This is a genomic window from Roseateles chitinivorans (assembly GCF_050632145.1).
In the GTDB taxonomy this organism is placed as follows: domain Bacteria; phylum Pseudomonadota; class Gammaproteobacteria; order Burkholderiales; family Burkholderiaceae_C; genus Roseateles; species Roseateles chitinivorans_B.
The window spans coordinates 4,901,264-4,958,684 of the sequence record NZ_CP192577.1; the positions used below are offsets into that span (position 1 = coordinate 4,901,264).

Below are 57,421 nucleotides of genomic sequence, written 5' to 3' on the forward strand. Positions count from 1 at the left end.
TGACCGGCGTGATGCTCGCGCTGCTGCCGATCGACTGGCAGGTGCACGACACCTACTTCGTCGTCGCGCACTTCCACTACGTGCTCATCGGCGGCATGGTGCTGCCGATGTTCGCGGCGCTCTACCACTGGATCCCGCTGTGGAAAGGCCGCGCGATGTCGGAGCGCGCGGGCCGCTGGGTGTTCGGGCTGATCTTCGGCGGCTTCCACCTGACCTTCTTCCCGATGCACATCGCCGGCATGCTGGGCATGCCGCGCCGCGTGCACACCTATCCGTCAGGGCTGGGACTGGAGCTGCCCAACCTGCTCTCCTCGGTCGGCGCCTTCGTCATCGCCGCGGGGGTGCTGCTCTTCGTCATCGACCTCATCCGGAGCCAGCGCGGTCCGGAGCAGGACCACAACGATCCGTGGCGCTCGTCGACGCTGGAGTGGCTGCCGAGCAAGACCTACGGCACGCGCAGCATCCCGCAGGTCGAGCACCACGAGCCGCTGTGGCATCGCCCCGCCTTGCATGCGGAGGTCGAGGCCGGCGAGCACTGGCTGCCCGGCACGATCACCGGCGATCGTGAGACGTTGCTGACCAGTCCGGTCCAGGCGCGCCCGCTGCGGGTGGTGCTGATGGCGGGGGACAGCCTGTGGCCGGTGCTGGCGGCGATCGGTACGGCGGCCTTCTTCCTGTTGATGACGGTGAAGCACGTCAGCGGCACGGTGGCGGGCGGTGTCCTCGCGATCGTCGCGATCTGGGCGTGGCTGTGGCAGACCGACCGGGCGCCGCCGTTCGAGGAGGCCGAGGCGGCCGACGGCGTGATCCTGCCGATGGGGGTCACGGGTCGCCAGGCGCCGTCGTTCTGGGGCGTCGTGATCCTGATCGTGGTCGAGGCGACGATCTTCGCGTCGATGGCCTTCGCGCACCTGCACGTGGCGATGAAGCTGGACGTCTGTCCGCCACCGGGCGTGGGCCTGGCGAGCCACACGACCTTGATGATGCAGACCCTCGGCTACGCGCTGAGTCTGGTCTTCGTGGTGTGGGCGGGCCTTGGCGCCTGGCGTGCGCCGGTGTCGACGTGGCGTGCCCTGCTGCTGGCACCGGCGTTCGGGCTGGCGGTGCTGGCGTTCTACAGCGGATTGCAGACGGCTTGGCCAGCGGAGCGTCCGCCGACCTTGGATGCATGGACGGGCACGCTGGCCGCGCTGCACAGCCTGCAGGGCTTGCAACTCGCGGTCGCGCTGATGCTGGCGCTGTACTACGCGGCCCGGATCGGATCGGGGCTGATCCGACCCCGACAGCACACCACGCGCGAAGCGGTGGTGTTGCTGTGGGGATGGATCTGCGTGCAGGGGGTGATCACCGTGTGGTGGCCCTGGCTGGTGGCATGAGGCTGGAGGGAGGTGTGCTCAAACCCCGAGCAGCGAGACGGCCTTGGTATTGAGGTAAGCCTCCAACGCCTCCGGCCCGCCTTCCGACCCATACCCCGAGTCCTTCACCCCGCCGAACGGCATCTCGGCGGACGGCGTGGCGGGCTGGTTGACCCACAGCATCCCGACCTCCATGCGCTGCGCCAGCAGATGCGCGTTCTTGATGGACTTCGTGAACGCATACCCCGCCAGCCCGAACGGCAGCCGGTTGGCTTCCGCGATGGCTTCCTCGAGGGTATCGAACCCGCGGATGGCCGCGATCGGTCCGAACGGTTCGTCGTTGAACACCGACGCGTCGAGCGGCACGTCGGCCAGCACGGTGGGCGCGAAGAAGTTGCCGGCGCTGCCGACGCGTTCCCCGCCGGTGGCGATCTTGGCGCCGCGTTCGCGGGCTTCGGCGACGATCTTGGACATGGCGACGACGCGTCGCTCGTTGGCGAGCGGGCCGAGGGTGGTGCCTTCCGCGAGGCCGTCGCCGAGCTTGAGGCCCTGGGCGTGCTTGACCATCGCCGCGGTGAACTCGTCCTTGAGGCTGTTGTGCACGAGGAAGCGGGTCGGCGAGATGCAGACCTGCCCGGCGTTGCGGAACTTCGCGGCGCCGGCGGCCTTGACCGCGAGGGCGACATCCGCGTCCTCCGCGACGATGACCGGCGCATGGCCCCCGAGCTCCATGGTGACGCGCTTCATGTGCGCGCCGGCCAGCGACGCCAGCTGCTTGCCGACCGGCGTGGAGCCGGTGAACGTGACCTTGCGGATGACCGGATGGGGGATCAGGTAGCTGGAGATCTCATGCGGGTCGCCGAAGACCAGGCCGACGGTGCCGGGAGGCACGCCGGCGTCGACGAAGGTCTGCAGCAGCGCCGCGGGCGAGGCCGGCGTCTCCTCCGGCGCCTTCACCAGGAACGAGCATCCGGTGGCGAGCGCCGCGCCGAGCTTGCGCACGATCTGGTTGACCGGGAAATTCCACGGCGTGAAGGCCGCGATGGGGCCGACGGGTTCCTTGAGCACGAGCTGCTGCGCGGCCAGGTTGCGCGACGGCACGATGCGGCCGTAGACGCGCCGGCCCTCGTCGGCGAACCACTCGATGATGTCGGCGCCGGCGAGGATCTCGCCCTTCGCTTCCGCAACGGGCTTGCCCTGCTCCTGCGTCAGCAGCTTCGCGATCTCCGGCGCGCGCTCGCGCAGCAGCGCGGCGGCGCGGCGCATCGTCGCGGCGCGCTCATGCGCGGACACGTTGCGCCAGGCTTCGAAGCCCTTCTGCGCCGCGTCCAGGGCACGGTCCAGGTCGGCCTTGCTCGCGTGCGCGACCTTGCCGATCACGGTGCCGGTCGCGGGGTTGCGCACGTCGATGGTCTTGCCGCCGGTGGCGTCGACCCATTCGTTGGCGATCAGCAGGCGGGTGTCGGGATAGGAAGCGGTGGTGGTCATCGTGGGGTCCTCGAAGACGTGAGAAAACGTGAGAAGGCGTGATGGGTCACTCTACCCGCTCGATGCCGGCGGACGCATCACGCGACGGCATATCCGACATCACCGGACGCCATACCTGGCGCAGGGCGTCCGGAGGGGTCGCAGAGCGCCCCGATGACCCGGGACCGCCGCTTGCCGCCCAGGCGGCACCCTGGTTTCCCGGTGACTGGATGACTGTTCTCCCGACTCCCCTTGCCTGCCGGTCCTCCGGCCGCGCGCCGCGCCTGCTGACGTGGTTGTCGTGGGCGCTGCTGGTCTGCGCCGTCACGCTGTCGGCGCCCGCCTTCGCGCAACACCCGGCGCCCGAGCCGACCGACCCGGCGAAGTTGCTGGACATTTCCCGCACCGAACTCAAGGCGATCCAGCCCAAGCCGGGCAAGGAACTGACGGCGGAGGACCTGGGCGACATCAAGGACAAGGTCGGACGCGTGCAGTCACGCATCGAGCAGGCGGTGTCCGCCCTGCAGCCGAGGTTGAACGACGCGAAGTCGCGCCTGGAGCAGCTCGGCACGCCGCAGGCGGACGTCAAGGAGACGCCCGAGGTCGCCCAGTTGCGCGCGCAGCTGGGTCGCGAAGTCGCCACCATCGACGGTCAGATCAAGGTCGCGAACGACCTGGCCGGACAGGCCGAGAGCACGTTGCGCAGCGCCACGGCCGCCCAGCGGCTGCAGTTGAGCGCCCGGCTCGGCGAGCGCGTGCCGTCATTCCTGCAATCGGGGTTCTGGCGCTCGCTGAGCGCCGACCGCGCGGCGGACCTGGAACGCGCGCGGGTGTTCGGTGCCGAACTCGGCGCGCTGTGGGCCACGGTGCCGGCCACGGCGTGGCTGACCTTGTGCGGCGCCGCGGCGGTCTGGCTGGTGCTCTGCCTGGGCGCCCGGCGGTTGACCGCACGCCTGTGCGCCACCCGCCTGCCGCAGGGGCGCCTGCGCCGCTCGCTGTTCGCGGTCAGCGAGGTGCTCCTGCGCACGCTGCGGCCCGGCCTGATCGCGCACGGGCTGGTCCTGACGCTGACGGCCAGCCTGGTCGACGGGGCCCCGCAAGGCCCGGACTCGCTGGCGCAATGGCTGGACACGGCCGAGATGATCGTCTGGTTCGGTGGATTCATCGCCGGCCTCGGCGCCGCGCTGCTGATGGCGCGCAAGCCGTCATGGCGTCTGCTGCCGGTGCCCGACGTGGCCGCCTTGCGGCTGGCCTGGCTGCCGCGCACGCTCGCGGCGGCCGTGGTGCTGGGCTGGTTGTCGTCGCGCACCGCGGCGACGCTGGATCTGAGCGTCGCCGCGAGCGGCGCCGTGCAGACGCTGGCGTCGCTGACCTTCGTCGCGGTGCTGGGCCTGGCCATCGCGCAACTGCGGCGACACACCGGCCTGCCGCAGGACGCGCCGGATGCCGCCGATGCGGGCACCGGCGCCCCACCCGAACTCGTCATCCGCCCGCTCTGGCTGTCGGTGCTGCGCGCCGCCGCGTGGCTGACGCTGGTCGGTGCCTCGCTGGCGCTGCTGACCGGCTTCGTGTCGCTGGCGATGTTCGTCCTCAACCAGGTCGTCTGGGGACTGATCGTGCTCGGCGGCGCCTACCTGCTGACGGTGCTGGTCGACGACCTCTTCATGACGCTTCTGGCGCCCTCACCCGCCGCCGCCGCCGCCTCGGGCGAGGGCAAGGGGGACAGCAAGGGCGACGGCAAGGCCGGCGACAAGGCGAACGGCAAGGCCGCCGCCACCGCCGACGGCCCCGCGCCGCCGCGCACGCGCGAGCAGACCGCCCTGCTGCTGTCCGCCGTCTGCCGCGTGTCCATCGCCTTCTTCGCGCTCCTGCTGCTGCTCGCCCCCTACGGCGAAGGGCCGATGGACCTGGTGCGCCGCTCCGGCAGCCTGCAGGACGGCCTCACCATCGGCACGCTGGAGCTCAATCCGCTCAAGCTGCTGCAGGCGCTGGCCGTGCTCTTCGTCGGCCTGGCCGCGGTGCGCCTGCTCAAGGGCTGGCTGTCCGAGCGCTACATGCCGACCACGCGCATGGACGTCGGCATGCGCTCCTCGACGACGACGCTGTTCGGCTACGTCGGCACCGTCGCCGCGATCGCCGCGGCGCTGACGGCGGTCGGCTTCAGCCTGCAGAGCGTGGCCTGGGTCGCCAGCGCGCTGTCGGTGGGCATCGGCTTCGGCCTGCAGTCCATCGTGCAGAACTTCGTCTCCGGCCTGATCCTGCTGGCCGAGCGGCCAGTGAAGGTCGGCGACTGGGTCTCGCTGTCCGGCGTCGAGGGCGACATCCGCCGCATCAGCGTGCGGGCGACCGAGATCCAGATGGGCGACCGCTCCACGGTGATCGTGCCGAACTCCGAGTTCATCACCAAGATCGTCCGCAACGTGACCTACGGCGAGTCGCTCGGCATGGTGCAGTTCAAGCTGCCGATGCCGCTGGCGACCGACACCGACCGCGTGAAGGCGCTGGTGCTGGCGGCGTTCCAGGCGCACGGCGGCGTGCTGTCGACGCCGGCGCCGAACGTGCAGCTGGACGGCGTGGACGGGACCAACCTGGTGCTCAACGCCTCGGGCTTCGTCAACTCGCCGCGCGCGGCGTACGGGATCAAGAGCGAGCTGCTCTTCGACGTGCTGTCGCGGCTGCGCGCCGAGGGCCTGCTGCCGGGCCAGACCTCGCCGCCGGCGCCGGTCTGAGGCGTACGGTCCGCAACCCGGCCCCCGCGACCCGAGGGTTGAATCACGGACCGGAACGCGGGCCGACGACCGCCGTCACAATGGTCGCCGCCATGAACACGCCCCTGAACGAACGCCTGAATCCCCACGTCGCGCCGGTCCCGCTGAACAAGGCCTACCGGCTGCTCAACCACGGACCGACCGTGCTGGTGTCCGCCGCGCACGGCGGCGTGCGCAACGCGATGGCCGCGGCCTGGTCCTGCGCGCTGGACTTCCAGCCGCCGAAGGTGACGGTGGTCCTCGACAAGGCGACGCGCACGCGCGAGCTGGTCGAGGCCAGCGGCTTCTTCGTGCTGCAGGTGCCGACGGCGGCGCAGGCCGGGTTGACGCACCGGCTCGGCAACCGCAGCCTGCACCAGGATCCGGACAAGCTCGCCCACGCCGGTGCCCGGCTGGTCGACATCGACCTCCCGGCCGATGCGAGCGTGGGTCCGGGCGCGGGCCCGGCCGCGGGCGCGGCTCCGGCCGTCGCCGCGGGCCCCGTCCCGCTGGTGGACGGCTGCGCCGCGTGGCTGGTGTGCCGGGTCTTGCCCGAACCGCGCAACCAGGGGATCTACGACCTGTTCATCGGCGAGGTCGTCGCGGCCTGGGCCGATGCCCGCGTGTTCAGCGACGGGCATTGGCACTTCGAGTCCGCGCCGCCGGAACTGCGCACGCTGCACTACATCGCGGGCGGCCAGTTCTACGCGATCGGCGAATCGATCGTCGTGCCGGACACGCCCGCGGCGGGTTGAGGGGCTTGGGGAGCTTGGGGGGCCGAGCCGGTCAGAACCGGTGCTGGATCCCCAGGCCGACGCTGGACTGCGTATCGGCGAAGCCGTTGTCGTCGCGCGAGACACTGACCACGCCGCCGTCGCCCGACTTCGCCGTCGAGGCGACCGCGTACAGGCTGGTGCGCTTGGACAGTTCGTACTTGGCGCGCAGCGCGTAGAGCTTGGGATCGTCGGTGCCGCTGGCACCGCTGGAGATGTTCTGGAAGTAGACGGCCGGCGTGATGCTCAGCGCGGGCGTCGCCTGCCAGGTCGCGCCCAGCCAGGTCATCGTGCTCTTCGCGTCGGCGCCGCCGACGGCGAATTCCTTCTTGTAGACGCGCTGCGCCAGGAACAGCTTGACCGGTTTCCAGTCGTAGGACGCGGCCCAGTGCAGCGCCTTTTCCTTGTCGTAGCGGCCGTTGGCGGCGATCGTCGCGCCGTTGCGCTGGTCGACGACCAGCGTCGCCGAGAACGGTCCCGCCGTGTACGCACCGGCCAGCGCGAAGAAGCGGCCCGCCGAGTCCGAGCCCGTCACCTCGCCCAGCGCGTAGGTCGCGCCGACCTTCACCGGGCCGAAGGTCCCCTGGTACTTGATCAGGTTGGACATGCCCGTGATCATCCCGTCCTTGCGCGGCTGCGTGGCGATCTGTCCGCCGGACGTGGCCCACGAGTAGAACGGCGCATAGCCCATCGGATCGAAGGGCAGCAGGAAGTCGTAGGTGGTCGTGTACGAGCGGCCGGCGACGACGCGGCCGAACTCGCCCTCCAGGCCGACGTTGGCCTGACGCCCCCAGTACGACGAGCCGGCCATGCCGGTGTCGAAGGCGACCTCGGCCTCGAGCTGGAACACGGCCTTCAGGCCGCCGCCGAGGTCCTCGGCGCCGCGCAGGCCCCAGCGGGACGTGTTCATGCCGCCCGAGGTGACGCCGAAGCGGTGGTCGCCGGCGGCGTTCATGTGGTCGCGGTATTCCAGCAGGACGTCGGCGATCCCGTAGACGGTGACGCTGCTCTGCGCGAAGGCGGAGGTCGCGCACAGGGCCAGCAGGCCGGCGGCGCACAGGGAGTTCAGTCGGACCTTGGTCGTGGCCGTGGTGGTGGTCGTGCGGGAGGATGTCAAGGGAGTCTCCTTGTTGTCGTTGGAAAATCAGGACGCAGGGGCGCCCGCGGTCCTCAATCGGTGAGGGCCGGTTCTGGGGGATCGGGAAGCGGGAAGCGGGACCGGTGCCTGGACGCGCTCAGCGTCTGAGTCCGAAGCGGGTGGCGAGCTCGACGTACTCGCGGTTCTGGCGGTCGATGACGGCGCGCAGCGCCGGCCCGGTGAGCGCGAGCGGGAACAGCCCGTGACGCGCGCGGACCTCGTCGAAGGCCGGCGCGGCCATCAGGCGGTCGAAGGCGGCGGTCCACGCGGCGACGTCGCCGTCGGAGACCTTCGGGCCGACATAGAAGCCGCGGATCGCGGGCCAGACGATGTCGACGCCCTGCTCCCGCGCGGTAGGAACGCCGCCCAGCGGCCCGGGCAGGCGCCGCTCGGCGAGCACCGCCAGCGCGCGGAAAGGACTGGCGGGACCGAGCTTGTCGAAGACCTCCGACGCATCGCCCATGTAGACCTGGACGTGGCCGCCCTTGAGCGCGGCGATGGCCTCGCCGCCGCCCTCGAAGGCGACGAAACGCATCGACTTGTGGTCGACGCCGCCCGCTCCGGCGACCAGGGCCGACTTGACCCAGTCCTGGCTGCCGATCGTGCCGCCGGCGGCGAAGCTGATGCGGCCCGGATCGGCCTTCAAGGCGACGAGCAGCTCGGGCAGCGTCTTCCATGGCGACTGGCGGCCGACCAGGACCACGCCGTAGTCGACGCCGACGGCGGCGATCCAGCGCACGTCGTCGACGCTGCGCTTGCCGAAGCGGCCGTGCGAGAGGTTCAGCAGGGAACCGCTGGAGAAGGCCACCAGCGTCTGCGGCTCGGCGGGGCGTCTCGTGACGATCTGGTCGAAGGCGATGGCGCCGACGCCGCCCGGCATGTAGCTGATGCGCATCGGCGTCTGCGTGAGGCCGGCCTGCTGGAACGCGGCCTGCGCGAGCTTGCAGCTCTGGTCGAAGCCGCCGCCGGGCTTGGCCGGGGCGATGCATTCGGGCGCGGCATCGCCGCCCGGCAGGGCTGACGCCGCGGGCGCCGAGGCGCCACGGCCCGGCTGCGCTGCGGCGCCGGAGGGCGCGGCCAGCCAGAGGACGGCGGCGAACGCGGCCATCCAGTGCCGCGCGGCTCGAAACCGCACGGTCGTGCAGCGGCCCGCCCGGGAGGTCGGGGTCGATTCCATGTCTTGTCTCCTCGCGGTGGTCTGTATCGCCGCCGTCCGTCGTCGATCGCGACCGGTCGCGATTCGTCGACAGGACGCGCGGTCGCCCGCCACCTGCTTGCGGCGGACTCTAGGGAGACGGCGCTTTCAGCCGGCTTTCAGCGTGACAGGAATTTCGGTCGGCGCGCGCAGCGGAAGCCGAAGCGTCACCGCCGTGCCACGCTCCAGGCCGCCGGCATCGACGCGCGCCGCGGTGATCTCCATGTCGCCGAGGTGGCGGCGCGCGATCGCCCGCACGATGGCCAGCCCCAGTCCAGAACCCGGCAGGTCGACATTGCTGCCGCGGAAGAAGCGCTCGCCGGCGCGCGGCCGCTCGTCGGCGGGAATGCCGGGGCCGTCGTCGACGACGCGGATCACCGCGAGCCGTCCATCGCGGTCGTTCGCGCCGTCGGCTTCATCGGCTTCATCGGCCCTGCCTGCCTTCCCGGTCTCTGCCGACACGCCGGCCCCGCGGCGCTCCACGCCGACCTGCAGCGTCACCGCACCGCCGCGCGGCGTGTAGCGCAACGCGTTGTGCAGCAGGTTCAGCAGGGCCTCACGCAGTTGCCCCTCGTGCCCGAGCACGACGATGTCCCCGTCCGCGCGCTCGAAGCCGAGATCGATGCCCTGCTCCCGCGCCAGCGGCCAGGATTCGCGCGCGCAGCGGTCGGCCAGGCGGTCCAGCGAAAGCGGCGTCATCGCGACCTGCGCGGTGTCGGCGCGGGCCAGCGCCAGCATCTGGTTGGTGCGCCGCACGGTGTCGTCGATCTGGCCCTTGAGCGCGGCCAGCGCCTCGGCGAGCCGCGCCGGGTCGCGCTCCCGGCGTGCGTACCCCACCATCGTCGCCAGGGTGGCCAGCGGCGTGCGCAGCTGGTGCGAGGCGTCGTCGACGAAGCGCCGGCGGCCATCGATCAGCTCGCGCTGCCGGGCGAGATGGTGGTTGATCGCCCGCACCAACGGGGCCGCGTCGGCGGGCACCCCGGTCTCGTCGACCGGCGAGAGGTCGTCGTCGGCGCGCGCCTCGACCTCGCGCCGCAGCCGGTCCAGCGGCCGCAAGGCCCAGCCGATCACCAGGGCCAGCGTGCCCGCGACGATGGACACGGTCAGCAGGTCGCGCCACACCGCCTGCAGCAGCAGCGCGCGAGAGAACGCATTGCGCGAGTTGGTGCTCTCGGCCACCTGGATGATCATCCGCCGACCGGGCCGCTCGGGATCGAGCTCCCGGGCCCAGGCGCCCACGCGCACCGGGGCGCCGAAGTACTCGGCGTCGATGAAGCGCGGCACGCCGGTCTTCAGCGGTTGACCCGGCAGCGGCAGGCCGGCGTTGCCGATCTCGACGAGGCCGTCCTCGGTGCTGACGCGGAAGAAGACCTGACCGCTGGCGGTGAGTTCGAAGAACTCCAGCAACCGGTACGGCATCTCGACGGACAGGCCGCCGGTCTCGGTCGAGACGTTGCTGTCGATCGCCTTGATCGCGCCGAGCAGCGAGCGGTCATAGGCGGAGTTGGCCGCCTGCAGCGCGGTGCCCCAGGTCAGCGCGAGCTCCAGGCCGACGGCCGCCAGCATCACCGGCAGCACCAGCGCCAGCAGCGTCCGGCGGACGCTGAACCGGTGCCACCGGGTGGGTAGCGAAGGCCAGCGCAGGCCGGGGCGCTTCGCCCCCGGCGTCTGCGCCCGGGCCGGACTCATGCCGCTTCCAGCACGTAGCCCAGGCCGCGCAGCGTGGTGATGCGGACCTTGCCGGACTCGATGCGGCGGCGCAGCCGGTGGACGAGGACCTCGACGGCCTCGGGCCGCACGTCCTGCTCGTCGGAGAACAGGCGCTCGAGGATCTCCTGCTTGGACATCGGCTCGCCGCTGTGCTGGATCAGCGTGCGCAGCACCGCGTGCTCGCGCGGCGACAGCGCCAGCGGTTCCCGGTCCAGCGTGAAGAGCTTGGAGGCGGCGTCATACACCAGAGGCCCGCAGGCGAAACGCGGCTGGTCGCGGCCGCGCGAGCGGCGGATCAACGCGATCAGGCGGGCTTCGAGTTCCTGCAGCTCGAACGGCTTGGCGAGGAAATCATCGGCGCCTTCGTGCAGCGTGCTGACGCGTTCCATCAGCGAGTCGCGCGCGGTCAGCACCAGCACCGGGACGCGGGAATCGGCGTCCCGCAGGCGGGCCAGCACCTCGTGACCGCCGAGCCCCGGCAAGCCCAGGTCCAGGATCATCGCGTCGTAGCGCATGGCGGCGAGCTGGTTCAGCACCAGCCGCCCGTCATCGACCCAGTCGACGACGAAGTCGTTCTGGCCGAGCGCCTTCACCAGCCAGTCGGCCAGGGGCTTTTCGTCTTCGACGAGGAGGATGCGCATGGCGCGCGATGCTAGCGCCGCGGTCGACGGTGTCAGCTAGTGTCTTTCCACATCCCACCGGTACCTGCGCCCGTTACGTCGGATGTCCACCGGTGTCGCCATTTCCGAGATTTCCGCTGCTGTCGACATCTGGGGAATCCAACCACCCCAGTTTGAACATGACGAACCCAGCGAATGCAAGAAGAGCGGCGTATACAACACCAGCCGCGGCCCAGGAGACCAAGAATTCACGCAACATGGAATGCCTTTACAAAAAGAAAGTAATGCCCGTAGGCGTTGAAAATAACCAACCACCACATCGTCAGAAAAGAAAGAAACTGACGGAATCGCCCCTGAGGGGTCTTGGCGCCTGAAGTCAAGCATGGTTCGAGCCATCGGACAATGACCATCCAGATTGCCAACGACACGAAGATCAATGCCGGCACGACAGGAGGAAGTAGCGCCCTGACAGCCTCGTTGGGTGTATTGCAGACCAGATCTCGAATGGAGATTGCCGCCGTGCCATCAAATACTAGGAACAGCAGCGCGGAGTCAGCAGCAGAACTCAATAGCGCGGCCCTGCCTCGTAGCGTCATGTTGAGAATCCAGGTCACCGCGGGCGGGCAGATTCCAGCAAGCCAATAAGCCAATACCTCCGGCGTCATGGGAACTCCAAAGTCGTCCGATGCATCAGATGCTAGATCGACGGGAGATACCTGAAAACGACGCGAGCCCGCGCTTTGCGAGGTTCGTGCCATCAAAACAGTGCAAACAAGTAGTCCGGCCTTGCAGCCGGACAAAACGGGGCTAGCGAACCGCGCGGAACGCGCGCAGGACCGATGGAGAAATACCCCTGATCAGCCGTGTCGCAGGCAGAAGCGCCGCGCGCCCGGGCCCTGATCGGCACCGTCTCCCGACGGCACGAGTTCCCGCCGCACCGTGGCCGCGAAACTCGCCAGGCTGGCGCTGCGCAGCGCCAGGAACGGCACCTGATGCCGCTCGCTGAGGCGCTTGAGGTTCAGCGCCGAATCGTGATCGATGCAGTCGACCGGGAACACCACGAGATCCGCGCGCGGCAGCAGCGCCGCCAGCAGGCCCTTGCGCGTCTCGAGGCCGCCGTCGTGGTGCAGGAATTCCCCGTCGCGGCTCTCGACGAAATCGCGGATCGCCGGCGTCGAGCTCGGCCGGCCGCCGACGTAGAGGATGCGACGACCGACCAGCAGCGCCGCGCCATCGCTGCCCGCATCCGGGACGCCGGCGCTGAGCCGCTGCAACTCGGCCTCGGCGGCGGCCAGCTCCTCGGCCTGCGCGCGGACATGCGCCTGCGTGCGCTCCAGCTGTTCCTTCAAGCTCTCCCGTTGCCGCACGGCGTCTTCAGCCACGCGCTCCGCGCGCTCGCGGCGCTCGGTCTGCACGGCCACCTGCGCGAGGAGATCCTGCGCCGACGCCGACGATTCCGACCGCATGACGCTGGTACGCACCTCCGCCATCTGCCGCTCGGCATCGACGGCCTGCCGGCGCATCTGCTCAGCCATGCGGTCGCGCTCCTGAAGCGCATCGTGCCGGCGCGCCTGCTCGCGCTCCAGCCGCTCCTCCAGTTCGGCATGGCCCTTCTCCAGCGCGACGAAGCGCTGCAGGTCATGCCGGTTCGCCGACGCCATCAGGTGGGACAGCATGTGGACCTCGCCGAACACGGTCTGCCGCAGCGCGACCGTCACCGCCTTGTGCGTCAGCACGGCCCAGTAGGCGCCCTGGATGTCGCCGCGCCGCCAGGCCTCACGCCAGGCGGTCTCGAGCGCCGCCTCGTCCGTCGCGGCCGCCAGGGACCGGACGGCGCCCGCGTGCCGCTGGTCGAGCGCCTTGTGCAGCGCCTTCGCCACGTCACCGCCCTGCGGCGCGAGGGAGACCGCGGTGTGATGGACCTCCAGGTCGCTCATCCCCGCCACGTCGACGTGGCGGCTCATCAGCCGGCGCAGTTCCGACGTGCCCAGGCAGTTGCCGATCACCGAGCAATGCAGATGGGGATCGAGTTGATGGAGTCGCGACCGGTTCGCGACCGGCGTGTCAGGCGACGCCGTCGAATGGTCCGACGGCTCGGCGAGTGGCGACCCGAAGGACGTCGGCCCGGTCGACGCCTGCCCGACGATGGACGCTTCTTCGTCGCAGCAGGCGATCGGGGCCAGGCGTCCCGGCATCGCGTCCTCGGTGCGCGGGGCGTCCGCGCCGGCGAGCGCGGCCAATCCACGGGGACGGAGCTTGAAGGGAGGCTTGTGCATGGCGGGCGACGGCTGACGACCCTTCGCAATATACCGTTGAATATTACGAAGCGCATTCCGCCACCCGCCACCCGTTACCAGCTACCCGCCGGCGGCAGGCTGCCGGCGGGGCTGCGCCGGTTCGTCGCCGATCAGGCCGCCGTGCCGCGCGCCGCGTCGATCGTCGCGATCGCCTCGACGGTGTCGCCGTGGCGGACCAGCCAGCTGACCTTCTCGAGCTGGCGCAGATCGCGGGAGTTGTCCGGATCGCGCTGCGCCATCAGCTGGCGACGGACATCGCGCAACAGATGCATCGCGTTGTCCTGGTGATCGCAGTAGAGCTCGACCTGGACCGCGCGCAGCTGCTGCTGGATCGTCGCGCGGCGCTCCGACCGGCGCGCCATGTCGTCGGGATCCGTCGAGGCCTGGGCCGACGCCGCGGCGAACCCGGCGACCATGGCGAGGATCGGGGTGGACTTGCTCATGTGCTTCTCCTTCGACTCGGCGGGCTCCGCGCCGGTGGCGTCTTGTGCAGGCGTCGCCGTGGGCCGCGGGGCCGGTCGGGCCGATTGCGTCAAACATCGTGTTGCCCTGGGCGTAAGGTGCGCCCACCGAATTAGGGCCTGCTTAAGAATTCGCGCGATCGGGCGTCGGGAACCTCGTCACGGCGCTGGGCGCACCGGGTTTTACGCGGCCGCAACGTCGCCGTCACGGACCGTCACACGAGGGGTCGCTCCATGACGGCGCGTGACCTCGCCCCCGCGCAAGTGCAGAGGGTCGCCAGGGTCACTTTTGGCGGACGGTCCGCCTTTGTATGCCAGTGTGTCCGCCGCCCGGCTCGACATGCGCCGTGCCAATTCACCGGGGCCGTCACACATCGTCGATACATCGGACCGATGAAATGCGGGCCATGCAGCAAGTGACGCTGCCCTACTGGAGCCCGCCATGTCCTCGATCACCGACCACGTTCAAGTCCTCTACACCGCCAACACCCGTACCACGGGCGGACGCGACGGCCGCGGCCAGTCCGACGACCAGCGTCTGGACGTCCAGCTGGGTTCGCCCGGCACCGCCCGCCCCGGCACGAACCCGGAACAGCTGTTCGCGGTCGGCTGGTCGGCCTGCTTCATCGGCGCGATGGGCCTGGCCGCCCACGCGATCGGCGTGCGCCTGCCCGCCGACGCGGCCGTCGACGCGGCGGTCGACCTCAACAAGGGCGTCGACGGCTACTTCCTGAGCGCCAAGCTGCGCGTCAGCCTGCCCGGCCTGCCCCGCGACACCGCCTACGAGCTGATCAAGCGCGCCCACGACACCTGTCCGTACTCGAAGATGACGCGCGGCAACATCAACGTCGGGCTGGAGCTGGCCTGAACCCGCGGCCGCCGGGAGTGCCGTCGTGACGCGATGGCTGTTCGCCCTCCTCTTCCTCCTGGGCGGCGCGGCGCACGAGCTGCGCCACCCGGTGCAATGCACCGCGATCACGGGCGGCGCAGGCCCTCGGGGCTCAGGACGCCGGGATCGCGATGCCCTGTAGCCGGAGGGCCTCGCGCAGGACCTCGCGCGACACCGGCGCGGCGATCTGCCCGCCGTAGTAGCCCCCTTCGGTCGACTCGTCGATCAAGGTGGCCACGATCAGCCGCGGCCGGCTGATCGGCGCCATGCCGACGAACAGCGAGCGGTACTTGCCGATGACATAGGCCCGGCCTTCCAGCTTGCGCACGGTGCCGGACTTCCCGCCGATGGCATCGTCCGCATCGAAGGACGCGTCCCTCGCGCCACCCGCGGCCAGCCAGAGCATGCGGCGGATCTGTGCCGCCGTCTTCGCCGAGTACACCGGGACCGGGGCACGCGCCGGCGTCGACACGCGCAGACGCAGCGGCCGCACCGCCCCGTCGCCGGCGAAGGCGGTATAGGCGCGCGCAATGCCCAGCAGGCTGGTCGAGAAGCCGTAGCCGTAGGACATCGTCGCCTGCTCGATCGGCTTCCACCGGGCCCAGGGCCGCACCCGGCCGACGGCCACGCCGGGCACCTCGTCGAGCGCCCGTTCGCCGAATCCGAGCCCCCGGAAGCGTTGCCACATCTCCTCGGCGGACAGTGACCGGGACAGCAGGGTCATGCCGACGTTGCTCGATTTCTCGATCACGCCCTCCGCCGTCAGGACGCCGAAGCAGCCGACATCCGAGATGGTCGCCCCTTCGAACCGGAGGTGGCCCGGGCCGGTGTCGAAGACGGTCTCCGGCCTCACGCGACCCAGGTCCAGCGCCGTCGCCATCGTGATCGGCTTGGCGACCGATCCCGGTTCGAAGGCGTCCGACGCCGCGCGGTTCCTGAGCTGGTCCTGCCGCCAATGGCGACGTTCGTTCGGATCGAAGCTCGGGTAGTTGGCCATCGCGAGGATGTCGCCGGTCCGGGCATCGAGGACCACGACGCTGCCGGACTTCGCCGCATGGCCGTCCACGGCGTCCTTGATGCGGCGGAAGGCCAGCAGCTGGATGCGCGCGTCGAGGGTGAGCCGGACATCGCGCCCATCCACCGCGCCGACCGTTTCCGGCGCGTCCGCGATCGCCCGACCCAGCCGGTCCTGGATCACCGCGCGCAGGCCGTCGGTGCCAGCCAGTTCGGGATCGAAGCTGCGTTCCGCCCCTTCCTGCCCGCGATGGTCGACGTCGGTGAAACCGACCACCGCCGCGACGATCTCGCCGTCGGGATAACGTCGCTGGAAACCCTGCCCGGACGCGCGCGGCACGCTCGATGCGAGGACCGTTCCGTGACGGTCCTGGATCTGGCCGCGCCGCGCCGCCACCGGCGCTTCGGCATGCACGCGCCGGTCGCCCTGCGACGCGTAGAAGTCCTGGCCGAGCAGCTGGATCCATGCCGCGCGCGCGGCGAGACCCAGGAAGCCCGCGAGGAAGAGGAGCTGGACGAATCGCGTCCGCCAGACCGGTAGCGCCACGGTCAGGAGATCGCTCCTGTGGAAATGCAGGGGCTGCTGGTGAACGTGCTGGTGAACGTGCTTGTCGGCCATCGCGGCGCAGCCTAGCGGCGCGGCGCGGGGCCGCGGGCGGGAAGATCGGTTACGGCGGTTCCACCTGCGGCGGTGGGTATAGTGAATTCCACCGCCACTCCGCCGCGAGCGCCTTTCGGCCATGAGCCCCGATTCCCCCGCCATCACGATCGCCGCCTTCCACGACGAGCGGACCGGCACGGTCAGCTACGTGCTGGCGGATCCGGCGACCCGCCAGGCCGCGATCGTCGACCCGGTCCTCGACTTCGACCTCAAGTCCGGTCGCACCGCCACGACCCAGGCGGACCGCCTGCTCGCGCACGTCGCCGAGGCGGGGCTCACCGTGCAGTGGATCCTCGAGACCCACGCCCACGCCGACCACCTGTCGGCGGCACGCCATCTGCAGGCGCATGTCGGCGGGCGCATCGCCATCGGCGAGCACATCCGCGAGGTGCAGGCGGTCTTCCGCAAGCTCTACAACCTCGAGCGCGACTTCCTGCCCGACGGTCGCCAGTTCGATCACCTGTTCCGGGACGGCGAGGTCTTCCACATCGGCGGCATCGCGGCGCAGGCGATGCTCGTGCCGGGCCACACGCCGGCCTGCATGGCCTACCGCATCGGCGATGCGGTCTTCGTCGGCGACACGATGTTCATGCCCGATGTCGGCACCGCCCGCGCGGACTTCCCCGGCGGCGACGCGGCGACGCTCTACCGCTCGATCCGAGGCCTGCTGGCCCTGCCGCCGGCCACGCGCCTCTTCGTCTGCCACGACTACCCGCCCGACGGCCGCGCGCCGGCCTGGGAGACTACCGTCGCCGATCAGCGCGCCCGCAACATCCACGTCCATGACGGCGTCAGCGAGGCGGAGTTCGTGGCGCTGCGCACCGCGCGCGACGCGCGGCTCGAGGTCCCGACGCTGATCCTGCCCTCGATCCAGATCAACATCCGCGCCGGGCAGCTGCCGCCGGCGGAGGACAACGGCGTCAGCTACCTGAAGATTCCGTTGAACACGCTGAGCCGGCAGTGAGCCGCCAGTGAGCCTGCGGTGGGCCGGAACAAGACCGGCCGTCGATCAATGCCCGCCCGCCGGGGCGCCCAGGTCCTCGCGGTCGACCGCCACCGGGAACGGCGCCAGCCACGCCAGCACGATCGGCGGGATCGAGAACACCAGCACCCAGCCGAAGAAGCTCGCGTAATGCTGGCCCACGCCCGCGTACAGCCAGCCGCTGACGCTGCCCGTGGCCCACTTGGTCAGCGCCATGACGCCGGTGGCCATCGCGTAGTGGGTCATCTTGAAGGGTCCGGGGGCGATCTGCTGCATCATGTACAGCATGTGCCCGACGGAGCCCATGCCGAAGCCGAACTTCTCGATCGCGACCACGGCGCCGATCCACCACAGGTCCGTCGGCAGCGCGTGGCTGAGGTAGTAGTAGGTCAGGTGCGGCAGGTTGAGCGCGATCGCCAGCAGCAGGAACGAGCGCCGCAGCGTCATCTTCGCAGCGATGAAACCGCCGAGGAACGCGCCCGCGATGAACGCGATCGTGCCGGCGCTGCCGTAGATGTGACCCAGCGCCGCGTTGTCCAGGCCGAGCCCGCCCGCCGTGCGCGGATCCAGCAGGAACAGCGGTCCGAACTTCTCGATGAAGCCTTCGCCGAAGCGGTAGAAGAACACCACCGCCAGCATCATCCAGATCGACGGCTTCCGGAACAGCGTGATCCATGATTCCCGCAGCGACACCATCGCGCTGGACAAGTCCTGACCCTGCACCGCCGACGGCGCGCCCGGGGGCAGCACGCGCAGATGCCACAGCCCGAAGCCGCCCATCATCGCGGCCGCGCCCAGCATCACCGCCATCCAGCACTGCACCCAGGTCCAGCCCAGCGAGCCGTGCAGCCAGCCGGTCAGCGACACCAGCAGCCCCGAGGCAACCACCGCCCCCAGGTTCCAGCACATGCCTTGCAGGCCGGCGTAGCGCGCCTGCTCGCGCGGGCTCATCGTCGTCATGAAGACGCCGTCGGCCACGATGTCCTGCGTCGCCGAGGCGAAGCCGGTGATCCAGAAGAAGGCCAGCGAGGCGCGGAAGAAGCCGTCCAGCGGCAGGCAGAACGCGACGGCGCCGATCGACGCCATCATCAGGAACTGCATCGTGATCACCCACCAGCGCTTGGTCCGGTAGGGTTCCAGCAGCGGCGACCACAGGGGCTTGAGCACCCACGGCAGGTACATCTGCGAGGTGTAGAGCGCGATGTCCTCGTTGGACACCCCCAGGTTCTTGTAGAGGATGGCGGCGACCAGGCCGACCAGCACGTTGGGCAGGCCCATCGCCAGGTACACGGACGGGACCCAGGTCAACGGATGCCGGGCGTGGACCGGCGTCGCCCCGCCGTCCGGCGTTTCCGCCGACGCCCCCGCCGGCGCGCCTTCCGCGCGCGGCTGCGCGCCGCCACCGGCGACCCGGGATAGATCTGCACTCATCGATTCGTCTCCTCTTGTGGGACGAAGCATAGAGCACGCTGACAACGTTGTCATACCCGGGCAATTGCGGAGGCGGCCATCGGGATGCTCGCCGAGCCGTGGACACGGCGGGCCCGGTCGTGCGTCGTACGGTTCCCTCCTCTGGCGTGAACGACTGCGCGGCAGGTCGCCGGACGTGGGGACGACAGCCTCACGCGGCGTTGAGGGGCCCCTCACGGACAGGTTTCTGAAGGCTGTCGGGCGCAATCTCAGTACACCTCTCGTAACACCCGGCCTCCCCCGGTCACGACCATGTCCATCCTCCGCAATTTCCGCATCGGCAAACGCCTGGCGCTGGCCTTCGCCGCCGTGCTGGTGCTGCTGTGTTTCATCGCGGCCTTCGGCATCCAGCAGATGTCCCGCATCAACGACAACGTCCAGGACCTGAACACCAACTGGCTGCCCAGCGTCGCCAAGCTGGCCGACATGCAATCTGCCGCCAACGAGACGCGCCGCCTGTCGCTGCGCGGCGCGCTGGAGATCGACGAGGGCGCCCGCGCTGCGCTCGTGAAGCAGCACGACGCCTCGGTCCAGGCCTTCGACAAGGCCGCCAGCGCGTACGAGCCGTCGATCAGCGGCGACAAGGAACGGCAGCTCTACGGCCAGATCCGCGACGCGTGGAAGGCCTACCTCGACGCCGACGCCGAGATGCAACGCGCCATCGCCGGCGGCGAGGCGCAGCATGAGACGGCCCGCAAGCTGGCCGGCGGGCGCTCCTCCGCCCTGTTCACCGCACTCGCCAAGGCCGTCGACCTCGACGTGGCCTACAACCGCGACGGCGGTGACCAGGCCGCCAAGGATGCGGCCACCTCCTATGCCAACGGCCTGCGCGTGACGCTGGGCGTCGTGGCCGTCGCGCTGGCGATCGGCATCACGCTGGCACTGCAGGTCACGCGTTCCATCACCACCCCGATCGCCCAGGCCGTCCGCGCGACCCAGGACGTCGCCGCCGGCGACCTCACCGTGCAGATCCACGCCGAAGGCCGTGACGAACCCGCCGACCTCCTGCGCGCCATGGGTCGCATGGTGGAACAGCTCGGCCGCCTGGTCGGCCAGGTCCGCGACAGCAGCGAGAGCATCGCCAACGGCTCCAAGGAGATCGCGCAGGGCAACGCCGACCTGAGTTCGCGCACCGAGACCCAGGCCAGCAGCCTGCAGCAGACGGCGGCCTCGATGGAGGAACTGACCAGCTCCGTGGCCCAGAACGCGCAGTCCGCCGGCCAGGCCAGCCGCATGGCCGCCGACGCGTCCGGCGCCGCGGGCGAAGGCGGCCAGGCCGTCAGCGCCCTGGTCGAGACCATGCAGGGCATCAGCGACGCCTCGCGCCGCATCGGCGACATCATCGGCACGATCGACGGCATCGCCTTCCAGACCAACATCCTGGCGCTGAACGCCGCCGTCGAGGCGGCCCGGGCCGGCGAGCAGGGACGCGGCTTCGCGGTCGTCGCTTCCGAAGTCCGGGCGCTGGCGCAGCGTTCCGCGGCTGCGGCCAAGGAGATCAAGGACCTGATCCAGGCCAGCACCCAGCGCGTGGACACCGGTGCTCGCCAGGCGCAGAGCGCCGGCGAGGTCATGCAGCGGGTGGTCGCGCAGGTCGGCCAGGTCGACACCCTGATCCGGGAGATCTCCGCCGCCACGCAGGAGCAGAACGGCGGCATCCAGCAGGTCGGTGACGCCGTCACCCACCTGGACCAGGTCACCCAGCAGAACGCCGCCCTGGTGGAGGAAAGCGCCGCCGCGGCCGAAAGCCTCAACGGCCAGGCCCAGCAACTGGCGAGGCTGGTCAGCCAGTTCCGGGTCGGCGTCGCCGCCTGACGGCGGCTGGTTGGGGGAGGACGATTACCTAAGTCACCACCCCGAGCGCCCCCCGCTGGCTATCCTTTCTTTCGGTCAAGAAGGACAACCAGATGCTCACGCCGCGTTCGGGACACCAAAACCCCTCTCCCTCACTCGCAGGGCCGCCGTCGCGGCCCCGTTGGCCTTGGGGGCGTTGCTCGCCCTGGGCGCCTTGGGGGGCTGCTCGTCCCTCGACAAGATCAACCCGTTCTCCAGTTCGGACAAGCCGACGGAGGTGACCAAGGGCAGCATCCAGGCCTCGGCCCAGGTGAACCCGAGCGTCACCAAGCGTCCGTCCCCGCTGCTGGTGCGGGTGTATGAGCTGAAATCGGACGTCGGCTTCAATGCGGCCGACTTCGTCAGCCTGTACCAGAAGGACCAGACCGAACTGGGCACCGAGCTCGTTTCCCGCGAGGAGATGACGCTGCAGCCCGGCGAGGCGCGTCCGTGGTCCAAGAAGATCCTGTCGCCCGAGACGCGTTTCGTCGCGGTCTTCGCCGCCTACCGCGACCTGGAGCGTGCGCGCTGGCGCGCGGTGGTGCCGGTGGTCGTCGGCAGGAAGCAGGAGATCCTGATCCAGGCCGACGAGCTGTCGGTGAGCGCGACGGTCAGGCTGCCGTGAGCTGGCACAGCAAGGTCATCTGGTCGCAGGGCATGTTCCTGCTGCCGCACCATTTCCAGCAGGAGACGCGCTACCTCGAGCATCTGGTGGACAGCCGCGCCCGCGCGCTGGCGCCGCACGGCTGGGGCTTCACCGAGCTGGTGCTGGACGAGGCGCTGCTGAGCGTCGGCCGGCTGGGCATCGTGCGCGCGAGCGGCGTGCTGCCCGACGGCACCCCGTTCCAGATCCCGCAGGCGGACGCCGCGATGGCGCCGCTGGAAGTGCCGGCGGACCTGAAGGGCGACATGGTCGTCCTGGCCGCGCCGATCGCCCGACCGGGCACGGACCAGGTCGCGTTCAACGGCCACGATGCCGGCGAGCTGCACCGTTATCACGTCGTCGACCAGGACCTGCGCGACCAGACCAGCGCCGGCGACGAACCCGAACCCGTCCAGACCGGCGCGCTGACCTTGCGCCTGCTGCCGGCCCGCGAACTCAACGACGCCTATGCCGCGCTCGGCGTGGCCCGCATCGCGGAGCGCCGCGCCGACCAGCAGCTGGTGCTGGACCGCAGCTACATCCCGCCGCAGACCCGCATCGACGCCAGCGGCCACCTGTCCGCGATGGCCTCGCTGCTGCACGGGCTGGTGCGCCAGCGCGCGCAGCTGCTGTCGTCGCGCATGGGTCAGCTCGGCAACGGCGTGTCCGAACTGGCGGACTTCCTGATGCTGCAGGCGCTGAACCGCGCCGACCCGCTGTTCCGCCAGCATGCGGCCTCCCCGCACGTGCATCCGGAAACGCTGCACCGCGACTGCCTGCAACTGGCCGGCGACATGGCCACCTTCGTCAGCGACACCCGGCTGGCGTCCGAATACCCGCTGTACCGCCACGACGACCTGCGCGGCAGTTTCGCCCCGCTGCTCGAGGACCTGCGCCGCATGCTCAGCGTCGTGCTGGAGCGCAACGCGCTGCAGATCGACCTGACCGAACGCACCCACGGCGTGCGCACGGCCGTCGTCCCCGACGCCGACCTGCTGCGCAGCGCGAGCTTCGTCATCGCGGTCAACGCGCAGGTGGCGGCGGAACAGCTGCGCCAGCGTTTCCCCGCGCAATCCAAGCTCGGCCCGGTGGACCGCATCCGCGACCTCGTCAACCTGCAGTTGCCGGGCATCAGCATGCGCGCGCTGCCGGTGGCGCCGCGCCAGCTGCCCTTCCACGCGGGCTTCCACTATTTCGAGCTGGACCGCGGCGGCGACCTCTGGAAGCAGCTCGAGCGCAGCGGCAGTCTGGCGCTGCACGTGGCCGGCGATTTCCCCGGACTGGAACTGGAGCTCTGGGCCATCCGTCAGTGAGCGCCGCTCACCGCGACGCCGGGCCCCGCCCCATTCCGCCACCGATCCAAGACAAGTAACCTCCGGGAGCCGGCATGGACCCCTCCGCGCTCAACGATCCGTTCGCAGGCTTCGACGATCAGCGCACCTTCATCAAGCCCCGTCCGGGCGGCGCGCAGGCGCCGCGCGGTGCCCTGCCGTCGCCCGACTCCGTCCAGCCCGACGCCGCTCCGCCGGCCGCCGGGCTGAACCCGTTGCTGACGCTGGCCAACCCGCTGCTGCTGCTGGTGCCGCAGCTGCGGGCGACGCGCCGCGTGGACGACGTCGCGGTGCTGCGCAACAACCTCGCGCAGGGCATCCGCGATTTCGCGGCCCGCGCGGCGGCCGCCGGCATTCCGCCGGAGCGCGTCATGGCGACGCGCTACGTGCTCTGCACGATGATCGACGAGGCCTGCGCCGACACGCCCTGGGGCGGTTCCGGCGTCTGGGCGCGGCACAGCCTGCTGTCGATGTTCCACAACGAGACCTGGGGCGGCGAGAAGGTCTTCCAGCTGATGGCGCGCCTGGCCGAGAAGCCGGAAGCCAACCGCGACCTGCTGGAACTGATCTACGCCGCGCTGACGCTGGGTTTCGCCGGCCGCTACCGCGTGATCGACAACGGTCCGGCGCAGCTGGAAGCGGTGCGCGATCGTCTCGCGCAGATCCTGAAGCAGCAACGCGGCGACTATCCCGCCGCACTGGCGCAGCACTGGCAGGTCGAGGCCATCACGCAGCGCCGCCACATCGGCTGGCTGCCGCTGGCGGCGACCGCGGCGCTGACGGCGCTGCTGCTGGTCGGCGTCTACCTGTCGCTGACGCTGTCGCTGGCGGAGCGTTCCGACCCGGTGTTCGGCCAGATCCAGGGCCTGCGCCTGTCGCCGCCCGTGGTCGCGCCGCCGCCGCCGCCGGCCAAGCCGCGGCTCGCGCAGTTCCTGCAATCCGACATCAAGGCCAACCTGGTCACCGTGCGCGATGAAGTCGACCGCAGCGTCGTGATCATCCGTGGCGACGGCCTGTTCGCGCCGGCCAGCGCGTCGATCGTGCCGGAGCGCGAGGCGCTCATGGGACGCATCGCCGATGCGCTGACGCAGGTCCAGGGCACCGTGCTCGTGACCGGCCACAGCGACAACACGCCGATCCGCACGGCCCGTTTCCCCTCCAACTGGCACCTGTCCGAGGAACGCGCGAACACCGTGCGCGAGCTGCTGATCGCGCGCCGCGTCGCGCCCGAGCGCATCCGCGCCGAGGGCCGCGCCGAGGCGGAGCCGGTGGCCCCGAACGACACGCCCGCCAACCGCGCGCTGAACCGGCGCGTCGAAGTCAGTCTGATGGTCAATGGCCGGGCGCCTGAAGCGCCGGCGCGCGGAGCTTCCCGATGAAACGCGTCCTGGGATGGATTTTCAACCGCTGGGTGCTCCTGGCGGTGCTGGTGCTCGCCGTCGCGCTGCTGATCTGGATCGTCGGTCCGCTGGTGGCCGTCGGCGAGGCACGCCCGCTCGACACCGAACGCTCGCGCTGGATCACGATCGGCGTGCTCGTGCTGATCGTCGCGCTGTGCATCGCCTGGAGCCGCTGGCGCGCCAAGCGCGGCAACAGCGCCGTCGTGAACCAGTTGCTCCAGCAGCCCGCCGGGGACGCGCCCGAGCGCGAGACCGCCGACATGCTGGCGGTGCGCGAGCGTTTCCGCCAGGCGCTGCAGATGCTGCAGCGCTCGCGCTTCGGCGCGGAAGGCTCCGCGGGTTTCGGCGCCAAGCTGCGCTCGCGCTTCGGCGGCCGCTATCTCTATGAGCTGCCCTGGTACCTGATCATCGGCGCGCCCGGTTCGGGCAAGACCACGGCGCTGCGCCACAGCGGCCTGAACTTCCCGCTGGCCGACCAGATGGGCGACCACGCGATCCGCGGCGTCGGCGGCACGCGGCACTGCGACTGGTGGTTCACCGACCAGGCCGTGCTGATCGACACCGCCGGCCGCTTCACGACGCAGGACAGCGATCCCACCAACGACAAGGCGACCTGGAGCGGCTTCCTGCAGATGCTGCGCCGCTCGCGCCCGCGCCAGCCGATCAACGGCGCGCTAGTGACGGTGTCGGTGACCGACCTGCTGTCGCGCAGCCCGGCCGAGCGCGCCCAGCATGCCGCGACCGTGCGCGCCCGCGTGCAGGAGCTGCAGAAGGACCTGGACATCCGTTTCCCGGTCTACCTGCTGGTCACCAAGGCCGACCTGCTGTCGGGCTTCATGGACTACTTCGCCACGGCCGACAAGGATCAGCGCGCGGCACCGTGGGGCTTCACCTTCCCGCGCAGCAGCACCTCGCCGCTGGCCGGTTACGGCGCGGAGTTCGACGCCCTCGAGCAGCGCCTGCAGAACGGCCTGATCGACCGGCTCCAGGCCGAGCGCGATCCGCAGCGTCGCGCCCGCATCTACGGCTTCCCGGCGCAGTTCGCCAGCCTGCGCGCCCTGCTGGCCGAGTTCGCCGAGGGTGTCTTCGCGCCCTCCCCGTATGAAGCCCAGCCGCTGCTGCGCGGCGTCTACTTCGTCAGCGGCACGCAGGAAGGCACGCCGATCGACCGCGTGCTCGGCTCGGTCGCGCGCAGCTACCAGATCGAGAACGCGGTGCTGGCGCCCAACCAGGCCAGCGGTCGCAGCTACTTCCTGAACCGCCTGCTCAGCGAAGTCGTCTTCGCCGAAGCCGGCCTGGGCGGCACGCACCGCGGCTGGGAACGGCGCCGCAACGCGCTGGCGCTGGCCGGCTACGCCGTGGTCGCGGTCGCCGGCATCGGCCTGATCACGGCCTGGACCGTCAGCTACTTCAACAACAAGAAGTACCTGGAAGAGACCTCGGCCCGGGCGGACCAGGTCCGCGAACTGCTGCAGGCCACGCCCAACCGCGCCACGGCCGACCTGCTGCCGATCCTGCCCGCGCTGCAGGCGACGCGTGCGCTGGCGGCCGTCGACGACCACGTGCCGTGGACGATGCGCCTGGGCCTGTTCCAGGGCAGGAAGCTCGACAGCGCGGCGCGCGCGTCCTACCAGCGGATGCTGGGCGACGCGGTGCTGCCGCGGCTGGTGCTGCGCATCGAGGAACAGCTGCGCCAGGGCGCGGCGACGCCCGTCACGCTGTACGAGGCGCTCAAGGCCTACGTGATGCTGCACGACCCGCAGCACTTCGACGCCGCGGCGCTGAAGCAGCACGTCGAGAGCGACTGGGAGACCACGCGCCGGGAGCTCACGCCCGATCAGCGCGCGGCGCTCGGCGCGCATCTGGACGCGCTGCTGTCGCAGGGCGGCATCGCGTCCCCGCTCCCGGAGGACGCCTCGCTGCTGACGTCGGTGCGCACGCAGCTCGCGACGCAGCCGCTGCCGCAACGCATCTACAACCGGCTGCGCGCGCAGGGCCTGGGCACCGAGTACCCCGACTTCACCGTCGCGCGCGCCGGCGGCCACAACGCGCCGCTGCTGTTCACGCGGGCCAACGGCGCGCCGCTGACGCAGGGCGTGCCGGGCTTCTTCACCCGCGACGCCTACCTGCGCGGCTTCCAGCCGCGGGTCGGCCAGGTCGCGGACGAGCTCGCCGCGGAAGAGCCCTGGGTGCTGGGTGTTGCCGCCGCACCGAAGAATCCGCAGGACCTCGTGCGCGCCAACGCGCCGCTGGTCGACGACGTGCGCCGGCTCTACCTGAACGACTACGCGGCCTCGTGGGAGTCCTTCCTCAACAGCGTCAAGCTGCTGCCGATGGCCACGGTGCCGCAGTCGGTGGAGCGCTCGCGGATGCTGTCCGCGCCGGACAGCCCGCTGGGGCCCTTCCTGAGGGCGGCCTCGCGCGAGACCACGCTCGCGCAGCCCGGCAACGCGATCGAGAACGCCGAACGCCGCGCTGCGGACCTGGTGCAGCAGACCCGCGAGAAGGTGGCGGGCATGTTCTCCGGCAAGCCCGGCCAGCAGAACCCGGCGGACCCGAACGCGCCGCGCATCGAGAACATCGTCGACGACCGTTTCGTCGGCCTGCGCAGCATGGTCACGGCCCCGGCCGGCGGCGGCAAGTCGCCGCTGGACGACACCGTCGGCCTGATCGCCGAAGCCAACATCATGCTGACGGCGGCCGACTCCGCGCTCAAGGGCGGCAGCGCGCCGCCGCCCTCGCCGGTGCCCACGCGGCTGAAGGCCGCCGCCGCGATGAGCCCCGAGCCGCTGCGCACGATGCTGGACGACCTCGGCAGCAGCAGCGCCCGCGTGTCGCAGGGCGCGATGCGCCAGAACCTCGGCATGGAGGTGCGCTCGCAGGTCGGCGAGTTCTGCAACCAGGCCGTGGCCGGGCGTTATCCGCTGGACCGCAACTCCTCGCGCGACGCCACGCAGGCGGACTTCGCGATGCTGTTCGGACCGGGCGGCAAGATCGACCAGCTCTTCCAGCAGAAGCTCGCGCCCTACGTCGACACGACGACGCGGCCGTGGAAGTTCCGGGCCGTCGAAGGCACGCCGCTGGGCGGGGACAGCGGCACGCTGCCGCAGTTCCAGCGCGCGCAGGCGATCAAGGAGACCTTCTTCCCCGGCAGCGCCACGCCGTCGCTGCGGCTGGACTTCAAGCCCATCGAGATGGACACCACGATCCAGCAGTTCATCCTGGACGTGGACGGCCAGATCGTGCGCTACAGCCACGGCCCGCAGATCCCGACCTCGGTGCAGTGGCCGGGTCCGCGCGGCAGCTCGCAGGTGCGGGTGCAGCTGAGCCCGGTCAGCGCGAGCGGCTCGTCGGGCCTGGTCAACGACGGGCCGTGGGCCCTGTTCCGGCTGTTCGACCGCGTCAAGATCGAGAAGACCAGCGCCCCCGAACGCTTCAAGGCCACCTTCGAGATCGAGGGCCGCAAGGCGGTCTTCGAAGTCACCGCCAGCAGCGTCCGCAACCCGTTCCGGCTGCCGGAGCTCAACGAGTTCCGTTGCCCGGGCGGCCTGTGAACCGCATCAGGAGAACCCCACCATGAGCGCGCTGCCCGAAGCCCTGAACACCGCCGGCGATGCCGTGCCCGGCTGGTACGGCAAGGTCGCCGCGCTGGGCGACTTCGCCCAGCGCCGGCTGCCGCAACACTGCGTGCAGCATTGCGATGCATGGCTGTCCGGGATGATGCAGGACCTGCCGAAGACGCTCGGTCCGCGCTGGCTTGACACCTACCTGACCGCACCGGTGCTGCGCTTCGCGTGGGCGCCGGGCGTCGTCGACATGAAGTGGTGGTTCGGCGTGCTGATGGCCAGTTGCGACAACGTCGGCCGCTACTTCCCGCTGGTGATCGCGCAGCCGCGCACGCAGCCGCCGGTGGACCGCGCCGGGCTGGACCACCTGGACCGCTGGTACACGGTGCTGGCCAACGCGGCGATGCGCACGCTGGACGACACCGCGACGGTCAACACGCTGGAGGCGGCGCTGGCCGCCGCCCCGCCCTGGCCGTCCAGTCACGCGGCGACCCTGCCCGCGCCGGAGAACGCGGTGCAATGGGTCAGCTACACCGCACCGGCGAGCCTGCTCACCGCGGCGGTGCCGATGCTGGCGGCGGGCGAGCTGCTGGAGCGCCTGGCCGGTTGCACGGTGTGGTCGCCCAACCCCGAGCCCGGGGAACAGGTCCACATGCGCTGGGGACCGGGGCTGCCGTACGTGGAGGCCTTCGCGGCGCTGCTGACGAAGAAGTCGGGCTGATCCGGCCCGGCCGGGCCGCCGCCGACGGCCGGCGCGCGACGGAAGCGTCCTCCTGTGCGACATTGCGTCCCAGGGAGAACAGGCAAATGAAGACTTTCGGACGCAGCCTCGCGCTGGGATTCCTGCTGGCCGCGCTCGTGCTCTGCGGCGTCGGCACCGTCGCCATGCGCAGCGCCTACCTCATGGAAACCGCCGCCGACGGCGTGACGCAGAGCCACCAGGGCCTGCGCATCCTGGCCGAGCTGCTCAACGACGTCGCCGAAGCGGAGGCCGCGCAGCGCGGCTTCATGCTGACCAAGGACGCCGTCTATCTGACGGCGCTGGACAAGTCGACGGCCGAGGTCAACGCCGACATGGCCGAGATCCGCGTCACGCCCGCGTGGCGGTCGCGCGCCGTGGACCTGGACAACACGGAGAAGGACATCGCGGCGCTCCTCGTGCTGTTCCGTGAACGCATCGCCGATCGTCAGACGATGACCTTGGAGGAGGTCACCCGCTCTCCCAAGGTCAACCAGGTCCGCCAGCGCATGGAACGGCTGCGCGGGCGCTTCAACACCATGGAGCAGGACGAGGTCGAGCACCTCGTCGCACGCTCAGCCGAGATGGGTCAGACGACACGCCTGGTCAAGGCCGTGGGGCTCGGCGGCACGGCGCTGGGCCTGCTGATCGTCGTCGTCACCGGCCTGGTCCTGCAGCGGCTGCTGATGCAGATGGTGGGCGCCTCGGCCGTGGACGTGGCCGCCCGTGCGCGCGAGCTGGAAGCGTCCTCGCTCAAGCAGGCCGGGGCGACGAAACAGACCTCCTCCGCCGCCGTCGAGCTCACGGCCACGATGCACGAGGTGCAGGCCGCCGCCAACCAGATCGCGCAGCGCTCGACCGAGGTCGAGGAGATGGCCTCGGCCAGCACGCGCGCCGCGAGCGCCGGCAGCCAGGCGATGGCCCGCGCGCGCGAGGCCACCGTGGGGCTGAGCCAGCAGATCGACAGGGTCGTCACGCAGATGACGACGCTGGGCAAGGAGGTCCAGGGCGCCTCGACCGTCCTCGGCGCCATCGAGGAACTGGCGGAACGCACCAACATCCTCGCCATCAATGCCACGATCGAGGCCTACGGCGCGGGCGATGCCGGCGAGCGCTTCCGCGTGGTCGCCGACGAGATCCGCCGGCTGGCCGAGAAGGTGCGCGCCGATGCGGTGGACATCCGGCGCCAGCTCGATTCGATCCGCAACGTCTCCAACGCCACCATCATGTCGACCGAGGCCGGCGTGAAGGCGGTGGCGGCGAACTCGTCGCTGTTCTCGGAAGCGGAGGCGATGTTCTCGCTGATCTCCGAACGCGTGGCCGCATCGGACATCGCGAGCAAGGAGATCAAGATGGCCACGCACCAGCAGTCCAGCGCGGGGCGCCAGCTGGAGGTCGCCCTGACCGATGTCGGTCGCGCGACCGCCGACGCGGAACAGGTCGCGCAGCGCAACCTGGAGACGGCCGCGGCGCTGTCGAAGACCGCGCAGCGGCTGAGCGCGTTCGTGGCGTCGCCGACCCGGTGGCCGGCGGCAGGACCCGCCACGGTCACCGCACCGCGCGGCGCGCCGCGCACCTGAAGCAGTCGCGCCTGGCGGGTCGCCACGGCGCGCCACGGGGGTCGACGCTCAGAGCGGCATGCGCCGCGTCGAGTCGTCCTCCTCTTCCAGCGGCACCGGACCGGAGTCGACCGTCGCATCTTCCGCGGCGGTGCCGGCCTCGTCGGTCGGTGTCTGCACCGCCGTCGCCAGCATCGGCTCGCCCACCCACAGCGCGATCGCGCTGAAGTTGTCCTGGTCGGGCAGGCCGCGTTCCTCGATCACGGCGCGCATCGCCGCCAGCCAGTCGTCCGGCGACGCCGCGGCGCGCAGGGTGTCGTGGATCAGCGTGTCGCCCGCGCTGCCCCACCAGCCGTCGCTGCACAGCAGGAACACGTCGCCGTCCTGCAACGGCTGCGGCGCGGTGGTGTGCGGGTTCAGGTCATCCTCGATGCCGAGCGCGGCCACGAGGTGGTTCTTGTGCGGATGGTCCTCCGCCTGTTCCGGCGTCAGCAGGCCGGCCTCGATCAGCATCTGCACGACGCTGTCGTCCTGAGTGATCGTGTCGATCTGGCCGCCGCGGATGCGGTACAGGCGCGAGTCGCCCACGTGCGTCCACAGCGCGAAGTTGCGCTGCGCGTCGACGCACAGCGCGACCAGCGTCGTGTGCATGCGGTCCCGGCCCGTGCCCTCGACGCCGCGACGCACGTCGTCGTGCGCGGCCAGCACCGCGCCGGTCAGCAGCTCGGGGCGCCACGGCAGCGTCGCGTCGCCCAGGCTGGTCTGCATGCGGTGCACGGCCCGGCGCGCGGCCTCGGCCCCGTTGCGGTGGCCTCCGGCGCCGTCGGCCAGCACGGCGTACCAGCCGGGGCCGTTCTCGTGCGCCACGATGGCGTCTTCGTTGTTGTTGCGCGCGCCTTGTTCGCTGCAGGCGGCAACCCTGATCTTGAGCATGGTGTGAACGACGTGTAGGACAAACGGCGGGGCTCAGGCCCCGCTCTGCTGTGCTTGTTGTTGTGACGGCGAGGTCGCCGAGGGGCCCTGCCCATGCTGGCTCAGGCGCTCGAGTTGATCTTCGTAGGCCTCCAGGAAGGCCTTGCCGAACAGCGTGTGGAAGTCCTCCTGTGCCTCGTCCCGGATGGACTCGAAATGCTGCAGGTAGAGCTCCCAGAGCTTGGCCTTGCGGTTCATCGCCAGGACGCTGTCCAGCACGGAGCGGCTGGTGAGCTTGGCCTCCAGCGCCTTGGGCTGGAAGCGCGTCAGCACGCCCTCCAGCGCGGCGCGCGTGCCGGCCATCGTGCCGATCGTGTGGCCGACCAGGTCGCGCATCGCGTCCTGCATCGCCGCGGGACCGGGCAGGAAACCGCGTACCGGCGGCTGCAACAGCTGCTCGAGCGCCGACTGGGCGTCGGGCGAGAACTTCAGCGGGTTGTTTTCACGCGAGCGGATCACGGTCACCTGCGCGCGCAGCTCGTGTTTCGTCGCGGCGCGCACGGCCATCATGCGCAACGCGCCGTCCACCGAGGCGTTCAGCAACGATCCGATGACCCGCATCAGGTCGGGGTTCAAGCCCTGCGGCGGCGCGGCCATGCGGATGCCGGCCCCTTCGCAGAAGGCTTGCCAGAGTGCCGCGGTGTCGGCGGCCTGACCCGGCGCGACGGGCGCTACCGGTACGGCAGCCACGGCCGGCGCGGGCGGCGGCATGCCAGGCGGCACCTGAGCCGGCGGGACAGCCGCCAGCGGCGGAGGCGCGACCGGTGGCAATACCGGTGGCATCGCGGGCGGCAGGATCGGTGCGACCACGGCCGGCGGCGGGACCGGCGCGACGGTGGCCGCCGGCGGTTGAATGGGCCCTTGAACCGGCGGCGACAGCGGCGGTGGCGTCCTGACTTCCGGCGGCCGGAAGGCCGAATTCAATGCCGGCGTGTGGTCCGGCAGCGCGGGGGTCTGGGGTTCGGTGTTCGTCGCCGGCGCCGCGGCGCCGAACAGCGCCAGCGGATCCGAGCCCACCGAGTCGCGCAGCGCGTCGCCGGGCTTGGAGGCGCCGGCCATGAACCCGGCCAGCGGATCGCTGCCGGCGGGCTGCAGCCCGAAGAGATCGTCCAGCGAGCGGTTGTTGTCGCCCGGCACGAGGTCGGCGAAGGCGCCGCCGAAGCCGAGGTCGTCGTTGCGCGCCGCCGGCGGCGGCGCCGCGGGCGGCGGGGCCAGGTCCAGCCCGCCGAAAGGATCGAAGGACGACGGGATGCCGCCGGCGCCCGAGGTCCCCGGCGCGGCACGCGGCGGAGGCGGTGGCGCGAACGGATCGAAATCGTCCGGCAGCATCATCGGGCCGGCCGGCGCCGGCGGCGGCGCCTGGACCGGCGGCGCCGCGAAGGCCGAGACAGGCGGCGCGGACGCCGGTGAAGTGCTGAAAACGTCGGGCGCCGGTGCCGCGCCGCCGAACAGGTCGGCGAACGGATTGGAGCTCGACAAGGCGGCCGGCGCCGGTGCGGGCGAAGGTCCGAGCGTCGAGGGTCGGCTCAGGTCGGGCGCGCGGCGGATGACCGTGGCGCCGTTGTCGGCGTTCGCCTCGCTCTGGACTTCCAGCAGGTAGCCGCCGATGCGGACCTGGTCCAGATGGCGCAGCGGCACCGACTGGCCCTGTCCGACGGGCTGGCCGGACACGGTGATCGGATTGGCGCTGCCGACGTTGCGGATGACGTAGCCGCCGGCCTCCGCGCTGATCTCGGCCTGCTGGCGCGAGATGTGGCGCTCCGGATCGGGCAGCGCCATGGTGTTGTTGTCGGCGCGACCGATGGTCCCCCCGGTGGCGTCGAATCGCGCGGTGATGGGCTGCGTCAGGGGCAGGTCGTTGAGCGACACCGCGCGCAGGGTGAGGGTCATGTGGCTTGCCTTTGGGACCTCGGGAGACTGGCATGGGATGTTTGCGTGACAATGGTCTCGCTTCAATGAACGAAAGTCACCTGAGAGGGGCTTGTCGCTGTTTCATACTGCACCCCGCTCGAATTCCGACGTGATGCCGATGTCGACCACCCTCCGTTCCGACGCTCCGATCTCCCTGACCCCGACCGCGCAAGCGGCGCGGGGTCGTGGTCATTCCACCCTGTCCGTGGGTACGGCCCTGCTGCTGAGCATCGCGCTCGCCGCCTGCGTCACGCCGAAGCCCCCGCCGCCGCCGCCCGAACCGGTGGTGACGGCGCCGCCGCCGCCCCCGCCTCCGCCGCCGGAGCCCGTGCCGCCGACCGCGGCCGAGCAGGCGCTGTCGCAGAAGACCGCCATGCAGGCGATCGAGCTGCTCGAGGCCGGCCAGGAAGACCAGGCCCGCAACGAGCTGCAGCGCGCGCTGCAGCTGGATCCGGCCAACAAGCTGGCCAACAACCTGATGCGCCAGATCACGGTCGATCCGGTGCAGCAGCTGGGCCGCGAATCCTTCGCCTACACGGTGCAGTCCAGCGACACGCTGTCGCGGATCGCGGGCCGCTTCATGGGCGACATCTACTCGTTCTACATCCTGGCCCGCTACAACGACATCCGCGTCCCGCGCCAGGTGTCGGGCGGCCAGGTGCTGCGCATCCCCGGCAAGCCGCCGGCGGGTCCGTTGTACCCGCGCCCGTCGTCGAAGCCGGATCCCAAGGCGACCGCCGCTGCGGCTGCTGCGGCCGCCGCGCAGGCACCGACCCCGCCGGCCACGACGACGGTGGCTGCCGCCCCGACGCCGGCCGCTCCGCCCGCACCACCGCCGGCGCCGGAACCTCGCCCGGCGAGAAGGCCATGCGCGCCGGCGATGCCCACGACCGGGCGGGTCGCTTCGACAAGGCGCTGGAGGAGTACCGCCGCGCCGAGGCGGCCGATCAGCCGGGCGCCGGCGCCAAGATCGAGGCCGTCCGCAAGAAGCAGATCGCCAAGGCCACGCTGAACGCGCGCACCGCGTTCGCCAAGCAGGACCTGGCCGGCGCGATCAAGGGCTGGGACAACGTGCTGCAGCTCGATCCGGACAACGAGCTCGCCAAGCTGGAACGCCAGAAGGCGGTCACGCTGAAGGCGAAGGCCGACCAGTTGAAGTGACCGGCATGACCGGTCCCTGATGACCTTACGCGAAAGGGGCGCCTCGGGCGCCTCTTCGCTTTTGCGCCGGGTAACGCGCGTAACCCGACCGCAGCGTCGCCGGATGGCCTGCGCCCGCTACGATCGCCGCCCCTTCACGACGCTCACGCCATGGACGCCCGTACCCCGCGCAACTTCGCCATCGACTGCCTGCGCGGCGTGGCCATCCTGCTGGTGGTCGTGCACCACCTGGCGCTGCCGTTCCGGCTGCCCCTGGCGCCCAGCCTGCTCGGTGCCTGGGTGCCCCGGCGCCTGACCGACGCCGTCAGCTTCAACGGCTACGAAGCGGTGTTCATGTTCTTCGTGATCTCGGGCTTCCTGATCACCACGCGACTCCTCGAGCGCCATGGCGATCTCCGGCGCGTCGATCTCCGCGGCTTCTACCTGGCCCGCGTGCGCCGCATCGCCCCTTTGCTGCTGGTCGTGCTGACCGTCCTGACGCTGCTGGCCGCGCTCGGCGTCCCGGACTTCGCACCGTCGTCGAGGCAGTCGCTGGGCGGCCTGCTGGGCTCGGCGCTGACCTTCACCTTCAACTGGTACGAAGGCCGGACCGGCTGGGCGCCGGCCGCGTGGGACGTGCTGTGGTCGCTGTCCATCGAGGAGGTCTTCTACGTCGGCTTCCCGCTGCTGTGCCTGGCGCTGCCGCGCCCGTTGCTCGTCGTCGCGCTCGCCGTGCTGGCGCTGAGCCTGCTGCCGCTGCGGTCGCTGGTGCCCGTCAGCAACGAGGTCTGGTGGGAGAAGGCCTACCTGCCCGGCATGTCCGCCATCGCCTGGGGCGTGCTGGCCGCCCTCGCCGCCCGGCGCTGGAAGCCCGGCGCGCGCGACGCCCGTGCGCTCGCGCTCTTCGGCGGTTTCTGCGTGCTGCTGGTCATCGGATGGGGCGATCTCGTCCACCGCCATCTCTTCAAGAGCGGCATGTACGGCCTGTGCCTGGGCACCTGCGCGATGCTGATCGCCTTCCGGGCGCAGGCAGCGCCCCCGCGCGCCGGGCTGAACTGGCTCGCGCGCATGGGGCGGCTCAGCTACGAGCTCTACCTGAGCCACATGGTCATCGTGCTCGGCACGGTCGCGCTCTATCGCGCGCTGCTCGGTCCGTCGCAGGCGTGGACCTTCGTCGTGTACGTCCCGGCGGTCATCGCCAGCATCGGACTGGCCGTGGCGCTGGAACGCCTCATGGCGCGTCTGGGCGCCTTCGCGGCGTCGGCGAAGCGCACGACGCTCCTGAGGCGCAGCTCCCGGCCATCCCCAGGGGAAACCACGGACATCGCCCCCGACCACTGACCACGCCAGCCGAAGAAACTGTATATTCATACAGTATTCAATCTCACCGGCATGTCATGGATCTCTCCCGCAAGCTCGCCATCCTGGCGGATGCCGCGAAGTACGACGCGTCCTGCGCGTCCAGCGGCACGGACAAGCGCGATTCCCGCGGCGGCACCGGCATCGGCTCGACCGAGGGCATGGGCATCTGCCACAGCTATGCGCCCGACGGCCGCTGCATCTCGCTGCTGAAGATCCTGCTGACCAACCATTGCCAGTACGACTGCCTGTACTGCGTGAACCGCTCGTCGAGCAACGTGGCGCGCGCGAAGTTCAGCGTCGAGGAGGTCGTGGCGCTGACGCTCGACTTCTACCGGCGCAACACGATCGAAGGCCTCTTCCTCAGCAGCGGCATCATCAAGAGCCCCGACTTCACGATGGAACAGGTCGTGCGCGTCGCGCAGGTGTTGCGCGAGGAACACGACTTCCGCGGCTACATCCACCTGAAGACGATCCCCGATGCCAGCGAGGAGCTGCTGCGGCGCGCCGGGCGGTATGCCGACCGGCTCAGCATCAACGTGGAGCTGCCGACCGACGAGGGACTGAAGGACCTGGCGCCGGAAAAGGACACCGCCGCGATCCATCGGTCGATGGGTCGGCTGAGGCTGCACATCGACGACGCGAAGGCGGCGCAGAAGGCCGCCGCCGAGGCGCCGATCCGTGTGCTGCCGGGTGCGGCCGCGCGCCCGGCCCGGCCGCCGCGCTTCGCGCCCGCCGGCCAGAGCACGCAGATGATCGTCGGCGCCGACGCCAGCGACGACCGCAGCATCCTGCGCAGCAGCGCCACGCTGTACGGCCGCTTCCGGATGCGGCGCGTCTACTACTCGGCCTTCAGCCCGATCCCCGATGCCGCGCGCACGCTGCCGCTGAAGGCGCCGCCGCTGGTGCGCGAGCACCGCCTCTATCAGGCCGACTGGCTCATGCGCTTCTACGGCTTCGACCACGAGGAGATCGTCGACGACGGCACCGGCCTGCTGCGGCTCGACGTCGATCCCAAGCACGCCTGGGCGCTCGCGCATCCGGAGCGCTTCCCGGTCGACCTCAACCAGGCGCCGCGCGAGATGCTGCTGCGGGTGCCGGGACTCGGCGTCGGCTCGGTCGACAAGCTGCTCGTGGCGCGACGCGTCCGCCGGCTGCGCGCCGAGGATCTGCGGCAACTGAAGCTGCCGGCGCGCAAGGTGCTGCCGTTCGTGATCGTCGACGGCCACCGCCCCGGTCCGGCGAGCAGGGTCCAGGCGCTCGATGCGGCGATCGCGGCGAGGTCGCCTGTAGACGCCGCGCCGGCTCAGATGGGGCTCTTCTGATGGTTCGCGTCCAGCTTGACGGTCCCATTGATCTCGAGGGCTTCCGCGAGGCGGCGAAGCGGCTGATGCGCCTCGGCATCGCCCCGCACGACGTGGTCTGGCGGACGGGTCACGACGAACGTGGGCTCTGGGCGGACGACTCGGTCGAGGTCGAGGACGAGGACGCGAGCGAGGCCGGACGGACCTTCGTCCAGAGGCGGTCCGGCCAAGACACGGGGAGCACGCGAAACACACAGGATGCGCAGGGAACGCAAGACGCGTCCGCCGTGTTCACCGTCCCGGCGTCCTTCCTGTCGCTGTGCCGCACCGCCCTGCTCCACGCCGAACCCGAGCGCTTCACGTTGCTGTACCGGATGCTCTTCCGGCTGAAGACCGAACCGGGCTACTGGCACGACACGCTGGACCCCGACCGTCGCCGCGCCGAACGGCTCGAACGCGAGGTGCGGCACGAGATCCACAAGACCCACGCGTTCGTCCGCTTCGTGCCCGTCGAGGAGATCGACGGCCAGCGCCTCGTCGCGTGGTTCGAGCCGACACACCACACGCTCGAGGCCGCCGCGCCGTTCTTCGCCCGGCGTTTCGCCAACCTGCGATGGTCGATCCAGTCGCCGCGCTGCTCGGTGTCGTGGGACGGCACGTCGCTGCAGGTCGGTCCGGGCGGCCGGCGCGAGGACGCGCCGCCGCCGGACGCGGGCGCCGACCTCTGGCTGACCTACTACCGCAGCATCTTCAATCCCGCGCGCCTGAAGGTCGCGATGATGGCGCGCGAGATGCCGCGCCGCTACTGGACCAACCTGCCGGAAGCGGCGCTGATCGAGCCGCTCGTCGCGCAGGCCGACGGCCGCGTTCAGACCATGCTGGCGGCGGAGCCGACGTCGCCGCGACGCATCCGGGAGATCGCGCGTCCGCGCAGACCCAACGCCGCCACGCCGACGATCAGCAGCGCCCAGGTCGACGGTTCCGGCGCCGGCGAGGCCAGCGCCGACAGCGTGTAGTTGAAGCCGGACGCCGACGCCACCGAGTAGTCGATGACGTTGCCGTTCCAGTCGGTGACCTGGGAGATCCCGCCCCAGTAGATCGTCGGTGCGTTGGCGGCCATCGAAGCCGTCGCCGACGGGCCCGCCGCATTCAGGCGGCTGTTCATCTCCAGGTACAGGTCCATGGTGGTCGCGCCACCCGCGAAGATCGCCGCGGAGAAACTGTAGACCGCGTACACGTCCCCGATCGGGCTGCTGTTCCACTGGTTGTCGGTGACGACGCTGCCGTCGTGGGCCAGCGTGGTGGTGCTCTGCCAGGCGGTCGTGTAGAAGCCGTCGAGCTGGTGGACGAAGGTCCAGTCCAGCGATCCCGCCTGCGTGCCGCCGGCGCCGCCACTCATGGCCGCCGACGTGCCGCCGGCGATCACGATGTTGTAGTGGACGATCAGCTCGTTGTCGAAGTTGCCGTCGTTGCGCGTGAAGGTCAGCGCATCGGTCTGGTAGGCCGTCAGCGAGGTCGTCGCGGTGCCGCTGCCGGTCACGCTGGTGGCGAGGCTGCCCGACAGGTGCCCCGGTCCCATCCGGGTCGATGCCGACGCGGATGAATTGAAGGCATTGCCGGAGGCATCGATGCCGTGCTCGCTGGCCGACGCGTTCAGCCATCCCGGCGTGCCGTGGTTGGAGCGGCTGTCGGTCGCGTTGCCGGCGTGGATGTCGATGTTCTGTTCCGGTCCGGCCGGCGGATTGAATTGCGCCTGCGCCTGGGGCACGACGGCCCAGAAGAGTGCGGCAAGGAAGAGCGGTTTCATGAAATGGATGCCTTCGGAGACGTGCGAAGCACGAGAACGATGGCGCGAGCAAACGCGGGGCCCGTGACGCGCCCGCGCTGTCCCGGACTCCTGGGGCGAGGCCGACGCGCGGCGCAGCAGAAACGAGCGTCATGGGCGTCGCAGGCGGACAAGAACGCGGCTTGCCCCGTCTCTTCCACGATGGCGCGCTCCGGACGATGCGCGCCCGACGTCTTCAAGGAGAGCCCCATGGAAACGCAGGAACTGCATCGCGGACGCCTCATCGACCACCTCCAGCTCGTCGTGCGGGACCTGCCCGCGAGCCGGAAGTTCTACGAGGCGATCCTGCCGCCGCTGGGCGTGCCGATCGGCGGCTCGGGCGACGACTACTTCTGGGCGGACGAGCTGTTCGTGTCGACCGCGGACAGCCAGGCCGCGCAGGGTCATCTGACCGGGCGACATCACCTGGCCTTCCAGGCCAGGGACCGCGCGGCAGTGGACGCCTTCCACAAGACCGCGCTGGCCAACGGCGGTACCGACAACGGCGCGCCGGGCGAGCGGCCCTACCACCCGGGCTACTACGCGGCGTTCGTGCTGGACCCCGACGGCAACAACATCGAGGCCGTTTTCCACGGCGAGGCCAGGCGCAGCGCGGCGTCGGTGAAGGTCACGTTCTGAGTGGCCCGCTCGGGCGCGCGCCCATGGCGAGCATGGCGGCCATGACGCCAATGAAAAACGGGGCCGAGGCCCCGTCGTTTCCCGTCGCCATGGCGGCCTGAGCCGTCACTTCCTGTCGACCTTGTTCTTGGCCGTCGCCGCGGCGGCGGGCGCCGGCGCGGACGACTTCGCCGCCGACTCGTCGATCAGCTGCCGCATCATGGCCGTCGCGCGCGCGTTCTTCGGATCCACGCGCAGGCACTTCTGCAGCACCACGATCGCGCCGGACCGGTCGATCGCCGCGAGCTTCTCGGCCTTGCGCACGTAGAGGTCGGCCAGCAGCCGCTTGGCCGACGGATCGTTGCGGTCCTGCGGCGCACGTTTCTCGAGCAGCCGGATCGGCTCGTCGACCTCGCCCTGCGCGGACAGCATGGCGATGTGTTCCAGCTCGTTGCGGTCCGGACCGGCCGCGACGGCCGGAGCCGGCTCCTTCGCCGGAGCGCCGGACGTGGCGGCCTGGGCCTTCGCCGGTGCGGCCGGCTTGGCCGCGACCGGCGCGGGCGCCGCCTTGCGCAGCGTCACGCGGGCCGGTTTGCCGAGGTAGCTCTTCTGGTTGCGCTCCTTCTCGAGCCCGCGCAGCGCGTCGGCGGCCGGCTCGTTGTCCGGCTGCAGCGACAGCGCCGACAGGTACTGCGTGGTCGCGCCGTCCAGGTCGCCGCGCTTGTGCGCGGCCTTGGCCTTGTCCAGCCGCTCGGCCACGCCGGCGTCGATCTGCTGCCGTGTCGCCGCCAGGCTGTCGCGGTAGCCGGCGTTGTCCGGACGCAGGACCGTCAGCGCCTCCCAGGTCCAGGCGGCATCGGCCAACTGGCCGTCCTTGCCCTGCTCCTGCGCGCGCTGGACCTGCGCCAGCTCGAAGGCCGAAGGCGGGGCGCCCGCCGTCCCTTCCGGATTGCGCAGCGCGCCGGGGCCGCCGGTACAGGCCGCCAGCACGACGGCCGTCAGGAGCGCCAGTACAACCGAGGCTCTCATGGGGTCGGTCCGATGCGTCGGCTGGTCTGCAGCCGGGCCTTGAAGGCCTCGAGGTCGTGGTCGCCGAAGATCATCGTGCGGCGCAGCATCAGCGGCTGCGCGTAGAAGGCGTTGCCGCCGGGGTTGACGGTCACCGCCAGCGTGTACTTCTGACGCGTGAGCGTGTCCAGCACCAGCTCGTTGGCGTCGCCGTAGGGATAGGCGTAATGGCGCACCTGACCGGCCGTGCCGAGCTTCTGCTCGATCAGGTCGCGCGGGCCCGCGGTCTCGGTGTCGAGGTTGCGCTTGTAGCGCTCCTCGTTCTCGCCGGTCGTGCGCTCGATCAGGTTGCGGTGCGACTTCGAGTGCGACTGGATGTCCATCAGCCCCGAGGACTGCATCTCCGCCAGCTGCGTCCAGCTCACCGCGTCGCCGCCCGCGCCGACGAAGTCGGTGTAGACGAACATCGTCGCCGGCAGGCCGAGCTTGCGCAGCACCGGGTAGGCCAGCTTGTAGACCGATTCGTAGCCATCGTCGAAGGTGATCACCACCGCCTTGGGCGGCAGCGGCTCCTTGCCGTCGAGGTAGCCCGCGAGCTGCGACAGCTTGACGACGCGGTAGTCGTTCTTCGCCAGCCATTCCATCTGGGCGGCGAAGTTGCCTTGCGAGACGGCCATCTTCCCGCCCACCGTGCCGAGCCGGTGGTAGCAGAGGATGGGCACCGTCTGGAGCTGGCCCGAGCGCACGCCCAGCGGGCTCATCGGCTTGAGCGGCACGATCAGCGGCTGGCCGGGCTCGGCCTTGGTGACGCCGCTGTTGGCCTCGCTGATCTGCCAGTCGCGGTCCTCGCTGCCGAGCAGCCGGCCGGCGATGCCGCGCAGCGATTCGCCGGCCACCGGCACGTAGATCAGCAGGCGGTCGCTGCGGGCGACGATCTCGCCGTTGGCGGTCGTCGACGGCGCCTTGACCGGCGCGGGCTCGTTCAGCGGCGGCGTCGCGGTCGGCGTCGCGACGCAACCGGTCAGCGCGAGCACCGCCGCGGCGACAACGCCGGCAAACAGCGCAGGACGCGGTCGAACTCCCTCTCCCGCTTGCGGGAGAGGGTGGGGATGAGGGCCAGCGGCCGTCGAAGTACCGCGTGTCACCACGGGCATCAGGCTACCCGACATCAGGCGGCTCCCGGCGTCGATGGCGGCACCGGCGGGGCGGGCTGCGTCTGTTCGTCCGCGGGCGCGGCGGCGGCCGGCGACTGGGGGTCGGCCGGCGCGGCCTGAGCCGCCTGCTGCCGTGCCGCGGCCAGCGCGCCGGAACGACGTCCGATCGTCGTCGGCGCCTCGGCCTTGGCGGCGGAGGCCGCCAGCGCCTGCTTGTCCTGCAGCGCCTGCGCCATGCGGTCGAAGGCGGCGTAGAGCAGGCCGAATTCGTCCTTGCGCTGCTCGCGGATGCGGAAGTCGACGCGGCCGCGGCCGATCTCGTCCAGCGCCTCCACGGCCAGCTTGATGGGTCGCGAGAACCAGTTGGCGACGAAGAACATCGCGATCGCGACGGCCAGCACCGTCGTCACCGCCAGCACCGCCATCAGCGTGCGCGACAGCCGCGCGACGCTCTCCAGCGGCCGCTCCGGCAGGCCGAGCGCGACACGCCCGACGGTCTTGTCCTGGAAGGTGATCGGCGAGTCGAAGCCGAGGATCGCCGCGCCGCCGGCCGCGTGATACCGCGTGCGCTTGACGGCGCCCTGCTCGCCCAGGATTTCCCCGGGCGGTGCCTGGTAGGGCTTGCCGACCGTCTCCGGCAGGCTGGACGCCGCGACCACGCCGGCGCGGTCGATCACGCTGACGCTCTCGAAATCGCCCGTCTTCATGATCTCCTGCAGCGAGACGTCGACCGACACCCAGTCCTCGCCGAGCGCCGCGGTGGCGTTCTGCGCGCCGATGAAGCGCGACAGCGCGGTGCCGTAGTCGGCCACCTGCTGCATCAGCGCGGCGTTCTGGCGCTGGCTGATGATGGAGCCGCTGACCGCCATCACGATGGCGACGATGCCGGCCATCATCGCGGCCCACTTCACGCGCAGCGGGATCAGCTTGGCGCGGCCCTTGTTGCGGGCCTCCTCGTCGATCTCGCCCAGCACCTTGACCAGCGAATCGGCGAGTTCCGCGCCGGTCTGGAAGCGGTTGTCCGGCGCCTTGGCCAGGCAGCGGTCGACCACGCGGCGCAGCGACGCCGGGATCTCCGGGCGCAGCTTGTTCAGCGGCGTCGGGTCGTCCTTGGCGATCTTGAGCGCCAGGTTCACGACGCTGTCGCCGGTGAACGGACGCACGCCGGTGAGCATCTGGTACAGCACGATGCCGACCGAGAACAGGTCGGAGCGGCCGTCGATCTTCTCGCCGTTCATCTGCTCGGGGGCCATGTACTGCGGCGTGCCCAGCACGTCGCCGACGCGGGTGCGCTGCTCCCCCTTGGTCGACTCCATGTGGGCGATGCCGAAGTCCATCACCTTGATGTCGAGCGTGCCGCGCACGCGGGCGATGTTGCCGGGCTTGATGTCGCGGTGGACGATGCCGCGCTTGTGCGCGTAGTCGAGCGCGCGCGCCAGCTGGATGGCCATCACGACGGTGTCGCGGATGGGCAGCGGCGTGCCGGGTTCGAGCAGGTCGGCCAGCGGCTCGCCGTCCAGCAGCTCCATGGCCATGTAGGGCCGGCCGTCGACCTCGCCCACGTCGTGCACGGTGACGATGTTGGGATGCGACAGGCTGCCGGAGGCGCGCGCCTCGCGCAGGAAGCGGGCGTGGTACTCCTCGTCCTCGCACAGCGAGGCGTGCAGGAACTTGATCGCGACGTCGCGGCCGATGCTGGGATCGTGGGCCTTGAACACGCTGGCCATGCCGCCGCGGCCGATGCGGTCCAGCACCTGGAAGCGGCCGACCTGGCGCACGGGCGCCTCGTTGCTGGCGACCTTGGCCGCGAGCGAGCCGCCCGGCAGCGTGCCGGTGGACGGCTTGGGATCGGGCACCGGCGGCATCGCGCGCAGCGCCGCCACCGCGGCGACGGCGTCCGGGTCGAGGATGGTTTCGGCGAATTCGGAGGCGCCGAATTCGGATTCCTCGGCCTCCGCCACGACGGGCGGCGGCGTGACGGGCGGCGCCACGGGCGGTGCTGGCGGCGTCACCGCGGCCGCCACCGGCGGCTTCGCGGGCGTGGCGTCGACGGGGGCCGGCTTGGCCGCGGCCAGCTTCGAGGCGGGCACGATCACGGTTTCATTGCCGGTCGCGGCGGATTCGGGGATCGGCGTGGCGGGTGGCGTCGGTGCCGCTGGCGGCGAAGTCTTGGTCACGGGATTCAGGGCAGCAGGGGCAATGACGGTCTCATTCCCGGTGGGAGAGAACGTGTCCAGGGGCGAAGCGGTGGTGGGCGCAGGCGAAGCGGCGACCGGGACGACCGGGACGACCGGGACGACGGGGGCGGCAGGGGGAACCGGGGCGTCGGGAGTCGCCTCCGGCACGGCGGTGGCGTCCGTGGCAGCGGCGGGCGCATCCGGCATGGCGGCGACCGGCGCGGGCGCGGGCTCGGCGGGAATGGGGGCGGGAACGGGCGGGCTCGCGGCCGGCGGCTCGCTCGCCGCCTGGGGCTTCAGCATCGCGGCGGGGGCGATGATGGTGTGGTCGGTGTCGACGGGGATGTCGGCCGGCTTGCGGCCGGCGCGCATCGAGAAGGTGTCGGGGAACGTGGGATCGATGAAGCTGATCTCGCGTTCATGCTGGACGGTCTCGGGGCCGTCGTCATGCGGCGGCGCGGTCTCCTGCCCGCCATCCGGCTCGGAAGCAGGAACGGCGCGGTTGGCGGCGGTGTTGAGCGGCATGCGGTCCAGCGGGGCGCCGGCCGGCACGATGCGTGTCGCGTCCGGATCGAACGTGGAGTCGTCGGCCGCCGCCGGCGCCTTGCCCGGCTTGGCCGAGCGGGGGTTACCTTCTTTTCGTGACATCGAACGCCTCGCCGCGACGAGGATCGCCGCCCAATGCGCATCGTCCCTGTCACGGGGATCGGGGGCAATGAACGAAAGTCACCAGAGGGTGGTTCCTGAAGTGGATAGGCCCTGCGGCGGAGGCGTTCAGAAGAAGCGCGCGACCCATTGATCGCCGACTTCCGGCTCGATCTCCGGGTAGCTGATGTTGCCGATGTAGTCGTCCGACGCCCAGACCGGGCGTAACGCGCACGCCACGGCTTGATACGCTGGCAGGCGATCGTTCCGATTCACGTCGCCCGCAACGGGCTCCGGCCCGGCGCGGAGCACGACGCTGCCGCCCGGCAGGTCGACGACCTCGCAGGGCTGCGGCAATTGGGCGCGCAGCGCACCCGCGCCACCCAGTCGGTCGGCCCATTGCGGTCCGAGCGCGGTAAGCCAGTGAATCGTCATCAGCCCGGCCGGCGCATGCAGGACATGGAAGGTGAACGCGCCGATGTCCAGCCCGGGGTGCCGCAGCAGCTTCGGCACGGTGTGGGTCTTGAACGCCCGCGCCGAATCGTTCTGCTCTGAACTCCAGCAAGGCGCCAGCCCGCAGAGTGCCACGCGCAGCGGAAAACCGTCGATCAGGGCGACGAACAAGTCACGCAAAGCATCTCCACCATGCCCCGCCTCCTCGATCGGTAGTCGCAACCGGATACCGACTCGAGCGAGCTCAGGGGACGGTGCGTAGTGCACGGCGTCGAACATCGGCGGCCGCTGCTCCGCCTGCGGGTCGCCGGCCTGGAAATGCGCACCGAACGAGCCGCTGCCCAGGCTCAACGGCGCATCCAACCAGCGGGCGACGTCTCGCCACTCGTCCGGCTTGAACGGGCGCATCTCTTTTTCGTCGTAATCGTAGGCAAGACGGATGCGATCGCCGTAGCGGGCCATGAAGTCGTCGTAGAGGCGCTGGATACGCGGCATCGCCGGAGCCAGCGGCCCGTCCAGCACGATCACGATCTGAAGGCAGAGATCGACCAGTCGGCGGCCGTCATGGTCGACGGCGACATCCACAACAGTCATGGTCGTCCTATTCAGGCGGAGGCGACGCAACACCGCCGTCGAGCCGGCGACGGATCCACTGTCCCCTCACGACTCGTCGTAGACGATCGCGCGGAGTGGGATGCGTCGATTGAGTCGCGCAAGCATCCGTCCGACGCGCGGCTGCCAGTCCAAAGGATCGGCATGCAGGGCGTCGATCCAGACCTGGATGTGATCAGGCTCCAGGAGCGAAAGCGAAGTCGCGCCCATGTCGGCAAAGACATGACCCCCCAAGGGACGCAGTCCGATTGCCAATTGCTCCAATGTGCCAAGTGCATCCGCCAATCCATCCAGAACCGGCTCTTCCACCGGATCCGCGAACCAGAGGTGCAGGTGGAACGGCTGGCTGAAGTCGGTCGATGCCGCACCGGAAACGACTGGAAGCTCGCCGACGACGCGTTCGTCGGCTTCGGCTACCGCGGTGGCCAGCGTCTGCGCCTGCCTGACGGCCGATTCGTCGCCATCGCTGGCGAGCAGGTGCAACACGCCCCTGCGAACCAGCGCGATGTCCTCGACGGCAAACGCATGAGGAAGCCCCGTCAGTGCGATTCCCAGATGGTCGGGGGCCCATTCCACACCGAGGGCCCCATCGATGCCGACAGAGTCCTTCACGGTCTGCTGGGACCACTCGACGAGGAAGCCGAACCGTCGCGCGCGCTCGATGGCCTGCAGAAACGCCAGGACCTCGGCGCGCAACGTCGGTCCGATGACCTTGAGCGTGTGCGGCAACGTCAGCATGGACGTCAAGCCGCTCCGAAGAAACGGCGGTACCAGACGATCCGGGACTCGAAGTCCATGTCCGCGATGGTCTGGAACTTGGCCCGCTCGTCAGGCATCGCAAGCGGGGCCAGCACTTCACCAACCTGGCGATATGCAGGCAGCAGGTCCTGGCGATTGACATCCCCAGTCTCCGGCGCGGGGCCAGCCTGGATCTCAAGGACTCCCGGCTCCACGATCTCGCTGCCCAATCCTCGGGCGGCAGCCGATTTCGCCAAGTCGGCGAGATCCTGACCACGTGCCTTCGCCGCGGCCTCGGACACAAACGTGAGCCAGGACGTCGCCAGCAGGCCGTCCAGCATCAAGTTGGCTTGGCCCAACGGCGCTCCGACTGACACGCCCGGATAACGCAGCAACCAACCTGGCAGATCACGGTCGATGACTTCCTCCGCGTCGGAGAAACCTCCTCCGGTGTAGTACGACCAGCCGCAGTGACCGGCGAGCAGCGGGAAGCCTCGTAGGAGTTTGCGCGCAAAGGATTTCAGTGCCGCCGGGGCCGCCAGGTCACTCTCCGGCGGCAGACAGACGCGCAAGTAGGACCGCGTCGGCGGATTTCCTGCGCCGGAAGTCAACTTTGTCGAGAACCAATCGATGGAGGGAAGATCGAAGGCGCTCGATTTCTCGCCGCCAAAAACTCGATCCCCGAAAGCTTCGCGGGCTTCTTCTCGTCCGCAACGACGAAATTGCTGATCAACGTCGTCGCGTCCGGCGCGATGGCCTTGGCCGTCGACATCGTGTTGGTCCGGTAGTAGCGCAACGCTCCGGTAAATTGGTCTTCAACTGCCTGCGCGGCTCCCGCCAACGCGCTCTTGAAAGCGCCTCGGGCGTCGGTGCCATAAAGGTGGATCTCCAGGCACGGGCGGACGTTGCCCTTCTTCAAGGTCGCATGCGTTGTTCGCAAGGTTTCGATAAATTCGTTGCGCTTCATTCTTGTCCTGTTCAAAAAGGAGCGGGATCAGCAGCCGCAGCTCTTCCTGTCCAACTCAACCAGCTTTTTCTTCTCTCCACGCTGTTTGAGGCGATCTTTAGCCGCAGCCTGATTCTTCGTCGGCTTATCGTCAATTTTCACTTCGAAGAAGCGTTTGACGTTGTCCTCAGTCATGCCCTTGGTCTTGTCCTTCAGTAGCGTGAAGTCCGGCCTCCAGCCCGGGACCTCGTTTTTTCTCAGCGTGTTGATCGCCCCCATCTGACTGCTCGGCGCCTTGACGCCAGCGACTCCTCCCAAGAGTCGACTCTTGGACAGGCAGGGTATCAGCGCCTCTGCGACGTCTTCGGCCATGCCCCAGGTCGCCTCCGTCAGGAGGTTCTCATAGCCGGCCTTAGGCTCGTGGCGGGGCGGGCCGTTGCTGAAACGTTTCGCGATCTCGTCCTGATGGTGCTTGCCCTCGGGAAGCTTCTCACCGTCATCCGACTTCTTGGCAGCCTTGCAAACCTCTTCGCAGATCTCGTTGGCCAGCTTCACCTCTTCATCGTCGAGGTTGTGAGCGGCCACGACCGACTGGATGACCCCCGCCAGGTTCGCCGCGTTCTCGTGGTTATGGAACATCTTGTCCATGAACCGCGCAGCGTTCTTCTTGTTCATCTTCGTGTCGAAGGAGTACAGGATCCAGGTCGCCTCCTTCATGAAGGTGCTGGACTTGACCCCGCCGAGCGTGCCCGGGTTGTCACCGTTGGACATCGCGAACTTCGAGCCCTTGATGGCGGCCATCGTCTTGTCGCCCTTGACCGTCGTCGTCCCGTCGGACAGCGTCACGGACTGGGCGATGTTTGGGTAAGGGATCGGCACGGGGCCGCCCGGGCTCGGCGTCTTGCAGACGTCGGGGATGGTCGCGACGCTGATGCCGTTGCTGAACTTGTGCACCAGCGAGTTGACGGTGCCATTGACCTTGATGGTGACCGGCATGGCTCAGTCTCCCCGCCCAAGCGCTGCAGCAGCCGCTGCTGACGCCAGGCCGGCGCATCGACCGGGAACAGCGGCGTGCCCGGCCGCAGCAGGCACAGGTGCAGCGCCGCGAGCGCCCTCGCCCGCTGACGGCCGCCGTGCAGCACGCGCAGGCAGTGCACCTCGCTCAGCGGCTGGCCGATGAAGAGCCGGCCGTCAGGCGACAAGGCCGGCAGCCGCGACTGGTGCGCCAGCCACCAGGCCCGCACCTGCTCGACATGGGGCCATGGCAGCGCGACGTCCACCGGCACCTCGACGTCGTCGTCCTCGGGATCCTCGTTGGGGCCTTCCTCGAAGTCCTCCGGCGGCGGCGCCTCCAGGCCGTCGGTGTTGACGTCCGCGCCCGTGATCAGGCAGAAGGCCTCCAGCGCGATGCGCGCGGCCTCCGGCCGGGTGGTCATCTGGTCGATCAGCCACGGCACGTAGCGCAGCTGGCCGGACAGCCCCGCGCCGATGATGCGCAGCCGCGCCGCACCGGCCATCGTCTCCGCCTCGACCAGCAGCCGATGGCCTTCCTGCACCGGCAACGCCAGCACCGCCAGCCGGAATGCGTCCATCTGTCGCGTGCCCGGCCGCAGCGCCGCACCGGTCAGCGCGGCCAGCGCCTTGCCCCGATCGCCCAGCAGCACGCCGGACCACAGCGCCCAGTAGCGCGGCTCGCTCTTCTCATCGCCGATCAGGCCGAGCACAGGCTCGATCCCTTCGACACGTCCCAGCTCGCCCGCCAGCCGCAGCGCGCGTGCGCGCTCGCCGGCATTGGTCGATCGCATCGACACCGACCAGCGCTCGCCCGCATCCAGCCGGTGAGCGCCGTAGGCCTCCAGCGTCAGCCGCCGGCTCAGCGAATCGTCCGCCGGCATCAGCGCCTCGGCCTTCAAGGCCTCGTTGGCCGAGACCCAGCCCAGCGCCGCCGCCAGACCGGGCGCGGTCTCCGGCGCCTCCCGGGCCCGCCGCACCAGCGGCAGCCAGTCGTCCGGCCGGCCGTTGAGCGCCAGCACGCCGGCGACGAAGAAGTCCTCCGCACAGTCGTTGACCAGCGCGGCCTGGCACGGCGGCCAGGCCTCGTCGCCGGCCTCGACCAGTCCGTCGATCTGCGCGGCCAGCTGCTCGTCCAGATCGGCGAACTGCTGCGGCGAGTAGTGCGGCGCGTCCAGCGCGTCGCGGCGCTGCGTCCAGAGGAACGCGGCCTCGTCGCGGAAGGTCTCGATCTGGTCGGCGGTCACCGGTGCCGCGGAGCCGGCCTCGAATCGGGCGTTGTCCATCGTCATGCCCGCACCGCCACGTCGGCGCGGATCACCGCCGCGCCGCGCCCGCCGCCGTCGGAGCTGCCCCAGAGCAGCGTCAGCGGCCCCTTCGCATGGCCCTTGCGGCCGGCCGAGGCCGCCAGCAGCAGATGCAGCGGCAAGCCCGCCGCGCCCACGTCGCCCCAGCAGTCCGCCGGCGCGAGGAAGTCCGTCGGATCGCGCAGCCGGTCGCGCACGCGCAGGCCGCAGAAGCCGTATTCATCGGCGCGGTACGCCTCTCCGTTCATGTCGCAGACCACGTTGTCGATCACACCTTCCCCGGCCACTTCATCCAGCGCGCGGCGCAGCGCCTGCGTCAGGCCTTCGCCGATGCAGACCTCGCCGCTCTTGTTCAACTTCGATTCGCGGCCGAGTCCGACCGCGAGCACGTCCGCCCAGCCGCCCGACGTTGCCGCTCCGGCATTCGCGAGCAGCAGCGCGCCCGCCGCCTCGCCCGGGATGAAACCCCAGGCGTTGTTCAAGGGACCCGCGCCGTGCAGTTGCTCCTCGGCTTCGAGCCATTCCAGCGTCTCCGGCGCCAGGTACGAATCGACGCCCGCAACGACGACAGCATCGACCTGCCCGGCACGCAGCCAGGCGCGCGCCTGGTCGAGCGCTTCGAAGCCGCCCGCATGGCCGCTGGCGAAGAGTTGGAGAGGGCCGAGCCGTGCACCGAGGCGATCACGGCACAGGGCGCGCACCGCGTCGGTCGCTTCGTCGGGACCGCCTGGACGCGTCGGCGGCCAGGCGACGGCGACACCGATGCGGCCGTCATGCGTCGCGTTGGCCGCCCCCGCGGACGCGAGGATGCCCGCCAGCGCCTCCGTCAACGCCGGTGTCAGCAGCGCGACGAGACGTTCCGCACCGCGCAGGTCGGCGTCGACGCCCGCGACCTGCGCCACGCGCATCGGCTCGCCGGCGGTGTCGATCATGTAGGCGTGCTCGCGGAAGCCGCACAGCCCGGCGCGCACCGCGGCGGCGGTCGATCGCGCGTCGCCGCCCACCGGCGTGAAGGCGCCGATGGCCAGCACGCGCAGCGCCGGCGGGGCCGGTGAGGACGGTGGGGTCGTTGACATCTGGGCGGTCCGTTCCTGGCGCCTGTCAGGCCGCCTGCGCGCGATGGCCGACGGCCTCGACGCCGTCGGGCTCCGGCGCGCCGAGCACGCCGTCGCGCAGGTCCTGCTTCAGCCAGATCCGCGTGCGCTCCAGCTTGAGCACGCGCGGATGACACGGCAGCGCGCTGTGGAAGACCAGCGAGACCCGGCGCTCGTCAGGCACGAGGATCACGGTGTGCAGTCTGGGCGGCGGGTGGACCTCGCGATGGCCGTCATTGAAGAAGGTTTCCAGGCCGAGGAACACGCGCGGCAACGCGAAGCGCCATTGCCCGCCGCCCGGAGACAGGTTCAGCAGCGTGACCGGCTCGCCGCCGCGCAGGAACCCGGCGTACTGCTGGTCCGGTGGCGCGCACTGGTAGTGGCGGTCGTCGAAATCGTCGGGCAGCAGCGGCAGGCGCTCGCGCTGCCAGCGCTCGTCGTAGGTGCCGGCGAAGCGACGGCGCTCCGTCCAGTGGCTGCACAGCGCGCCCAGGCCGACCGGCACGGGCCGGTCCTTCCAGCTGCGGATCAGGTGGTCGGGGTCCTCGATGTTGGGCAGCGGCCGGCCGTCGACATGGTCGCCGTCGACCGCGTAGCCCTGCCCCAGCGGATTGCGCTCGTCCCAGGTCGCGGGATCGGCCTTCGGATCGACGCCGCCGAAGGCGCGCTCCCACACGACGGGCATCGCCGTGAACGGCGCCGGCCGGCCGATGCTGCGCCCCTGCCAGACACGATCGCCGAAGACCTTGAGCACCTTCGCGCGACCGCCCACGGCCACGCCGACGTCGAGCTCCGTGACCGGCGTGCCGCCCGGCGCATGCGCCTGACCGTCGACGATCACGTCGGTCGCGGTCTTGGTGCGGATCAGGTCCGCGTCCGCCGTCAGGCTGGTCGAGGCCGCGTCGCCGCGATGCGCCGGGCCGCGCAGCACCTCGGGCTGCTGGTCGGCCACGCGCGGCGTGCCGTCAGGCTGCAGCGTGAAGCTCGCCTTCACCGCCACCAGCCAGATCTCCGTGCCGTCGCGATCGCGCACCCAGCCGCGCTCGGCGGCGAACGGCGTGCGGTTCTGCAGTTGCCACATGGGGGATCCTGGCGGTGACGGGGACCGTCAGTTGATGTCGACGAACGCACCCTTGATGCGGTTCGCGCCGCTGGAGCGGCTCAGCACATAGGTGCCCTTGATCAGGATCTTGCCGGCGGCCGTCAGCACGATGCTGGCCTCGCCGCAGCGCAGCTCGACCTGCTTCGCGCCGTTGAGCACGACGCGTTCGCCGTCCACCGTCACGCTCTGCCCCCGTCGCGTGAGTGCCGGTCCCGGCATGGCCTCGACCGCCGCATCGGGTTCGGCGACATCCGAGGGGCCGTCTGCCGGGGCGCGCGGCTCGTCCGCGGGCGAGTACGCGCGTTCGTCGACGGACTCATGCGCGGGCAGGTCCGGGCGGGCGGCGTGACGTGGCGCCTCGGGTTCGGCGTACCGCATCGCGCGGCCCAGGATGACCGGCCGCGACGGATCGCCGCGCTCGAGCGAGACGATGACCTCGTCGCCCTCGTCCTCGACCTTGAGGCCGACGACGGACATCGCGACGACCGGCGGCAGGCCCTTGGCCATGCGGACCAGGAAGCGGCCCTGCGCGTCGAAGCCGCAGAACATGCCGACCAGCACGCCGGCGTCGACGAGCCGCACGCGGTCCATCAGGTGCTCGGCGGCGGCGACGGCCGCGCGGGTCGGATCGCCGCGGCGGCGGTTGGGAGGGGGGCGGCGCCCAGGGGGCCCGCGTTGCCTGCTTGCTCGGCCATCTCAGTTCTCTCCGATCTTGGCGCCCTTGACGGCCACGCCGCCGCTGCCCTTGATGCCGACCGTGCCGCTGGCCTTGATCGTGATCTTGGCGGCGGAGATCGTGATCCCGCTCGAGTCCATCACGATCTTGCTGCCGCCGGCCTTGAGCGTGATCGTCGGCGCCTCGATCGTGGCGCTGGCGCCGGCCTTGGTCTTGTAGGTGCTCTTGGCGGTCTGGCCGATGCTCGCGGCCGACAGCTTGTGCGGTCCGCCCACGCCGATCGACTGCAGCGCGCCGACGTTGACCCGCTGCAACCCGCCGATGGACACCATCTGGGCGCCGCCGACGTTGATCGCCTCGGCCGCGCCCACGGTGTGCATGCGGGCCGCGCCGACGGTGTGGGCCTCGGCCAGCGAGACAGTGGTGGTCTGCGCGCCGTTGACCGTGTGGCTGCGGATGCCGTTGACGGTGACCGTCTGGCCGGCGTTGATCGTCACCGTCTCGCCGGCGCCGACGGTCTCGGTGCGATGCGCGCCGATGGTGATGGTCTCGTTGGCGCCCACCGATTCGGTGCGGTTGGCGCCGACGCTGACCGTCTCGTTCGCGCCGATGGACTTGCTGCGGTTGGACCCGACGCTGATCGTCTGGTTCACGCCGACGGTCTGCGTCTGGTTGTTGCCGACGGTCTCCGAGTCGTCCACGTCCACCGTGTCGGTGCGGTTGTTGTGGATGGTGGAGGTCTGGTCGTGCTCGATCGTGGTGGCCATGTCGTACTGGCCGTGGATCGTGATCATCTCCTTGCCGGCGGTGTCGTCCATGGACATCTCGTTGTAGCCGGCGCCCTTGTGGGTCTTGGACTTCATGCCGCTGATGACGGCGGCGGCCGGCAGGCCGTACGGCGGCATCTGCTCGGCGTTGTAGACGCGGCCCGTGATGAGCGGCTGGTCGGGGTCGCCCTCGACGAAGTCGACCACGACCTCCTGCCCGATGCGCGGGATGGACACGCCGCCCCAGCCCTTGCCGGCCCAGGGCTGCGAGACGCGGATCCAGCACGAGCTGGTCTCGTTGCGCTGGCCGCGGCGGTCCCAGTGGAACTGCACCTTGATGCGGCCGTACTTGTCGGTGAAGATTTCCTCGCCCGACGGGCCCGTGACGATCGCGGTCTGCGGGCCCGGCGCCATCGGCTTGGGCGTGCGACGCTCGGGACGGAACTGCTGGTCGGCGGGGATGGCGTTGAAGCGGCAGCGCAGCTCGGATTCGCCGGAGGCCGACTCCGTCGAGGCCTGTCGCAGCTGCGTGACCGTGCCGGTGATGAGGTACTTGGCGTTCTGGTCGTCGCGCGGATGACGGCTCAGCGACAGCAGATGGCCGGTGCGCACGCCCTGCGCGTTGGTGTCGCCGTCGAAGCGGGCGAAGGCGGTCTGGATCTCGTCGAGGCGGTCCTCGACGTACTGCGCGCCGTCGCTGCCCTGCACGTAGCCGCCGGGGTAGTCGAAGACCTCGCCGTCGGACAGGTCGTAGTCGCGGGTGCGGTCCAGCGTCGTTTCCAGCGAGGTCGAGGGCCGCTCGAAGTCGTAGTCCGTGATGACGACCTTGCCGGGCTTGAGGCTCTCCTGCGTGACCCAGGTGTCGACGTACTCGAGCTCGGGCGGCGCGTTGTTCGTGCCGCCGTAGAACGGCAGGGTCTCGCAGTCCGGGGCGCAGTCGTGGGCCGAGGCGGCGTCGGTCAGCACCAGCGTGTGGCCGGACTCGTCGTGGGTGAAATACCAGTAGATGCCCTCGTTCTCGAGCAGCCGGGCGACGAAGTTGAAGTCGGTCTCGCGGTACTGGACGCAGTAGGTCCAGGGCCGGTAGGCGCGCATCAGCTTGAACTCGTGGCGCGCGACCGGGTGGTCGTCGAAAACCGCCTTGACGATGTCGGGGACGGTCATCTCCTGGAAGATGCGGCAGTCGGCGGTGCGCGTGAGCAGCCACAGCCAGGGGCGCATCGTCATCTGGTAGACGGTGTGCTTGCCCTCGAAGCCGGTCTGCGCGAAGCGGGTGACGTAGCCCGCGAGGTGGCGCGGGGCGTCGTCGCGCAGCGCCATCGTCAGCGTCGCGGACTTGCCCAGCAGCTCCGAGGCGCGGATGTCCTTGCGCTCGCTGAGCAGGGTCAGCGTGGTCTCGCCGAGGTCGCTCAACGCCTCGCGCGACGCGCAGGCGTGGACGCGGAGGACGTCGTCGTCGAGGGCGGTCTTGAGGCGGAAAGGAGCTGCCATGGGCGGACCGCGAGAGCGGACCTGAGCAATCGATCCTTCACGGTAGGCCTGTGCGCCAACCACCGAAAGCGACCAAAGTCACCCGCCGTGGCGCAGAGGCGGGCAGTCCGCGTCGTTGCAAATCCTCACCATGGCGCTGCCATGGCTCCGGTTTGCGCCTAGCGGCCCCTCCCGCCTCTGCGCCACGGCCGTCGCGTGTGCGAAACGGGGCCAGGAGGAGCCAGGAGGCGCCAGGAGGGGCCGGGAAGGCGGGCTGGGCGTGTCACCCGAGTGGGTGACGCAGGCATGCGGGCGCATGCCTGTGATCGTCACATCGGCAGCGGCAGGGAGACGGTGATCGTCAGCACGGCGCCGTCGTCGGCGTAGTCGGCGGTGACCTCGCGGCCCTCGACTTCCCACTGTTCCCACTCGAACACGCCCTCGTCCTCTTCGCCGTCGACCGCTTCGCCGTAGGCGGCGGTGGCGGCCTCGCGGGTGCCGACGGGCGTGGCGGCGAACAGGGCGTTGTCCTTGTACGGATCGACTTCCTCGCTGCCTTCGGGGTAGTAGAAGATCGAGCTCAGCACGTGGGTGCCGGGGCCCAGCGGCTCACCGTAGTCGACCGCGTGGGTCTCGCGCGGGGAGAAGGACAGCACGACGCCGGCCTCCTTCAGGTGCACGAAACCGGCGCGGATCTCCTTCTTGCGCTTCTGGGAGAGCTCGGTCGGCACGGGCGTGCCGGCGGGCGTGGTGTGCGCGAGCACGGCGGCGATGAGCGGAGCGTCGACTTCGGTCAGGCCGAGGAGGCTCGGGAGCTCGGGGAGCGTCGGGATGGAGGTGGTGGTCATGAGGCTGAACGATAACCCGTAATCGGGCCACCGGGCCGGTTCACCAGGCCGGACCGGCGATGAGGATGGAACTCAGGCAGTTCCAGTCCCGCTCGGCGAAGCCGAAGGCCAGTTTCCCCCACCGCTCCCGACGGGACCACGAGGTCTCCTCGTCGAGCGAACCGCCCCGCGGATGCCCGGTGATCTCCATGCCTTCATGGCGGCGGAGCACATCGGTCCGCAGCACGCACGGTCCGGCGATCCGCAACACCAGCCCCCAATGCGCTTCGGGGTCCCGTTTGCGCATGCGCAGGAAGGCCTCCTGGACGATCACGCCGTCGGCGAGCCGCACCGGACCGCCGAAGAAGGCGTCCGTCCACTCGTTGGCGATGTCGCGCTGTTCCATCGGGGACTGCAGCACGGCGGCCAGCCTGGGTGCGTCGATGGGCGCCTGCGCGACCAGCAAGGGAAGCATGGCCCAGAGGTCCAGGGGAAGGTCAGTCACGGTCGATCGGCCGGGCGGCGGCGAGGAAGTCGGTGAAGGAATCGGCGACGAAGCCGAGGTGGTCGTGGGACATCGGATGCGGGATGTGGAAGGTCGACAGGAAGTAGACCTTGCCGCGTCGCTCGCCTTCCAGCCCGAGCATGAACTGCGAGTTGCCCGGATCACCGCCGATCGGCAGCAGCCCGGGCGGATGGAGGTGCTCGTTCCAGAGCAGGTTGTCGTCGAGGTTGCAGCCGCTTCGGTAGGGCGAGTCGGTCCCCTTCTCTTCGAAAAGGCTGTAGGTGCTGTTCAGTTCGGCCTCGTCGCCGTAGGAACCCGCGGGCCGGCCGCCCCAGTCGACCGGCATGGCGATGGCGGCCCAGCCGCCGAACTGGTTCCGCATCATCGGCGGCGAGCCGCGGTGGTCGAGCAGGAAGGCGGCGTAGTCGGGCGGGAGCTCGAGCTGGTTGCGGGCCTCGAAGGCGCGGATGTCCTCGAGGGTGATCTCGGGATACTGGTCCTTCCAGGGGAACTCCATCCGCCATTGGAAGGAGGCCCAGCGGGCGGCGTGGGCCTCCGCCCTCGCCCGCTCGGCGAGTTCGTCGGCCATCTGGCGGGCGAGCGCCTTGGCGTTCCAGGCGAGCTCGCGCGCGGGCGCCTCGGCCCGGCGGCGTTCCAGCGCGGCTTGGAGATCGGCCTTGGCCTGGTCAAGTTCCTCGCGCGTGGCCGGCGGGTACGGGCCAGGGCCCTGCGACTGGCGCAGGGCGATGACGAACTCGGCCCAGTCGTCGTCGGTCAGCGGGGGGCTCCAGTACTCGTGCTCATGCGGGAGCCAAGCCATGTTCCCGGTCCGCATCGTCCGGCAAGGAAATGCCGACGTACGAGAGTTGGATCAAAGAAGCATCCGCATAGGAAAACACGACCACCAGCCCGTCGATGAAATAGGACATGCCGACACCGTCGCCGACGGGGACCTTGCCCTGCGTCCGTGGCGCACCCAGCAGCGCGCTCACCTCCTGACCGGAACGTCGCTGGTCCACCCCAAACGGCAGATCGCCAAGGTACGGCGCCTTCTTCGAGACGAGCTCGAAGTTGATCTTGCTGAACACGAATCCGCCGTCGCTCTTCCGTGGGATGCCGAGATCCTCCGGATCGTCTTCGAAGCCGAGCGACAGCCCCGGCACCGCACTCTTGATCGCATACGGGTAGCCATCGGTGTCCCTCGGTCGTCTCTTGACGCCGTTCGCTTTCAGAAAGGCATCGAACGGTGCATGGATGCTGGAATGACCCAGGAAGGAAATCAGGGTGGAGATGTTCATTTTTGAGATGAAGCCGGTGTAGCCGCGATCAGGCCAGGCCATGCAGGACGTGGTGATCGGCCCTGATTCCAATTCTCGCGAACTTCAGTGCCGCGCCTTCGGCGTCCGCGTACTTGAACTGAAGCACGATGTCGCCAATCAGATAGCTGGCAAAAGCACCGGGGAATTTGGGATTGAGGCTGTCTCGCAGCACGCGCGGCGCGCCGATGGCAGTCTGGACCTCGCCCAGCGATCGGGCAGCGCCGATGCCGAACGGCATCTCACCGACGAACTCTTCCTTCTTCGGATTGAAGTCGAAATAGATCTCGTGGAAGACGAACTGGCCCTCGCTTTTCCGGGCCATCCCCTGAGCTTCCGGAGAGTCCTCGAAGACCAAGGCAAGACCCGGCACCGATGAAGCCACCTTGTAGGGAAGACTGTCGGATAGCTTCGGGCGTTTCTTGATGCCTTGGGCGGCAAGAAAGTCGTTGAACGGTGGGTGAACCGTCGAATGACCCAAAAAGGTGGCCAGTTGATTGGTATCCATATCGGTCACAGCCCGTCGCGCTCTTCTGCGTGAGTTTCCATAGTCATCTGTTTCAAGGAGCTAAGCCTTGTTGTCGGTCGAACTTCGTCGGGACACACAAACGCACAAAACTCATGACCGATCCGG

At 70.2% G+C, this 57,421-nt stretch carries 48 protein-coding genes and 1 pseudogene (2 of these 49 cut by a window edge); 17 read left to right on the top strand and 32 right to left on the bottom strand.

Annotation, left to right across the window (positions count from 1 at the left end):
- Positions 1-1,376: the 3' portion of a cbb3-type cytochrome c oxidase subunit I gene (locus ACQ86G_RS22525; protein ID WP_431257399.1), read on the top strand. The gene continues 1,201 nt to the left of window position 1, outside the view; only the last 1,376 of its 2,577 coding nucleotides appear in the window; its start codon lies beyond the left edge, outside the window; it ends in the stop codon at positions 1,374-1,376.
- An 18-nt stretch (positions 1,377-1,394) separates the two neighbouring features.
- Here ACQ86G_RS22525 and ACQ86G_RS22530 read toward each other — a convergent pair whose 3' ends face one another.
- Positions 1,395-2,843 carry an NAD-dependent succinate-semialdehyde dehydrogenase gene (locus ACQ86G_RS22530; RefSeq protein WP_431257400.1) on the bottom strand — a complete coding sequence of 483 codons (1,449 nt, stop codon included), beginning with the start codon at positions 2,841-2,843 and terminating at the stop codon, positions 1,395-1,397.
- 209 nt (positions 2,844-3,052) lie between these two features.
- Between ACQ86G_RS22530 and ACQ86G_RS22535 the strand changes: the two genes are divergently transcribed.
- Positions 3,053-5,551 carry a mechanosensitive ion channel domain-containing protein gene (locus ACQ86G_RS22535; protein ID WP_431257401.1) on the top strand — a complete coding sequence of 833 codons (2,499 nt, stop codon included), beginning with the start codon at positions 3,053-3,055 and terminating at the stop codon, positions 5,549-5,551.
- 116 nt (positions 5,552-5,667) lie between these two features.
- The gene (locus ACQ86G_RS22540) at positions 5,668-6,324 is read left to right on the top strand and encodes a flavin reductase family protein (protein ID WP_431261469.1); all 657 of its coding nucleotides are present in this window, start codon (positions 5,668-5,670) and stop codon (positions 6,322-6,324) included.
- 31 nt (positions 6,325-6,355) lie between these two features.
- Here ACQ86G_RS22540 and ACQ86G_RS22545 read toward each other — a convergent pair whose 3' ends face one another.
- From ACQ86G_RS22545 to ACQ86G_RS22575, 7 genes are all read right to left on the bottom strand, one after another.
- A complete protein-coding gene (locus ACQ86G_RS22545) occupies positions 6,356-7,459 on the bottom strand; it encodes a porin (RefSeq protein WP_431257402.1) in 1,104 nt (367 codons plus the stop codon).
- Between the two features lie 118 nt (positions 7,460-7,577).
- A complete protein-coding gene (locus tag ACQ86G_RS22550) occupies positions 7,578-8,657 on the bottom strand; it encodes a Bug family tripartite tricarboxylate transporter substrate binding protein (protein WP_431257403.1) in 1,080 nt (359 codons plus the stop codon).
- 126 nt (positions 8,658-8,783) lie between these two features.
- Complete coding sequence (locus ACQ86G_RS22555; protein ID WP_431257404.1) at positions 8,784-10,364, bottom strand: sensor histidine kinase; 1,581 nt, start codon at positions 10,362-10,364, stop codon at positions 8,784-8,786.
- Positions 10,361-11,026, bottom strand: coding sequence for a response regulator (locus ACQ86G_RS22560; protein WP_431257405.1), 666 nt, complete (start codon positions 11,024-11,026; stop codon positions 10,361-10,363). Before ACQ86G_RS22560 ends, ACQ86G_RS22555 begins: the two co-directional genes overlap by 4 nt.
- Before the next feature lie 227 nt (positions 11,027-11,253).
- A complete protein-coding gene (locus tag ACQ86G_RS22565) occupies positions 11,254-11,670 on the bottom strand; it encodes a hypothetical protein (protein ID WP_431257406.1) in 417 nt (138 codons plus the stop codon).
- 192 nt (positions 11,671-11,862) lie between these two features.
- Positions 11,863-13,281, bottom strand: a complete 1,419-nt coding sequence (locus ACQ86G_RS22570; protein ID WP_431257407.1) for a DUF2325 domain-containing protein — start codon at positions 13,279-13,281, stop codon at positions 11,863-11,865.
- A gap of 131 nt (positions 13,282-13,412) precedes the next feature.
- On the bottom strand, positions 13,413-13,745 hold the full coding sequence (locus ACQ86G_RS22575) for a hypothetical protein (RefSeq protein ID WP_431257408.1): 333 nt from the start codon (positions 13,743-13,745) through the stop codon (positions 13,413-13,415).
- A 460-nt stretch (positions 13,746-14,205) separates the two neighbouring features.
- On the opposite strand from ACQ86G_RS22575, the gene ACQ86G_RS22580 reads away from it, so the two are divergent.
- Positions 14,206-14,631, top strand: coding sequence for an Ohr family peroxiredoxin (locus ACQ86G_RS22580; RefSeq protein WP_431257409.1), 426 nt, complete (start codon positions 14,206-14,208; stop codon positions 14,629-14,631).
- Between the two features lie 133 nt (positions 14,632-14,764).
- Here ACQ86G_RS22580 and ACQ86G_RS22585 read toward each other — a convergent pair whose 3' ends face one another.
- The gene (locus ACQ86G_RS22585; RefSeq protein ID WP_431257410.1) at positions 14,765-16,285 is read right to left on the bottom strand and encodes a peptidoglycan D,D-transpeptidase FtsI family protein; all 1,521 of its coding nucleotides are present in this window, start codon (positions 16,283-16,285) and stop codon (positions 14,765-14,767) included.
- A gap of 121 nt (positions 16,286-16,406) precedes the next feature.
- On the opposite strand from ACQ86G_RS22585, the gene ACQ86G_RS22590 reads away from it, so the two are divergent.
- Entirely contained in the window at positions 16,407-17,291 is an 885-nt protein-coding gene (locus ACQ86G_RS22590; RefSeq protein ID WP_431257411.1) for an MBL fold metallo-hydrolase, read from the top strand.
- 45 nt (positions 17,292-17,336) lie between these two features.
- Here ACQ86G_RS22590 and ACQ86G_RS22595 read toward each other — a convergent pair whose 3' ends face one another.
- The gene (locus tag ACQ86G_RS22595; protein ID WP_431257412.1) at positions 17,337-18,740 is read right to left on the bottom strand and encodes an MFS transporter; all 1,404 of its coding nucleotides are present in this window, start codon (positions 18,738-18,740) and stop codon (positions 17,337-17,339) included.
- A gap of 291 nt (positions 18,741-19,031) precedes the next feature.
- Here ACQ86G_RS22595 and ACQ86G_RS22600 point away from each other — a divergent pair, with 291 nt between their 5' ends.
- From ACQ86G_RS22600 to ACQ86G_RS22630, 7 genes are all read left to right on the top strand, one after another.
- The gene (locus ACQ86G_RS22600) at positions 19,032-20,594 is read left to right on the top strand and encodes a methyl-accepting chemotaxis protein (RefSeq protein ID WP_431257413.1); all 1,563 of its coding nucleotides are present in this window, start codon (positions 19,032-19,034) and stop codon (positions 20,592-20,594) included.
- Positions 20,595-20,760: 166 nt separating this feature from the next.
- Positions 20,761-21,237, top strand: coding sequence for a type VI secretion system lipoprotein TssJ (gene tssJ / locus ACQ86G_RS22605; protein WP_431257414.1), 477 nt, complete (start codon positions 20,761-20,763; stop codon positions 21,235-21,237).
- A complete protein-coding gene (gene tssK, locus ACQ86G_RS22610; protein ID WP_431257415.1) occupies positions 21,234-22,568 on the top strand; it encodes a type VI secretion system baseplate subunit TssK in 1,335 nt (444 codons plus the stop codon). Before tssJ ends, tssK begins: the two co-directional genes overlap by 4 nt.
- 74 nt (positions 22,569-22,642) lie before the next feature.
- Positions 22,643-23,965, top strand: a complete 1,323-nt coding sequence (locus ACQ86G_RS22615) for a DotU family type VI secretion system protein (protein WP_431257416.1) — start codon at positions 22,643-22,645, stop codon at positions 23,963-23,965.
- Positions 23,962-27,540, top strand: a complete 3,579-nt coding sequence (gene tssM, locus ACQ86G_RS22620; protein WP_431257417.1) for a type VI secretion system membrane subunit TssM — start codon at positions 23,962-23,964, stop codon at positions 27,538-27,540. Before ACQ86G_RS22615 ends, tssM begins: the two co-directional genes overlap by 4 nt.
- 22 nt (positions 27,541-27,562) lie before the next feature.
- Positions 27,563-28,273: a type VI secretion system-associated protein TagF gene (tagF, locus tag ACQ86G_RS22625; protein ID WP_431257418.1), complete on the top strand. Its 711-nt coding sequence runs from the start codon at positions 27,563-27,565 to the stop codon at positions 28,271-28,273.
- An 86-nt stretch (positions 28,274-28,359) separates the two neighbouring features.
- Positions 28,360-29,871 carry a HAMP domain-containing methyl-accepting chemotaxis protein gene (locus ACQ86G_RS22630; RefSeq protein WP_431257419.1) on the top strand — a complete coding sequence of 504 codons (1,512 nt, stop codon included), beginning with the start codon at positions 28,360-28,362 and terminating at the stop codon, positions 29,869-29,871.
- Between the two features lie 48 nt (positions 29,872-29,919).
- Here the strand turns inward: ACQ86G_RS22630 and ACQ86G_RS22635 are convergent, their stop codons facing one another.
- Positions 29,920-30,783, bottom strand: coding sequence for a PP2C family protein-serine/threonine phosphatase (locus ACQ86G_RS22635; protein ID WP_431257420.1), 864 nt, complete (start codon positions 30,781-30,783; stop codon positions 29,920-29,922).
- A 33-nt stretch (positions 30,784-30,816) separates the two neighbouring features.
- Positions 30,817-32,712, bottom strand: a complete 1,896-nt coding sequence (gene tagH / locus ACQ86G_RS22640; protein WP_431257421.1) for a type VI secretion system-associated FHA domain protein TagH — start codon at positions 32,710-32,712, stop codon at positions 30,817-30,819.
- Between the two features lie 226 nt (positions 32,713-32,938).
- Here tagH and ACQ86G_RS22645 point away from each other — a divergent pair, with 226 nt between their 5' ends.
- The 4 genes from ACQ86G_RS22645 to ACQ86G_RS22660 all read left to right on the top strand — a co-directional run bounded on the left by ACQ86G_RS22645 (position 32,939) and on the right by ACQ86G_RS22660 (position 37,552).
- Positions 32,939-33,745, top strand: a complete 807-nt coding sequence (locus ACQ86G_RS22645; RefSeq protein WP_431257422.1) for a LysM peptidoglycan-binding domain-containing protein — start codon at positions 32,939-32,941, stop codon at positions 33,743-33,745.
- Between the two features lie 299 nt (positions 33,746-34,044).
- A complete protein-coding gene (locus ACQ86G_RS22650) occupies positions 34,045-35,214 on the top strand; it encodes an acyltransferase family protein (RefSeq protein ID WP_431257423.1) in 1,170 nt (389 codons plus the stop codon).
- 56 nt (positions 35,215-35,270) lie between these two features.
- Positions 35,271-36,557 (top strand): putative DNA modification/repair radical SAM protein, encoded by a 1,287-nt coding sequence (locus ACQ86G_RS22655; protein WP_431257424.1) that lies wholly within the window; start codon positions 35,271-35,273, stop codon positions 36,555-36,557.
- A complete protein-coding gene (locus ACQ86G_RS22660; protein ID WP_431257425.1) occupies positions 36,557-37,552 on the top strand; it encodes a TIGR03915 family putative DNA repair protein in 996 nt (331 codons plus the stop codon). Before ACQ86G_RS22655 ends, ACQ86G_RS22660 begins: the two co-directional genes overlap by 1 nt.
- Here ACQ86G_RS22660 and ACQ86G_RS22665 read toward each other — a convergent pair.
- Positions 37,489-38,343, bottom strand: a pseudogene (locus ACQ86G_RS22665) (hypothetical protein); the annotation flags it as partial. The gene ACQ86G_RS22660 and the pseudogene ACQ86G_RS22665 sit on opposite strands and share 64 nt — an antisense overlap.
- 228 nt (positions 38,344-38,571) lie before the next feature.
- On the opposite strand from ACQ86G_RS22665, the gene ACQ86G_RS22670 reads away from it, so the two are divergent.
- Positions 38,572-39,000, top strand: coding sequence for a VOC family protein (locus tag ACQ86G_RS22670; RefSeq protein WP_431257426.1), 429 nt, complete (start codon positions 38,572-38,574; stop codon positions 38,998-39,000).
- 105 nt (positions 39,001-39,105) lie between these two features.
- Here ACQ86G_RS22670 and ACQ86G_RS22675 read toward each other — a convergent pair whose 3' ends face one another.
- The 19 genes from ACQ86G_RS22675 to ACQ86G_RS22765 form a co-directional block, all read right to left on the bottom strand.
- Positions 39,106-40,008: a hypothetical protein gene (locus ACQ86G_RS22675; protein ID WP_431257427.1), complete on the bottom strand. Its 903-nt coding sequence runs from the start codon at positions 40,006-40,008 to the stop codon at positions 39,106-39,108.
- Positions 40,005-41,021: a polysaccharide deacetylase family protein gene (locus tag ACQ86G_RS22680; RefSeq protein WP_431257428.1), complete on the bottom strand. Its 1,017-nt coding sequence runs from the start codon at positions 41,019-41,021 to the stop codon at positions 40,005-40,007. The genes ACQ86G_RS22675 and ACQ86G_RS22680 overlap by 4 nt, the downstream gene beginning before the upstream one ends.
- A 134-nt stretch (positions 41,022-41,155) precedes the next feature.
- A complete protein-coding gene (locus ACQ86G_RS22685) occupies positions 41,156-43,966 on the bottom strand; it encodes a protein kinase domain-containing protein (RefSeq protein WP_431257429.1) in 2,811 nt (936 codons plus the stop codon).
- A 126-nt stretch (positions 43,967-44,092) separates the two neighbouring features.
- Complete coding sequence (locus ACQ86G_RS22690) at positions 44,093-45,010, bottom strand: type VI immunity family protein (RefSeq protein ID WP_431257430.1); 918 nt, start codon at positions 45,008-45,010, stop codon at positions 44,093-44,095.
- Between the two features lie 66 nt (positions 45,011-45,076).
- The gene (locus ACQ86G_RS22695; protein WP_431257431.1) at positions 45,077-45,766 is read right to left on the bottom strand and encodes a hypothetical protein; all 690 of its coding nucleotides are present in this window, start codon (positions 45,764-45,766) and stop codon (positions 45,077-45,079) included.
- A 5-nt stretch (positions 45,767-45,771) separates the two neighbouring features.
- Entirely contained in the window at positions 45,772-46,377 is a 606-nt protein-coding gene (locus ACQ86G_RS22700; RefSeq protein WP_431257432.1) for a type VI immunity family protein, read from the bottom strand.
- Complete coding sequence (locus ACQ86G_RS22705; RefSeq protein WP_431257433.1) at positions 46,374-46,733, bottom strand: hypothetical protein; 360 nt, start codon at positions 46,731-46,733, stop codon at positions 46,374-46,376. The genes ACQ86G_RS22700 and ACQ86G_RS22705 overlap by 4 nt, the downstream gene beginning before the upstream one ends.
- Positions 46,734-46,760: 27 nt before the next feature.
- Positions 46,761-47,666, bottom strand: a complete 906-nt coding sequence (locus tag ACQ86G_RS22710; RefSeq protein ID WP_431261470.1) for a DUF4150 domain-containing protein — start codon at positions 47,664-47,666, stop codon at positions 46,761-46,763.
- On the bottom strand, positions 47,555-49,015 hold the full coding sequence (locus ACQ86G_RS22715) for a TIGR02270 family protein (RefSeq protein ID WP_431257434.1): 1,461 nt from the start codon (positions 49,013-49,015) through the stop codon (positions 47,555-47,557). The genes ACQ86G_RS22710 and ACQ86G_RS22715 overlap by 112 nt, the downstream gene beginning before the upstream one ends.
- On the bottom strand, positions 49,012-50,106 hold the full coding sequence (locus ACQ86G_RS22720) for a beta-ketoacyl synthase N-terminal-like domain-containing protein (protein ID WP_431257435.1): 1,095 nt from the start codon (positions 50,104-50,106) through the stop codon (positions 49,012-49,014). Before ACQ86G_RS22720 ends, ACQ86G_RS22715 begins: the two co-directional genes overlap by 4 nt.
- Positions 50,107-50,131: 25 nt before the next feature.
- Positions 50,132-51,205 carry a DUF2169 family type VI secretion system accessory protein gene (locus tag ACQ86G_RS22725; RefSeq protein WP_431257436.1) on the bottom strand — a complete coding sequence of 358 codons (1,074 nt, stop codon included), beginning with the start codon at positions 51,203-51,205 and terminating at the stop codon, positions 50,132-50,134.
- Positions 51,206-51,232: 27 nt separating this feature from the next.
- Entirely contained in the window at positions 51,233-51,817 is a 585-nt protein-coding gene (locus ACQ86G_RS22730; protein ID WP_431257437.1) for a DUF6484 domain-containing protein, read from the bottom strand.
- Positions 51,818-51,922: 105 nt separating this feature from the next.
- Positions 51,923-54,160 (bottom strand): type VI secretion system Vgr family protein, encoded by a 2,238-nt coding sequence (locus ACQ86G_RS22735; RefSeq protein WP_431257438.1) that lies wholly within the window; start codon positions 54,158-54,160, stop codon positions 51,923-51,925.
- Positions 54,161-54,468: 308 nt separating this feature from the next.
- Complete coding sequence (locus ACQ86G_RS22740; RefSeq protein ID WP_431257439.1) at positions 54,469-54,987, bottom strand: hypothetical protein; 519 nt, start codon at positions 54,985-54,987, stop codon at positions 54,469-54,471.
- 40 nt (positions 54,988-55,027) lie between these two features.
- Positions 55,028-55,471, bottom strand: a complete 444-nt coding sequence (locus ACQ86G_RS22745; protein ID WP_431261549.1) for a hypothetical protein — start codon at positions 55,469-55,471, stop codon at positions 55,028-55,030.
- Entirely contained in the window at positions 55,464-56,291 is an 828-nt protein-coding gene (locus ACQ86G_RS22750; RefSeq protein ID WP_431257440.1) for an SMI1/KNR4 family protein, read from the bottom strand. The genes ACQ86G_RS22745 and ACQ86G_RS22750 overlap by 8 nt, the downstream gene beginning before the upstream one ends.
- Positions 56,272-56,811 carry a hypothetical protein gene (locus ACQ86G_RS22755; protein ID WP_431257441.1) on the bottom strand — a complete coding sequence of 180 codons (540 nt, stop codon included), beginning with the start codon at positions 56,809-56,811 and terminating at the stop codon, positions 56,272-56,274. Before ACQ86G_RS22755 ends, ACQ86G_RS22750 begins: the two co-directional genes overlap by 20 nt.
- Positions 56,798-57,295 carry a hypothetical protein gene (locus tag ACQ86G_RS22760; RefSeq protein ID WP_431257442.1) on the bottom strand — a complete coding sequence of 166 codons (498 nt, stop codon included), beginning with the start codon at positions 57,293-57,295 and terminating at the stop codon, positions 56,798-56,800. Before ACQ86G_RS22760 ends, ACQ86G_RS22755 begins: the two co-directional genes overlap by 14 nt.
- Before the next feature lie 52 nt (positions 57,296-57,347).
- Positions 57,348-57,421, bottom strand: the final stretch of a protein-coding gene (locus ACQ86G_RS22765; RefSeq protein ID WP_431257443.1) for a hypothetical protein. 427 nt of this gene lie beyond the right edge of the window; only the last 74 of its 501 coding nucleotides appear in the window; its start codon lies off the right edge, out of view; its stop codon occupies positions 57,348-57,350.

Bases quoted from the DNA above. Each gene is read 5' to 3' on its own strand.
- ACQ86G_RS22590 (WP_431257411.1), top strand. From the start codon at position 16,407: ATGAGCCCCGATTCCCCCGCCATCACGATCGCCGCCTTCCACGACGAG.
- ACQ86G_RS22685 (WP_431257429.1), bottom strand. From the start codon at position 43,966: ATGTCACGAAAAGAAGGTAACCCCCGCTCGGCCAAGCCGGGCAAGGCG.
- ACQ86G_RS22600 (WP_431257413.1), top strand. From the start codon at position 19,032: ATGTCCATCCTCCGCAATTTCCGCATCGGCAAACGCCTGGCGCTGGCC.
- ACQ86G_RS22720 (WP_431257435.1), bottom strand. From the start codon at position 50,106: ATGTCAACGACCCCACCGTCCTCACCGGCCCCGCCGGCGCTGCGCGTG.
- ACQ86G_RS22555 (WP_431257404.1), bottom strand. From the start codon at position 10,364: ATGAGTCCGGCCCGGGCGCAGACGCCGGGGGCGAAGCGCCCCGGCCTG.
- ACQ86G_RS22675 (WP_431257427.1), bottom strand. From the start codon at position 40,008: ATGAGAGCCTCGGTTGTACTGGCGCTCCTGACGGCCGTCGTGCTGGCG.
- tssM (WP_431257417.1), top strand. From the start codon at position 23,962: ATGAAACGCGTCCTGGGATGGATTTTCAACCGCTGGGTGCTCCTGGCG.
- ACQ86G_RS22750 (WP_431257440.1), bottom strand. From the start codon at position 56,291: ATGGCTTGGCTCCCGCATGAGCACGAGTACTGGAGCCCCCCGCTGACC.
- ACQ86G_RS22730 (WP_431257437.1), bottom strand. From the start codon at position 51,817: ATGGACCGCGTGCGGCTCGTCGACGCCGGCGTGCTGGTCGGCATGTTC.
- ACQ86G_RS22740 (WP_431257439.1), bottom strand. From the start codon at position 54,987: ATGACCACCACCTCCATCCCGACGCTCCCCGAGCTCCCGAGCCTCCTC.
- ACQ86G_RS22705 (WP_431257433.1), bottom strand. From the start codon at position 46,733: ATGAAGCGCAACGAATTTATCGAAACCTTGCGAACAACGCATGCGACC.
- ACQ86G_RS22595 (WP_431257412.1), bottom strand. From the start codon at position 18,740: ATGAGTGCAGATCTATCCCGGGTCGCCGGTGGCGGCGCGCAGCCGCGC.
- ACQ86G_RS22570 (WP_431257407.1), bottom strand. From the start codon at position 13,281: ATGCACAAGCCTCCCTTCAAGCTCCGTCCCCGTGGATTGGCCGCGCTC.
- ACQ86G_RS22690 (WP_431257430.1), bottom strand. From the start codon at position 45,010: ATGACTGTTGTGGATGTCGCCGTCGACCATGACGGCCGCCGACTGGTC.
- ACQ86G_RS22585 (WP_431257410.1), bottom strand. From the start codon at position 16,285: ATGGCCGACAAGCACGTTCACCAGCACGTTCACCAGCAGCCCCTGCAT.
- ACQ86G_RS22755 (WP_431257441.1), bottom strand. From the start codon at position 56,811: ATGGCCTGGCCTGATCGCGGCTACACCGGCTTCATCTCAAAAATGAAC.
- ACQ86G_RS22695 (WP_431257431.1), bottom strand. From the start codon at position 45,766: ATGCTGACGTTGCCGCACACGCTCAAGGTCATCGGACCGACGTTGCGC.
- ACQ86G_RS22635 (WP_431257420.1), bottom strand. From the start codon at position 30,783: ATGCTCAAGATCAGGGTTGCCGCCTGCAGCGAACAAGGCGCGCGCAAC.
- ACQ86G_RS22735 (WP_431257438.1), bottom strand. From the start codon at position 54,160: ATGGCAGCTCCTTTCCGCCTCAAGACCGCCCTCGACGACGACGTCCTC.
- ACQ86G_RS22725 (WP_431257436.1), bottom strand. From the start codon at position 51,205: ATGTGGCAACTGCAGAACCGCACGCCGTTCGCCGCCGAGCGCGGCTGG.
- ACQ86G_RS22565 (WP_431257406.1), bottom strand. From the start codon at position 11,670: ATGACGCCGGAGGTATTGGCTTATTGGCTTGCTGGAATCTGCCCGCCC.
- ACQ86G_RS22530 (WP_431257400.1), bottom strand. From the start codon at position 2,843: ATGACCACCACCGCTTCCTATCCCGACACCCGCCTGCTGATCGCCAAC.
- ACQ86G_RS22715 (WP_431257434.1), bottom strand. From the start codon at position 49,015: ATGACGATGGACAACGCCCGATTCGAGGCCGGCTCCGCGGCACCGGTG.
- tagF (WP_431257418.1), top strand. From the start codon at position 27,563: ATGAGCGCGCTGCCCGAAGCCCTGAACACCGCCGGCGATGCCGTGCCC.
- ACQ86G_RS22580 (WP_431257409.1), top strand. From the start codon at position 14,206: ATGTCCTCGATCACCGACCACGTTCAAGTCCTCTACACCGCCAACACC.
- ACQ86G_RS22670 (WP_431257426.1), top strand. From the start codon at position 38,572: ATGGAAACGCAGGAACTGCATCGCGGACGCCTCATCGACCACCTCCAG.
- ACQ86G_RS22535 (WP_431257401.1), top strand. From the start codon at position 3,053: ATGACTGTTCTCCCGACTCCCCTTGCCTGCCGGTCCTCCGGCCGCGCG.
- ACQ86G_RS22575 (WP_431257408.1), bottom strand. From the start codon at position 13,745: ATGAGCAAGTCCACCCCGATCCTCGCCATGGTCGCCGGGTTCGCCGCG.
- ACQ86G_RS22615 (WP_431257416.1), top strand. From the start codon at position 22,643: ATGGACCCCTCCGCGCTCAACGATCCGTTCGCAGGCTTCGACGATCAG.
- ACQ86G_RS22650 (WP_431257423.1), top strand. From the start codon at position 34,045: ATGGACGCCCGTACCCCGCGCAACTTCGCCATCGACTGCCTGCGCGGC.
- ACQ86G_RS22660 (WP_431257425.1), top strand. From the start codon at position 36,557: ATGGTTCGCGTCCAGCTTGACGGTCCCATTGATCTCGAGGGCTTCCGC.
- ACQ86G_RS22760 (WP_431257442.1), bottom strand. From the start codon at position 57,295: ATGGATACCAATCAACTGGCCACCTTTTTGGGTCATTCGACGGTTCAC.
- tagH (WP_431257421.1), bottom strand. From the start codon at position 32,712: ATGACCCTCACCCTGCGCGCGGTGTCGCTCAACGACCTGCCCCTGACG.
- ACQ86G_RS22560 (WP_431257405.1), bottom strand. From the start codon at position 11,026: ATGCGCATCCTCCTCGTCGAAGACGAAAAGCCCCTGGCCGACTGGCTG.
- ACQ86G_RS22550 (WP_431257403.1), bottom strand. From the start codon at position 8,657: ATGGAATCGACCCCGACCTCCCGGGCGGGCCGCTGCACGACCGTGCGG.
- ACQ86G_RS22630 (WP_431257419.1), top strand. From the start codon at position 28,360: ATGAAGACTTTCGGACGCAGCCTCGCGCTGGGATTCCTGCTGGCCGCG.
- ACQ86G_RS22655 (WP_431257424.1), top strand. From the start codon at position 35,271: ATGGATCTCTCCCGCAAGCTCGCCATCCTGGCGGATGCCGCGAAGTAC.